This window comes from Mesorhizobium sp. LNHC252B00 (assembly GCF_000502955.1).
In the GTDB taxonomy this organism is placed as follows: Bacteria; Pseudomonadota; Alphaproteobacteria; order Rhizobiales; family Rhizobiaceae; genus Mesorhizobium.
This window is the reverse complement of the sequence record NZ_AYWO01000046.1, coordinates 1-53,327: the sequence shown is the minus strand read 5'-3', so window position 1 is coordinate 53,327 and position 53,327 is coordinate 1. Positions and strand designations below refer to the sequence as shown.

47 protein-coding genes and 10 pseudogenes are annotated in these 53,327 nt (G+C 61.4%); 40 read left to right on the top strand and 17 right to left on the bottom strand.

All coding sequences use genetic code 11. The annotated features are described in order from the left end of the window. Nucleotides 1-205 precede the first annotated feature (205 nt). The 11 genes and pseudogenes from groES to X744_RS141400 form a co-directional block, all read right to left on the bottom strand. Nucleotides 206-502, bottom strand: a complete 297-nt coding sequence (gene groES / locus X744_RS141355; RefSeq protein WP_019863563.1) for a co-chaperone GroES — start codon at nucleotides 500-502, stop codon at nucleotides 206-208. Nucleotides 503-932: 430 nt separating this feature from the next. Then, nucleotides 933-1,916 (bottom strand): beta-ketoacyl-ACP synthase III, encoded by a 984-nt coding sequence (locus tag X744_RS141360; RefSeq protein WP_023762825.1) that lies wholly within the window; start codon nucleotides 1,914-1,916, stop codon nucleotides 933-935. Continuing rightward, nucleotides 1,913-3,181 (bottom strand): adenosylmethionine--8-amino-7-oxononanoate transaminase, encoded by a 1,269-nt coding sequence (locus X744_RS141365; RefSeq protein WP_084025758.1) that lies wholly within the window; start codon nucleotides 3,179-3,181, stop codon nucleotides 1,913-1,915. Before X744_RS141365 ends, X744_RS141360 begins: the two co-directional genes overlap by 4 nt. Further along, nucleotides 3,064-3,315 (bottom strand): annotated as a pseudogene (locus X744_RS1000000174165) (aminotransferase class III-fold pyridoxal phosphate-dependent enzyme); the annotation flags it as partial. The pseudogene X744_RS1000000174165 and the gene X744_RS141365, both read right to left, overlap by 118 nt. After that, entirely contained in the window at nucleotides 3,315-3,950 is a 636-nt protein-coding gene (bioD, locus tag X744_RS141370) for a dethiobiotin synthase (protein ID WP_023762822.1), read from the bottom strand. The gene bioD and the pseudogene X744_RS1000000174165, both read right to left, overlap by 1 nt. Beyond that, nucleotides 3,947-5,101, bottom strand: coding sequence for an 8-amino-7-oxononanoate synthase (locus tag X744_RS141375; protein ID WP_023762821.1), 1,155 nt, complete (start codon nucleotides 5,099-5,101; stop codon nucleotides 3,947-3,949). The genes bioD and X744_RS141375 overlap by 4 nt, the downstream gene beginning before the upstream one ends. Then, nucleotides 5,098-6,096 (bottom strand): biotin synthase BioB, encoded by a 999-nt coding sequence (bioB, locus tag X744_RS141380; RefSeq protein ID WP_050589613.1) that lies wholly within the window; start codon nucleotides 6,094-6,096, stop codon nucleotides 5,098-5,100. Before bioB ends, X744_RS141375 begins: the two co-directional genes overlap by 4 nt. A 94-nt stretch (nucleotides 6,097-6,190) precedes the next feature. Beyond that, nucleotides 6,191-7,045, bottom strand: a complete 855-nt coding sequence (nadC, locus tag X744_RS141385; RefSeq protein WP_023762819.1) for a carboxylating nicotinate-nucleotide diphosphorylase — start codon at nucleotides 7,043-7,045, stop codon at nucleotides 6,191-6,193. Continuing rightward, the gene (locus X744_RS141390) at nucleotides 7,045-8,586 is read right to left on the bottom strand and encodes an L-aspartate oxidase (RefSeq protein ID WP_023762818.1); all 1,542 of its coding nucleotides are present in this window, start codon (nucleotides 8,584-8,586) and stop codon (nucleotides 7,045-7,047) included. Before X744_RS141390 ends, nadC begins: the two co-directional genes overlap by 1 nt. Then, nucleotides 8,583-9,557, bottom strand: coding sequence for a quinolinate synthase NadA (nadA, locus tag X744_RS141395; protein ID WP_023762817.1), 975 nt, complete (start codon nucleotides 9,555-9,557; stop codon nucleotides 8,583-8,585). The genes X744_RS141390 and nadA overlap by 4 nt, the downstream gene beginning before the upstream one ends. Nucleotides 9,558-9,624: 67 nt before the next feature. Continuing rightward, entirely contained in the window at nucleotides 9,625-10,593 is a 969-nt protein-coding gene (locus tag X744_RS141400) for a membrane protein (protein ID WP_023762816.1), read from the bottom strand. Between the two features lie 170 nt (nucleotides 10,594-10,763). Here X744_RS141400 and panB point away from each other — a divergent pair, with 170 nt between their 5' ends. The 6 genes and pseudogenes from panB to X744_RS01000000170485 all read left to right on the top strand — a co-directional run. Further along, nucleotides 10,764-11,624, top strand: coding sequence for a 3-methyl-2-oxobutanoate hydroxymethyltransferase (panB, locus tag X744_RS141405; protein ID WP_031261335.1), 861 nt, complete (start codon nucleotides 10,764-10,766; stop codon nucleotides 11,622-11,624). After that, nucleotides 11,621-12,484, top strand: a complete 864-nt coding sequence (panC, locus tag X744_RS141410) for a pantoate--beta-alanine ligase (protein ID WP_031261334.1) — start codon at nucleotides 11,621-11,623, stop codon at nucleotides 12,482-12,484. Before panB ends, panC begins: the two co-directional genes overlap by 4 nt. 92 nt (nucleotides 12,485-12,576) lie before the next feature. Beyond that, a pseudogene (locus tag X744_RS01000000170490) lies at nucleotides 12,577-13,381 on the top strand (LuxR family transcriptional regulator). A 93-nt stretch (nucleotides 13,382-13,474) separates the two neighbouring features. Then, nucleotides 13,475-13,981 carry an acyl-homoserine-lactone synthase gene (locus tag X744_RS141415; protein WP_031261333.1) on the top strand — a complete coding sequence of 169 codons (507 nt, stop codon included), beginning with the start codon at nucleotides 13,475-13,477 and terminating at the stop codon, nucleotides 13,979-13,981. 455 nt (nucleotides 13,982-14,436) lie between these two features. Then, nucleotides 14,437-14,847, top strand: coding sequence for a DUF2285 domain-containing protein (locus X744_RS141420; protein ID WP_023762811.1), 411 nt, complete (start codon nucleotides 14,437-14,439; stop codon nucleotides 14,845-14,847). Nucleotides 14,848-15,012: 165 nt separating this feature from the next. Next, nucleotides 15,013-15,509, top strand: a pseudogene (locus X744_RS01000000170485) (hypothetical protein); the annotation flags it as partial. 64 nt (nucleotides 15,510-15,573) lie between these two features. Here the strand turns inward: X744_RS01000000170485 and X744_RS1000000175695 are convergent. Next, nucleotides 15,574-15,750: a class I SAM-dependent methyltransferase gene (locus X744_RS1000000175695; protein ID WP_023762808.1), complete on the bottom strand. Its 177-nt coding sequence runs from the start codon at nucleotides 15,748-15,750 to the stop codon at nucleotides 15,574-15,576. Nucleotides 15,751-16,214: 464 nt separating this feature from the next. Here X744_RS1000000175695 and glmS point away from each other — a divergent pair, with 464 nt between their 5' ends. After that, nucleotides 16,215-18,035 carry a glutamine--fructose-6-phosphate transaminase (isomerizing) gene (glmS, locus tag X744_RS141425; RefSeq protein ID WP_031261331.1) on the top strand — a complete coding sequence of 607 codons (1,821 nt, stop codon included), beginning with the start codon at nucleotides 16,215-16,217 and terminating at the stop codon, nucleotides 18,033-18,035. Between the two features lie 519 nt (nucleotides 18,036-18,554). Beyond that, a complete protein-coding gene (locus tag X744_RS141430; RefSeq protein ID WP_023735822.1) occupies nucleotides 18,555-18,809 on the top strand; it encodes a helix-turn-helix domain-containing protein in 255 nt (84 codons plus the stop codon). Nucleotides 18,810-19,735: 926 nt separating this feature from the next. On the opposite strand, the gene X744_RS141435 is transcribed toward X744_RS141430, so the two are convergent. Further along, nucleotides 19,736-20,125, bottom strand: coding sequence for a hypothetical protein (locus X744_RS141435; RefSeq protein ID WP_023735820.1), 390 nt, complete (start codon nucleotides 20,123-20,125; stop codon nucleotides 19,736-19,738). 403 nt (nucleotides 20,126-20,528) lie between these two features. On the opposite strand from X744_RS141435, the gene queC reads away from it, so the two are divergent. From queC to queE, 3 genes are read left to right on the top strand one after another with little or no spacing between them, the layout of a single operon-like run. Next, nucleotides 20,529-21,227, top strand: a complete 699-nt coding sequence (gene queC, locus X744_RS141440; RefSeq protein ID WP_023762803.1) for a 7-cyano-7-deazaguanine synthase QueC — start codon at nucleotides 20,529-20,531, stop codon at nucleotides 21,225-21,227. After that, nucleotides 21,227-21,583: a 6-carboxytetrahydropterin synthase QueD gene (gene queD, locus X744_RS141445; RefSeq protein ID WP_023673552.1), complete on the top strand. Its 357-nt coding sequence runs from the start codon at nucleotides 21,227-21,229 to the stop codon at nucleotides 21,581-21,583. The genes queC and queD overlap by 1 nt, the downstream gene beginning before the upstream one ends. Beyond that, complete coding sequence (gene queE / locus X744_RS141450) at nucleotides 21,580-22,314, top strand: 7-carboxy-7-deazaguanine synthase QueE (RefSeq protein WP_023735817.1); 735 nt, start codon at nucleotides 21,580-21,582, stop codon at nucleotides 22,312-22,314. The genes queD and queE overlap by 4 nt, the downstream gene beginning before the upstream one ends. Nucleotides 22,315-22,644: 330 nt before the next feature. On the opposite strand, the gene hemN is transcribed toward queE, so the two are convergent. After that, the gene (gene hemN / locus X744_RS141455) at nucleotides 22,645-23,994 is read right to left on the bottom strand and encodes an oxygen-independent coproporphyrinogen III oxidase (RefSeq protein WP_023762802.1); all 1,350 of its coding nucleotides are present in this window, start codon (nucleotides 23,992-23,994) and stop codon (nucleotides 22,645-22,647) included. Between the two features lie 154 nt (nucleotides 23,995-24,148). On the opposite strand from hemN, the gene X744_RS141460 reads away from it, so the two are divergent. From X744_RS141460 to X744_RS1000000176135, 17 genes and pseudogenes are all read left to right on the top strand, one after another. Then, on the top strand, nucleotides 24,149-24,895 hold the full coding sequence (locus tag X744_RS141460; RefSeq protein ID WP_023735815.1) for a Crp/Fnr family transcriptional regulator: 747 nt from the start codon (nucleotides 24,149-24,151) through the stop codon (nucleotides 24,893-24,895). 551 nt (nucleotides 24,896-25,446) lie between these two features. After that, nucleotides 25,447-26,087 (top strand): annotated as a pseudogene (locus X744_RS1000000172980) (cbb3-type cytochrome c oxidase subunit I); the annotation flags it as partial. Between the two features lie 2 nt (nucleotides 26,088-26,089). After that, nucleotides 26,090-27,331: pseudogene (ccoN, locus tag X744_RS141470) on the top strand (cytochrome-c oxidase, cbb3-type subunit I); the annotation flags it as partial. 11 nt (nucleotides 27,332-27,342) lie between these two features. After that, a pseudogene (gene ccoO, locus X744_RS141475) lies at nucleotides 27,343-27,926 on the top strand (cytochrome-c oxidase, cbb3-type subunit II); the annotation flags it as partial. Between the two features lie 2 nt (nucleotides 27,927-27,928). Beyond that, nucleotides 27,929-28,450: pseudogene (ccoO, locus tag X744_RS141480) on the top strand (cytochrome-c oxidase, cbb3-type subunit II); the annotation flags it as partial. A gap of 11 nt (nucleotides 28,451-28,461) precedes the next feature. Next, the gene (locus X744_RS141485; protein ID WP_023735812.1) at nucleotides 28,462-28,611 is read left to right on the top strand and encodes a CcoQ/FixQ family Cbb3-type cytochrome c oxidase assembly chaperone; all 150 of its coding nucleotides are present in this window, start codon (nucleotides 28,462-28,464) and stop codon (nucleotides 28,609-28,611) included. A 2-nt stretch (nucleotides 28,612-28,613) separates the two neighbouring features. Continuing rightward, nucleotides 28,614-29,477 carry a cytochrome-c oxidase, cbb3-type subunit III gene (ccoP, locus tag X744_RS141490; RefSeq protein WP_023735811.1) on the top strand — a complete coding sequence of 288 codons (864 nt, stop codon included), beginning with the start codon at nucleotides 28,614-28,616 and terminating at the stop codon, nucleotides 29,475-29,477. Nucleotides 29,478-29,606: 129 nt separating this feature from the next. Beyond that, on the top strand, nucleotides 29,607-31,166 hold the full coding sequence (gene ccoG, locus X744_RS141495; protein WP_023762797.1) for a cytochrome c oxidase accessory protein CcoG: 1,560 nt from the start codon (nucleotides 29,607-29,609) through the stop codon (nucleotides 31,164-31,166). Further along, a complete protein-coding gene (locus X744_RS141500; RefSeq protein WP_031261324.1) occupies nucleotides 31,163-31,660 on the top strand; it encodes a FixH family protein in 498 nt (165 codons plus the stop codon). The genes ccoG and X744_RS141500 overlap by 4 nt, the downstream gene beginning before the upstream one ends. Further along, nucleotides 31,657-33,946 (top strand): annotated as a pseudogene (locus tag X744_RS01000000170475) (heavy metal translocating P-type ATPase). The gene X744_RS141500 and the pseudogene X744_RS01000000170475 overlap by 4 nt, the downstream one beginning before the upstream one ends. Further along, entirely contained in the window at nucleotides 33,943-34,113 is a 171-nt protein-coding gene (gene ccoS, locus X744_RS141505; protein ID WP_023762793.1) for a cbb3-type cytochrome oxidase assembly protein CcoS, read from the top strand. Before X744_RS01000000170475 ends, ccoS (X744_RS141505) begins: the two are co-directional and overlap by 4 nt. A 66-nt stretch (nucleotides 34,114-34,179) precedes the next feature. Further along, on the top strand, nucleotides 34,180-34,455 hold the full coding sequence (locus X744_RS1000000175690) for a CBS domain-containing protein (RefSeq protein WP_023762792.1): 276 nt from the start codon (nucleotides 34,180-34,182) through the stop codon (nucleotides 34,453-34,455). Nucleotides 34,456-34,590: 135 nt separating this feature from the next. Further along, nucleotides 34,591-34,851, top strand: a complete 261-nt coding sequence (locus X744_RS1000000175685; protein ID WP_023762791.1) for a BON domain-containing protein — start codon at nucleotides 34,591-34,593, stop codon at nucleotides 34,849-34,851. Between the two features lie 149 nt (nucleotides 34,852-35,000). Beyond that, nucleotides 35,001-35,133 (top strand): annotated as a pseudogene (ccoS, locus tag X744_RS1000000172975) (cbb3-type cytochrome oxidase assembly protein CcoS). Nucleotides 35,134-35,550: 417 nt separating this feature from the next. Next, nucleotides 35,551-36,732: a 5-demethoxyubiquinol-8 5-hydroxylase UbiM gene (gene ubiM, locus X744_RS141510; protein ID WP_031261323.1), complete on the top strand. Its 1,182-nt coding sequence runs from the start codon at nucleotides 35,551-35,553 to the stop codon at nucleotides 36,730-36,732. 293 nt (nucleotides 36,733-37,025) lie between these two features. Continuing rightward, entirely contained in the window at nucleotides 37,026-38,687 is a 1,662-nt protein-coding gene (locus X744_RS1000000176140) for a diguanylate cyclase (protein ID WP_023762789.1), read from the top strand. Then, on the top strand, nucleotides 38,684-38,935 hold the full coding sequence (locus X744_RS1000000176135) for an EAL domain-containing protein (RefSeq protein WP_023762788.1): 252 nt from the start codon (nucleotides 38,684-38,686) through the stop codon (nucleotides 38,933-38,935). Before X744_RS1000000176140 ends, X744_RS1000000176135 begins: the two co-directional genes overlap by 4 nt. Before the next feature lie 94 nt (nucleotides 38,936-39,029). Here X744_RS1000000176135 and X744_RS141515 read toward each other — a convergent pair whose 3' ends face one another. Continuing rightward, nucleotides 39,030-39,311, bottom strand: a complete 282-nt coding sequence (locus tag X744_RS141515; RefSeq protein ID WP_084025754.1) for a DUF2285 domain-containing protein — start codon at nucleotides 39,309-39,311, stop codon at nucleotides 39,030-39,032. Between the two features lie 104 nt (nucleotides 39,312-39,415). On the opposite strand from X744_RS141515, the gene X744_RS141520 reads away from it, so the two are divergent. From X744_RS141520 to rlxS, 9 genes are all read left to right on the top strand, one after another. Next, the gene (locus X744_RS141520) at nucleotides 39,416-39,649 is read left to right on the top strand and encodes a helix-turn-helix transcriptional regulator (RefSeq protein ID WP_023735803.1); all 234 of its coding nucleotides are present in this window, start codon (nucleotides 39,416-39,418) and stop codon (nucleotides 39,647-39,649) included. 539 nt (nucleotides 39,650-40,188) lie between these two features. Next, nucleotides 40,189-41,151: a zincin-like metallopeptidase domain-containing protein gene (locus X744_RS141525; protein ID WP_023762786.1), complete on the top strand. Its 963-nt coding sequence runs from the start codon at nucleotides 40,189-40,191 to the stop codon at nucleotides 41,149-41,151. Next, nucleotides 41,148-41,342: a hypothetical protein gene (locus tag X744_RS0138700; RefSeq protein WP_031261320.1), complete on the top strand. Its 195-nt coding sequence runs from the start codon at nucleotides 41,148-41,150 to the stop codon at nucleotides 41,340-41,342. Before X744_RS141525 ends, X744_RS0138700 begins: the two co-directional genes overlap by 4 nt. A 172-nt stretch (nucleotides 41,343-41,514) precedes the next feature. Next, a complete protein-coding gene (locus X744_RS1000000176130) occupies nucleotides 41,515-41,640 on the top strand; it encodes a hypothetical protein (RefSeq protein ID WP_280948973.1) in 126 nt (41 codons plus the stop codon). A 658-nt stretch (nucleotides 41,641-42,298) separates the two neighbouring features. Continuing rightward, complete coding sequence (locus tag X744_RS141530; RefSeq protein WP_023762782.1) at nucleotides 42,299-42,622, top strand: DUF736 domain-containing protein; 324 nt, start codon at nucleotides 42,299-42,301, stop codon at nucleotides 42,620-42,622. 169 nt (nucleotides 42,623-42,791) lie between these two features. Then, nucleotides 42,792-43,061, top strand: a complete 270-nt coding sequence (locus X744_RS141535) for a helix-turn-helix domain-containing protein (protein WP_023735797.1) — start codon at nucleotides 42,792-42,794, stop codon at nucleotides 43,059-43,061. Next, nucleotides 43,058-43,606: a signal peptidase I gene (lepB, locus tag X744_RS141540; protein ID WP_023762781.1), complete on the top strand. Its 549-nt coding sequence runs from the start codon at nucleotides 43,058-43,060 to the stop codon at nucleotides 43,604-43,606. The genes X744_RS141535 and lepB overlap by 4 nt, the downstream gene beginning before the upstream one ends. Beyond that, a complete protein-coding gene (locus X744_RS141545) occupies nucleotides 43,594-44,280 on the top strand; it encodes a lytic transglycosylase domain-containing protein (protein ID WP_031261318.1) in 687 nt (228 codons plus the stop codon). Before lepB ends, X744_RS141545 begins: the two co-directional genes overlap by 13 nt. Nucleotides 44,281-44,467: 187 nt before the next feature. Then, nucleotides 44,468-46,438 carry a relaxase/mobilization nuclease RlxS gene (gene rlxS / locus X744_RS141550; protein WP_023762779.1) on the top strand — a complete coding sequence of 657 codons (1,971 nt, stop codon included), beginning with the start codon at nucleotides 44,468-44,470 and terminating at the stop codon, nucleotides 46,436-46,438. A gap of 749 nt (nucleotides 46,439-47,187) precedes the next feature. Here the strand turns inward: rlxS and X744_RS141555 are convergent. Together X744_RS141555 and X744_RS141560 are read right to left on the bottom strand one after the other, a co-directional pair. Further along, nucleotides 47,188-48,834: an MFS transporter gene (locus tag X744_RS141555; protein WP_031203413.1), complete on the bottom strand. Its 1,647-nt coding sequence runs from the start codon at nucleotides 48,832-48,834 to the stop codon at nucleotides 47,188-47,190. Between the two features lie 547 nt (nucleotides 48,835-49,381). Further along, nucleotides 49,382-50,527 carry a PLP-dependent aspartate aminotransferase family protein gene (locus X744_RS141560; protein WP_023740430.1) on the bottom strand — a complete coding sequence of 382 codons (1,146 nt, stop codon included), beginning with the start codon at nucleotides 50,525-50,527 and terminating at the stop codon, nucleotides 49,382-49,384. Between the two features lie 89 nt (nucleotides 50,528-50,616). Here X744_RS141560 and X744_RS141565 point away from each other — a divergent pair, with 89 nt between their 5' ends. The 3 genes and pseudogenes from X744_RS141565 to X744_RS01000000170465 form a co-directional block, all read left to right on the top strand. Continuing rightward, complete coding sequence (locus tag X744_RS141565) at nucleotides 50,617-51,261, top strand: XRE family transcriptional regulator (RefSeq protein ID WP_023762777.1); 645 nt, start codon at nucleotides 50,617-50,619, stop codon at nucleotides 51,259-51,261. Next, nucleotides 51,197-51,946 (top strand): FMN-binding negative transcriptional regulator, encoded by a 750-nt coding sequence (locus X744_RS141570; RefSeq protein ID WP_348626184.1) that lies wholly within the window; start codon nucleotides 51,197-51,199, stop codon nucleotides 51,944-51,946. Before X744_RS141565 ends, X744_RS141570 begins: the two co-directional genes overlap by 65 nt. An 820-nt stretch (nucleotides 51,947-52,766) precedes the next feature. After that, nucleotides 52,767-53,255, top strand: a pseudogene (locus X744_RS01000000170465) (IS110 family transposase); the annotation flags it as partial. Nucleotides 53,256-53,327 lie beyond the last annotated feature (72 nt).

Below are 53,327 nucleotides of genomic sequence, written 5' to 3'. Positions count from 1 at the left end.
GCGCGCCGAACGACTTGTCGATGACGACGTTGCGGCCCTTGGGGCCGAGCGTGACCTTCACCGCGTCGGCGAGGATGTTGATGCCGTGAAGCATGCGCTCACGGGCATCGCGGGAGAATTTTACGTCTTTGGCAGCCATTTTTTTACTCCTGGGCATCTCGCCCGAAATTCAGATTTGATGGTGCGAAGGAAAGGCGGCAGCGTGTCAGCCGATGATGCCCATAATGTCGGATTCCTTCATGATCAGAAGGTCTTCGCCATTGAGCTTGACTTCGGTACCCGACCACTTGCCGAACAGGATGCGGTCGCCGGCCTTGACGTCCAGCGGGACCAGCTTGCCAGCTTCGTCACGAGCGCCGGAGCCGACGGCGATGATCTCGCCTTCCTGCGGCTTTTCCTTCGCCGTATCCGGGATGATGATCCCGCCGGCGGTCTTGGATTCGGATTCGACCCGGCGAACGACCACGCGGTCATGCAGCGGCCGGAAATTCGACTTTGCCATTTTTGGATTTCCTTGGTGCGGATGTTGAACGGTTCTCCGTTGCCGGAGCGTGCTTAGCACTCGGCCGAAGCGAGTGCTAACGCGGCAATGAGATAAGCCGCATGCTCCTGCTAGTCAAGACGGAAGAGCAAAGAGCAAAGAGAAAAGAGCAGACAGCAAAGAGAAGAGAGCAAAGAGCGTGTAAGCATCGAGCCTTTTATGTGAACAATGTCGGGTATCAGACATATATGGGGCGGCTCACCCTTTGTATTTGAGCTTTATTCAGATGGCACGAATGATGCAACGGGTGATGCATTTGATCTCATCCAGAGGCTCGCACGGGGTCGTGCTGCGTCAGCTCGGTCATGTCGAGCTTCAGAAGGCCATTTTGGCATTGGTTCTGTTGCCCTATTGCCATTCATGGCCAGTCCTGCGCGCGTGAGCCGGCCGGCTAGATTCCAACCACGAGAGCGCCGCCGCTGAGACCCGCACCCGCCGCCGACAGAAGGATTTTCTCTCCAGGCTGGAATGGCTCCGTCTGGTTGGCGAGCGAGAGCGACAGCGGGATCGTCGCGGCCGAAGAGTTGCCGTATTCGGCAATCGTCTTGACAATTGCTTGGTCCGCGATGCCGAGGTTCCTCCCGACCGCGTCGAAAATCCGAGTATTGGCCTGATGCGGCACGAACCGGCCGAGATCGTGTGGCCGCACTCCGGCAGCGGCTAGCGCGCTTATCGAGCAATCGGTCATCATCTCGACGGCCTTTGCGAACACTTCGCGGCCGTCCGTCATCCTCATTCGGGTTTGCGCGAGATCGAGGTCACCGTGGAACGGCTTGTTGCTTCCTCCTGCGGGAATCTGGATCAGCCCGTATCGCGAGCCGTCCGAATCCACCGAGGCACCGAGAATGCCCCGATCAGCATCATCGCACTGACCGATCACCAGGGCGCCGGCGGCATCGGCAAACAGGACCGAGCTTGCGCGCTCGGCTGGATTGATGCGGCGGCTGAGGATGTTGGCGGCGATAACAAGGCTCGCTTTGCCGTGCAGGCGGGTAAATCCGTCCGCAAACATCAGCGCGTAGATGAAGCCGGCGCAGGCGCCGGTCAGATCCACTGCGCCTGCGCGACCAAGGCCAAGCTTGTGTGCGACCAGCGGCGCGCTGGGCGGCAGAAGATGGTCGGGCGTCGAGGTGGCAAGCAGCAGCAGACCGATGTCGTGGCGCGCAATGCCGGCGTTCGCCAGCGCCATGTCGCCGGCCTGCGCAGCAAGACCAGACAGCGTGTCTTCGTCGGTTGCCCAGAAGCGCGACCGTATCCCGGTACGCCTTTCGATCCAGCCTGGATCAAGACCGAGATTGCTCTCGATTTCGGCATTCGCCACCTTTCGCCCAGGCGCATGATGGCCAAACCCGAGTATGCGCGACGACTTGCTCATGGCCTGGACCCGAAGCGTTCGCCCGCCTCCTCAATGGCGTCATAGAGTCGCTCGAGCTCGTCGCCGGTGATGCAATAGGGTGGCAGAAGGTAGAGGACATTGCCGAGCGGGCGCACAAGCAGGCCGCGCTCGAGGAAGAACGCACGCAGCTTCGGACCAATCTCGGCGAGATAACCTGCGGAACCGGTTCGCAGGTCGAGCGCCGCAATTGTTCCCGTGGCTCGGCAGTCGGTGAAGAAGCTGTTGTCGCGAAAGCGTCGAAGCCCGGCGGCCTGCATTGCGCTCAAGGCCGCAATGCGCTCGGCCACCGGCTCGTCCCGCCAGATCTCGACATTGGCAAGTGCTGCCGCGCAGGCAATCGGGTTGGCAGTGTAGGAGCTCGAATGGAAAAACGTCTTCTTCCGGTCCTCGGAATAATGAGCCTGGAAGATGGCAACGGTGGCAAGCGTTACGGCCAGCGGGATGGCGCCGCCGGTCAGGCCTTTCGAGGTGCACAGGATATCTGGAGAGATCGATGCCTGCTCGCAGGCGAACATGGTTCCGGTCCGCCCCCAGCCGGTCATCACTTCGTCGGCGATCAGCAGCGTGCCGGAGGCCTCAGTGATCTTCTTCAATTCGGCCAGAACTGAAGCCGGATACATCAGCATGCCGCCGGCGCCCAGCACCAGCGGCTCGACGATTAAGGCTGCGGCTCGTCGATCGCGGGTCACAGCCTCTAAACGATCCAGCGTCTCCTGCTCGCGCCCCGCTGCCGGAAAGGGGATGGTGTCGACCTCGAACAGCAAGGGTTCGTAGGCGGCGTTGAACACGCCACGCGCACCGACGCTCATCGTGCCGATCGTGTCGCCATGATAGCTGTGCTCCATGACGACGATGCGCGAGCGTGGGGCGCCGATGTTGCGGAAATAACCGAGTGCCATCTTCAGCGCTACTTCGACCGAGGTCGAGCCACTGTCGGAATAGAACACCCAGTCGAGTCCAGCGGGAGCGAGGCCGACAAGCGCCTTGGCCAAGCGCTCTGCCGGCTCGTGCGTGAAGCCCGCAAAGATAATCTGGTCGAGGCTCGACGCGGTTGTCTCGATTGCCTTCATGATGCGGGGATGGCGGTGGCCATGTGTGACGACCCACCAGGAGNAAGCGCCTTGGCCAAGCGCTCTGCCGGCTCGTGCGTGAAGCCCGCAAAGATAATCTGGTCGAGGCTCGACGCGGTCGTCTCGATTGCCTTCATGATGCGGGGATGGCGGTGGCCATGTGTGACGACCCACCAGGAGGAGATGGCGTCCAGGATGCGGGCGCCGTCGGCCCTGCGGAGATAGGCGCCTTCAGTCCGGACGATTTCTGGGATCGCAGGCTCGAGCGCGTGCTGGGTGAAGGGATGCCAGACATGGGACTGCGACATCAGTCACCTCCAGTAATCGAGGCGAAGGCGAAGCCGGCAATCATTGCGTCCCTCAGTGTTTTGCCCGTCAGCACATCGAGGTGCGGCAGCCTGCCGAGCTGCGGCGCACCGCTGAATTCCACGATGGTCCGTTGCGTATCGGCCATCTCATCGCCGATGAAAGCGATGCCCGCCAACGGGATGGAGCGGGCGCGGAGCGCCTCGACCGAGAGCAAGGTGTGGTTGATGGTGCCGAGCGTGGTGCGGGCGCACAGAATAACGGGCAGCCGCCATTCAGCGAAGATGTCGATGAACCTTGTGCGCCGGTTGAGCGGCACCATCAGGCCGCCGGAGCCTTCGATGACGAGCGGCGTCGGTAGGACGGGAAAGTTAAGATCGTCAGCCTTGATCGCGACGCTGTCGATCTCGGCCGAACGATGCGGCGACAGCGGGCTCCGCAAGCGGTAGGCTTCCGGCAGCACGCGCTCTGAGGGCAAGCCGGCAAGCCGCGCGACCACCTCGCTGTCGGTCTCGCCGTCGAGGCCCGATTGCACCGGTTTCCAGTAAAAGCCGTCGAGCAGGCCGGCGAGCCCAGCCGCAAACACGGTCTTGCCAACTCCCGTGTCGGTTCCGGTGATGACGATGCGTTGGGTCATATCGCCTCCGGCGATGTTTGGGCCAACACCTCGACCAGCGCCTCGACCATGGCGGAAATGTCGGTTTCGCCGATATTGAGCGTCAGTGAGATGCGCAGCCGCGACGTGCCCTCGGGCACGGTCGGAGGACGAATACCGCGTATGTCGAAGCCGCGGGCCTGCAGGCGCGCCGCCACTGCCATGGTGCGCCTGACATCGCCGATTACGAGGGGCTGGATCTGCGAGCCGCTGGGTATCACGCCGCAGCGCTCGGCCAGCTGGCGGCCGGCGAGGGCAACGCGTTCATGCAGCTGAACACGCCGTATAGGCTCGTCGGCGAGCATTGCGAGTGCTTCGCGCACTGCCACTGCCATCAGCGGCGATGGCGCGGTGGCGTAGATGAATGGCCGGCAACGGTTGATCAGATACTCGCACAGTGTCCTCGGCCCGGTCACGAGCCCACCAGATGCGCCGAGCGCCTTGCCGCAGGTGTGGAGCGCGACGATGTTGTCGCGGCCCTCGAAAGCGGCGGCAAGCCCCCGGCCGTCCGGTCCCCAGACGCCGGTCGAATGCGCCTCGTCAATGACGATGAATGCGCCGTGCCGATCGGCAAGCGCGACCAGGCTCTCCAAAGGCGCGCAGTCGCCATCCATGCTGTAAAGGCTTTCCACCGCGATCCAGACGCATCCCATGCCGCCTGCGGCGCGCCAACGTGTGATCGCATCCTCAACAGCGGTGGCATCGTTGTGCGCGGCCAGCACGAACTGTGCGCGCCCGGCCTGCGCACCCTCATGCATGCTGGCATGGGCGAGCTCATCGAGAACCAAAAGATCGCCCTTCTGCGGCAGGGCACTCAGCAGAGCGAAGTTGGCGATGTAGCCGCTGCCGAAGAACAGCGCGCGGTCGGCTCCAAAGAATGCCGCCGCGTCTGCCTCGAGCTGCTCGTGTTCCGGTGCATTGCCGCGCAACAGCCGCGACCCGGTGGCGCCAACCGGCGTGCCCCGCGCAATCGCCGCCACAACAGCATCGCCAAGTCTCCTGGACGAGGCCAGCCCGAGATAGTCGTTCGACGAGAAGTCCAGCCCGGCGCGGGGCGAAAGCGTCCGCAGCCGGTCCTTGCGCGCCAGCCTCTTCAAGGTCGCATCATAACTGGCAAGCGGCGCCCCGTTCATTGCGCTTCGAGTTCCATCGGCTCGATGCCAAGGCGCCGGAACAGCAGGGTATCCTTGTCCTCACCGGGATTATCCGCCGTCAGCAGCGTGTCGCCGACGAAAATCGAGTTGGCGCCGGCAAAAAAGCACAGCGCCTGCATCTCGTCGGTCATGGCCATACGGCCGGCGGAGAGACGGATATGCGATTTCGGCATCATGATGCGCGCCAGCGCGATCACGCGCACGAATTCGATCGGCTCAATGGGCTTGGCATCGGCAAGCGGCGTGCCGGCGATCGGAATCAGCATGTTGATCGGAACGCTTTGCGGATGTTCCGGCAGATTGGCCAGCGTCACCAGCATGTCGATCCGGTCCACCGGCTCCTCGCCCATGCCGATAATGCCGCCGCAGCAGACCTTGATGCCAGATTGGCGAACGTGCTCGAGTGTCTCGAGCCGCTCGGCGAAACTCCGCGTGCTGATGACCTCGCTGTAGTAGCGTTCCGACGTATCGATGTTGTGGTTGTAATAGTCGAGACCCGCCTGCTTCAGACGAGCGGCTTGCTCAAGATCGAGCATGCCCAGCGTCATGCAGGTCTCCATGCCCAGCGCCTTGACGCCCTCGACCATCGCCACCATCGCATCCATGTCGCGCGCTTTGGGGTTCCGCCAGGCGGCTCCCATGCAATAACGCGTGGCGCCGGCGTCACGCGCTTTCTTCGCCTCGGCGACGACGCGCCTGACCTCCATCAGCTTCGACGCCTTCAGGCCGGTCTCGTGATGCGCCGACTGGCTGCAATAGCCGCAATCCTCCGGGCATCCGCCCGTCTTGATGCTGAGCAGCCGGCTGAGCTGGACCTTGTTTGGATCGAAATTCTGGCGGTGCACCGTTTGCGCCAGGAAGAGGAGATTGTTGAAGGGGGCATGGTAAAGTGCCTGAGCCTTCTCCAGGGTCCACGCTCCGGCGTCAGGGGATTGAGCCTGTGGCGATGTCTGCGTTGAACTTGCCGTTTGCATGTCCATGCTGTTCCTCCGGTCTGTCTTGCGGGGTCTTTGCTATCTGACTGTTGACGATCGGAGAGGACAGTTGACCCAATCCTGACTCAGACAATCATGAGCCCCGATGGTCGAGGCCGATATCCAGGATCGGCGCGCTGTGGATGAGTCGGCCGACCGAAATCAGATCAACGCCGGTCGCGGCAACCGCCCGCGCTGTATGGGACGTGATCCCGCCAGAAGCCTCGGTGATAGCGCGGCCACCGACAATTGCGACGGCGCGGCGAAGATCGGGGAGGGACATGTTGTCGAGCAGAACCGCATCGGGATCGAAGCCAAGTACCTCCTCCAACTGGGCCAGAGTATCGACCTCGACTTCGATCTTGACGAGATGACCGGCCGCTCTTCGTGCTCGCTCGAGCGCTGGGCGGACGCCGCCTGCGATGGCGATGTGGTTGTCCTTGATCAAAATTGCATCGTCCAGACCGAAGCGGTGATTGGACCCGCCACCTGCGCGCACGGCATACTTTTCGACTGCCCGCAATCCGGGCGTCGTCTTGCGGGTGCAGACGATCTTCGCGCCATACCCACGAACCGCAGCGACGATCGATGCCGTTGCCGTGGCGATGCCGCTCAGATGGCACAAAAAATTGAGTGCCGTCCTTTCGGCTGTGAGAATGGCCCGGGCCGGGCCAACCACTGATGCAATGATCTCTCCATCCACGACATTGCAGCCGTCTGCCCGCTCCACCGAGATTTCGACATCAGGATCAATCAAGTGGAAAGCGAGCATCGCCAGATCGAGGCCGGCGACAACTCCGGACTGTCGCGCCACCAACACGGTTCCCGCTTGGTATTCCTTCGGGACGATGGCATCCGTGGTCAAGTCGCCGGCTCTGCCAAGGTCTTCAAGAAGCGATGCCCGTACAAGCGGCTCAAGCATGACCGTGGGAAGCGGTGAGAGCCTCATCACTTTGCCCCTTCCAAGTTTGGCGAGTGTCCGAGTTCGCGCGCAGCGGCCAAGGCGGCTTCGAGCGTGATTTCGGACCGTCGGGCGGCAGTCGCATGATGAGGAAAATCTGTCCGGTAATGAGCGCCGCGGCTTTCTTCGCGCAACAAGGCGGCAACCGCGATCATTAGCCCGACAGCCGCCGGATCCGAGACCGCATCCTTGCTTTCGGCGAGCGGCAATAAGGCACGCGCGGCTGCTTTCAACCCTTCACCGTCCCGGACGATGCCGAGTGCGCGCGACAGGAAAACACGCACGGGTATCGGAGCGGGCGGTGGGTAAACGTTCGCAAACGCAGGTCTTGTTCTGCGAGCAGGCGTTCCGGCGACACTTTCAGCGACCCAGCGGGCGCACACGATTGCCTCGGTCAAGGAATTGCTGGCGAGCCTGTTGGCGCCATGCAGTCCTGTCGAAGCGACTTCGCCGCAGGCCCACAGCCCCTCGACGGAGGTCCTGCCAAAGCTGTCCACGGCAACGCCACCCATGTGGTAGTGTTGGGCCGGACGAATGGGGATGAGATCGCGCGCGGGATTGATGCCCGCTCCACGACAGGCTGATGCGATTGTCGGGAAATGTCGAGCGAATGCCGGGCCAGGCCGTTGTCGGGCGTCGAGAAAAACACGGTGGCCGTTCGCAAGATGGTTCCAAACGGCGCGGGCCAAGACATCGCGAGGCGCAAGTTCCGCCCCTGGCACGCTTTGAAGAAAAGCCTGGCCGGTTTCATCGATCAGGGCAGCACCTTCGCCTCGGACAGCCTCGCTGACCAGCGCCATAGGGCGTTCTGGGCCGTCAAGCGCGGTCGGGTGGAACTGGATGAATTCGAGGTCGGCTAGGACAGCTCCAGCGCGGGCCGCAAGTGCAAGGCCTTGTCCGCAACTGCCCCAAGGGTTCGTGGTGTCGAGAAACAGTCCCCCGATGCCACCGGTGGCGAGGACGACCCGCCGTGAGCCGAAGAAGAAAGGTCCGATCGAACAGCTCGCCCAGACGCCCCGGATCGCATTCTCTCGCACGGCCAGCCGGCGCGCTTCCACGCCCTCCACGACAACTATCGACGGAGTGGAACGCACAGCCGCGATCAGGGCACGCATGATCTCACGCCCGGTGCCGTCCCCATGCGCGTGAACGATGCGACGTCGGCTGTGTGCGGCCTCCAATCCGAGGCACAGTGATCCTTTCGGCGTGCGGTCAAAGGGAACCCCAAAGCCCGCAAGCCCCTCTATCGCCTTGGGCGCGGCTTGGAGGATGCGGCTCGCCACTTCTCTGTCGCAGAGACCATCCCCGGCGGCAAGCGTATCGGCCAGGTGCATTGCCGGATCGTCGTCTTCGCCGAAACTTGCAGCCAGACCCCCCTGTGCCCAGGTGCTCGAATTGTCAGCTCCCAGCAGCGACCTTGACAGAAGAAGCACCGGCTCCGGCGACAATTGAAGCGCGGTCATCAGTCCGGCGATGCCGCCGCCGATGATGATCGGCCGCCCGAAGAAGCTGCGGAGGTCGGCGCTCAAACTGCCAGCATCCGTTCGACCGCAAGCCGCGCGCGCCCGGCGATCCCGGGTTCGATGGTTACGACATGTTGGTTCTGCTCGAGCGCCGTGCGGATGTTGGCAAGCGTGATCCGCTTCATGTGCGGGCACAAGTTGCAGGGCCGGATGAACTCGACCTCTGGGTGCGCTAACGCGACGTTGTCGCTCATCGAGCATTCCGTCATCAGCACGACACGTGGCGGCCTTTGCCTTTCGACATAGTCGGACATGGCAGCCGTCGAGCCGGAAAAATCTGCTTCAGCCACGACGTCGGGCGGGCATTCGGGATGGGCGAGCACGACCACGCCGGCATGGCTTTCGCGCAACTCGCGGATGTCGGCCCGTGTAAAGCGCTCATGCACCTCGCAATGCCCTTTCCAGGCGATGATCTGCACATCGGTCTGGGCGGCGATATTCTGGGCCAGATATTCGTCCGGCAGCATGATCACCCGGAGAACCCCAAGGGATTCGACGACCGCCTTGGCGTTGCCGGATGTACAGCAGATATCCGACTCGGCTTTCACTTCGGCCGACGTGTTTACATAAGTGATGATCGGAACGCCGGGATAACGCTGGCGCATCAAGCGCACGTCTTCTGCCGTGATTGATTCCGCCAACGAGCAACCGGCGCTGAGATCCGGAATGAGTACGGTCTTGTCCGGATTAAGGAGCTTGGCCGTTTCGGCCATGAAATGGACGCCGGCCAGCACGATGACTTGCGCCTCGATCGTCGCAGCCGTGCGGGCTAATGCCAAGCTGTCGCCGACGATGTCGGCCACGCAATGGAAGATCTCGGGCGTCTGATAGTTGTGCGCCAGGATGATGGCGTTGCGCTCGCGCTTCAGTGCAAGGATCGCCTCGATATCCTCGGCGAAAGCCGGCCATTCGATCGGCGGGATCACTCGTCGGACGCGCTCGTAGAGCAACGCGGCCGTAGGCAGCATGGCGCTCATCGACCCCCTCCCGCTTATACTCTAATTGAAAATAACCAGCATATACTTGCTGTGAGTATAAGGGATGTCAACCCCGCGCCAGCGGCAATTTTGTCCCGGAGATGAGCCTATCGTCGAGAACGGCGTGGCGGAAACGGAAAAGCTTCGCTGGCCGGCCGCCGGTCTCAGCGGTGGCCTCTCCGGTTTCCTCGACCAGCTCCTGCTGTTCGATCAGTCGGCGAAAGTTCGGCTTGTGGATGAGCCTGCCGGCGAGCGCCTCGACGGTTCGCTGCAGCTGCAAAAGCGTGAAGACCGGCGGCATCAGCTCAAAGACGACCGGCCGGTATTTGATCTTGGAGCGCAGCCGCGCAATGCCGGTCGCCACGATGCGGCGATGATCGGCGACCATGGACTTGCTGGGCACCAGCGGAGGGGGCGCCGCGTCCCGCCCTCTTACGGCCTCTTGGACCAGGCCTGCTTCGTAGACTAACTCATAGCGTTGAAGCGTGAGTTCCTCGTTCCAAAGGCGGTCGTCGAAGCCGAAGGCTATCGTCGCCCGCTGCCAGCGTTCACGTCGCGTGGCCGCATCGCGGACGCCGTTTGCCCATTCAATCAAGCGTGGTCGCAGAACGTCCAGCACGACCGGAGGCGTGCCGGAGCGGTGGTCCTCCCATGGAAAATATTCATACCAACTCTGCCATCCGCACTTGGGCGAGCCCGCTGCCTGTTCCTTGCGGGTCAATGCAAGATAGCTGATGGAGATGACGCGCTGCTGGCGCTCGGCGCCGATGCGATCCCGATCAGCGAACGTGTAAAGTTGCTCAATGTACCCCAGCCGATGGCCGGTCTGCTGCTCGACCCACCCCCTCAAGCCGGATTGCAGCGATCGGTGCTCAAGCGCAAAGGGACCGGAGGGCAAGGTGTCTGCCTGGCCGATGGTGAGGACACAGGGTTCACTGTCGTTTACGGCGACGACAAGGGCGATCAGGTCCACTTTGACGTCGTCGGCCTTGAAGGCGGCTCTGTCTTTCCTGAGTCGTATTGCCTGATCGTCCATGTTCGCGAATTACTTGGCCAGCTCGGGGGACCTTAATCGATTTAGTGTAAGCGCGCCTGTCGGCACGTCAACACCCCACAGCTGCACGGGCATTTTTAGCTCTTCGCACCTGCACAAAAATGTGCCAAAGGCGACACCCGCGGTTGGTAACGTAGGGGAAGGAGGATCCATTGAGCGCGTTTGGTGACACCAAGGCGATCACACCGCCGGATATTCGTTCGCGCAAAGGTGGGATGCCGCTCGTCTGCCTTACCGCCTACACCACCCCAGTCGCCCGGCTTGTCGATCCCCATTGTGATGTGGTGCTCGTCGGCGACAGCGTCGGCATGGTTCTCCACGGCCTGCCCTCGACGCTCGGTGTCACGCTGGAGATGATGATCACGCACGGCCAGGCGGTGCGCCGTGGCATCAAGCAGGCGCTGATGGTGGTCGACCTGCCGTTCGGTTCCTACGAGGAAAGCCCAGAGCAGGCTTTCCGAAATGCTGCGCGCGTCATGTCGGAGACCGGCTGCACGGCCGTCAAGCTCGAAGGCGGCGAAACGATGGCAGAGACGATCGGCTTCCTCGCCGCACGCGGCGTGCCCGTCATGGCTCATGTCGGCTTGACGCCGCAGGCCATCAACGCCATCGGTGGCTACCGCGTGCAGGGCAGGGGCGGGGATGCCGAGCGCATCAGGCGCGACGCAATTGCGGTGAGCGAAGCGGGCGCCTTTGCGGTCGTCCTGGAAAAGGTTCCTGAAGCGCTCGCCCGCCGGATCACCGGGGAGGTGGCGGCCCCGACCATTGGCATCGGTGCCTCGGCAGCCTGTGACGGCCAGATTCTCGTCGTCGACGACATGCTGGGCCTCTTCGGCGACTTCCGACCCAAATTCGTCAAGCGCTATGCTGAACTGGGGGAGGCGGCTGCGGCTGCGATCGCTTCCTATGCGCACGAGGTGAAGGAGCGCCAGTTTCCGGCCGCCAAGCACGTGTTTGCCGATGCGGCCAAGCCCGCCGACACGGACGCCACCAAGAGCGGAGAAGCAGCGTGAGCGTGCCGATCGTCAGGAGCGTTGACCAGCTTCGCGAAATCGTCGCCGCATGGCGCCGCGAGGGCGTGAGGATTGCCGTGGTGCCAACGATGGGCGTCCTGCATGAGGGCCATCTCAGCCTGGTGCGCGCTGCACTCGAGAAGGCAGACCGTGTGATCGTGACGCTCTTCGTAAACCCGAAGCAATTCAACAGCCAGGCCGATCTTGCCGCGTATCCGCGCACCGAGGACGAGGATGCCGCCAAACTGGCACCACTTGGCGCGCACCTGCTTTATGCGCCAGATGCAGAGGAGATGTATCCGGCGGGCTTCGCCACCACCGTTTCGGTGTCCGGTGTCAGCGAGGGCCTGTGCGGTGCCTTCCGGCCGGGACATTTCGATGGCGTGGCGACCGTCGTCGCCAAGCTCTTCCTGCAGACCAGCGCTGACTTCGGCTTCTTTGGCGAAAAGGACTTTCAGCAAATTCACCTGGTCAGGCGCATGGCCCGGGATCTGGATATTCCAATCACCATTGTTGCCTGTCCGACAGTCCGTGAAGCCGACGGTCTTGCGCTATCATCGCGCAATGTGCGGCTCTCGCCAGCGCAACGCGCTGTTGCTCCCAAGCTATCATCGGTCCTGCTCAAGACGGCTGAGCGGCTTGGGCGCGGCTCACCCGTCCTGCCAACGCTTGCAGAATCTCGCGCAGCAATTCTGGCTGCAGGCTATCGCGAGGTCGAATACCTGGAACTTCGCGAAGAGGCAGATCTGCACCCGATGACAAGCCTTGATCGACCGGCACGGTTGCTTGCCGCGGCCTGGCTCGGCGGCACACGTCTCATAGACAACGTCAGACTATTTCGGATTGGTTCAACAGATTAGCCACGTTCTCGGCACGCGCCGTATCCGTCCGGGATCGTTTAAAACAAGGTCTCTGCCTGGCATTGAGCGAACGGAGGTTACGCACAGGGCAAATGCATCGCGTGTTTGAGAACTTCGTCGAGCAACTGTCTGCAAGTTTTGATGCTGCCGATCTCTGTGAGGCAATGGCCTCCGCTGCAGCCGGCTTCGACTTCCCGCTATTCGCCTATTTCACTTACCCGTCGGCCTCCGGCGACGCCCCCCAATTGATTTCAAACTATCCTTCATCCTGGACATCACGTTATCTGCAACAGCGGTACCACAGTCTTGATCCGGTCATCCTGCGCGGGCTCCAAGGCTGGGATACATTCGATTGGGGTGTGGACCGCGCTCGACACTGTNAGTCTTGATCCGGTCATCCTGCGCGGGCTGCAAGGCTGGGATACATTCGATTGGGGTGTGGACCGCGCTCGACACTGTCTGCCGAATTCGCAGCAACAAATTCTGGAGAGTGCGGCTGAGTTTGGCATCTGCGGCGGCCTGACGATGTCCATGCATGATCATCTCGGCCGGTTTGCTGCCCTGACCTTTGCTTCCGACGAGTCCCGTCCGCCTCTGTTGCGGTCACTGGCACGTTACGAAAAAGCATTGCAGCTGGTGGCCATCAACTTTCATATCCATGTCCGGCGCAGGCTCGCCGATGATCGCGTGGTGGATGGTGTAACGCTCACCCCGCGGGAGTTCGAGTGCCTGAAATGGGCGGCGCGCGGCAAGTCGGCTTGGGATATCAGCCAGCTTCTCGGCGTCTCAAAGCGCACTGTGACTTTTCACTTGGAAAACGCCAAGGCAAAGTTCGGCGTCCGAACGATCAACCAGGCCGTTGCACGAATGGCTGCCTCCGGCCAGACGAGATCCTGATTCTTCAGCCACGATACCTGTAAACCTCTACAGGCTGCATCGCTGTCAGCTTTGCCCTTCGATGGCGGGAACACATCCCACATGGAGGCGACCATGATGCAACTGATAACACCAGACTTTTACAACGAGTTTGCAGGCGAACTCAAAGAGATGCACGGGCTCAGGTTTCGGGTGTTCAAGGAAAGGCTCGATTGGGAAGTTGATACCGAAGACCAGATGGAATCCGATCCGTTTGATGCTCTGAAGCCCGTCTATCTGCTCCTCAAAGGATCCGACTGGCGAATTCGCGGTTGCGTGCGTCTTCTGCCCAGCACCGGACCCACAATGTTGCGCGACACCTTCCCGGTGCTGCTGGGTGCTGACGTCGTGCCCTCGACCACCGACATATGGGAGAGCAGTCGTTTCGCGCTCGATCTTCCTCCGTCGGCGCCCAAGGCTGCGGGCGGGCTGGCCCAGGCGACCTACGAGCTCTNCGTCGGCAAAACGGAGGCGGTGGCTGGGTTTCTCGAGATTTCCCACGCGAGCCTTTTGCGCATCCGCAGCAGGGGACGTCTGATTGGACCGGTACTGTGGCAACCGGTTCTAGGCCCGTCGGCATAGCGCCATAGTGGACACCTGAGCAATGAAGGATGCTGGTCTGTCCAAGGAAGCGACGGTCGGCCTTGTATGCTGGCCGGACTGGCGTCGCCACGACGCTTACCACTATGCCAGACGATTGCCACGCACTGGCTGGGCCTGGGAGTTTCTTCGGCGCAATCCACAATTCCAGCGCGACCACGCCAAGATGGCACCGTCCGCCTGCATTGTCGGACCCCAAGGCGACATGCAGATAATCGAGTTGACGACAGGATCAGCTCTCCTAAGACAATGGAGCCTTCTTTTTCGCCGACGCGCCACTTTCGGACGCTACATCGGCAAGGGTCTTTTGGGATCCGCGCGATTGCGCCTGTATTCTACGAGCGGCCGCGGAGCCGCTTGGGCTCGACCACGATTTTGAACCGCTTCACCTTTCTTCGCTCTCATGCTGCAAGGACATCCTGCTGACAGCTGCGGGCGTGCAGCACGTGCTGCTGAGGGAGAACTGCCGGAGTCTGCAGATCGCCGTTTCCGGTGCGTCCGTCCTCCGCCCGTTGCGGCTATATGTCGACGCGATCGTTCAGCCGCAGCACCTCAAGTTCCATGTCGCTGCCCTTCAGTTCTTGAACCACGTCAATGGTTGCGCCCGCCTGTCAGCTGCTTGCTTTCCGGCGGAACACCGCGGAGCGCGTCTGCGTATCGTACTCCAGGCTTTGGATGGCTCGCTTGCCGGAGCATCTCATCAGGAGGTCGCCATTGCCTTGTTCGGGACACGCCGCGTCGAAGAAGATTGGCGTCATCCAGGTGGCCATCTTCGCGATCAGGTACGTCGCGCCATCCAACGTGGCCGCTACCTGATGGGCGGCGGCTACAGACAGTTCCTGAGGTAATTGGGGTGGTTGCGATTGTCTTATTCGAACGCGCAACCTCCATTTCTGACTGCAATTGTGCGTTGCACAAAACGTGGCAAGCGCCTAGTTCTTCCGCGGCGAATCGCGGCGAAGCAGTGGGACCCAACCTTCGTCGATGAGTGCATTCATGCCTTGAGGATCCCGATGACCGTTATGAACCCCGACAAAGCCGGCGCGGCAAGCCTTGAAACGATCGCGCGAAACGGCAGCATGCTGCGTCGCATAGCCGTACGCATTCCGACCTACCTGTCGGATATTCGCGAGAACCCGGCGTGGCTGCCCATGTTCATGTTGGCGCGCACCATGCCGGCACGGAGAATGCACTGGCGTGGTGCAAAGCCGGTCCGAAGGTCGCAAAGAGCCCAGGACACGATGTTTGCCGGTGTCAATTGCCAGGACGTTGTCGACGCGCTGCGGATGGATGGGCTTTTTCCCGGCCTCGTGAAGATGTAGCCGCATTCGCTAGGTGCACACCTTGTTTCGGCAATTTCGATCGCCGACTCGAATTCATGCCGGCGGAGCATGCGGAGGCTGAGGCGCGGTTTGGCCGTCCGTTGCTCAGCGGCCATTATTTCGAGCGCATTCTGGGCTGTAACTCGGCCGTTGCCGTCCAAAACGATCCGCTGCTCATGGATATTAGCCTGAGTTCGCTTCGCGGGCCGCGCGGCTCGCCCAGGACCGTCGTCGTCTCGCGCGGCGCCGGTGTCAGTTGACGATGGCATAATGCCCGCCGGGGGCGAGCGCCTCGCGCACGGCACGTGCCAGCCGCGGTCGGTCCGGGACGCCATGGAAAGCGTTGGCCATGAAGACGAGGTCGACGGGGCGTGACACCAGAGTAGCGAGTTCATAGGCGTCGCCGGCGACGAATTCGCAATTGGTCACGCCGGCGCCGGTAGCGGCGCTGCGTGGCCTCCAGCTTAGTCAGGCAGTCCGGCATGTATGAGCATTGTGCCGCCGACTTCGGCATCGGCGATGGTCTGTCTCGGCGACAAGCTGCGGCGACGGCTGTGCCGATCGCCACGGTCGCCCGCCATGTCGTCGCCATATACATCGACGCCGACCAAGGGCTCGCAGGCCGGTCGTCCGTCCACTGTCCAAGGCCTGCTGGCCTTTCTGAGGCCGTGATCCTGCCGCGGGTGAGTTTGCGATTCTCATAAGAGCGTCAGGCGCGAATAGAACTTTAGGTCCCCACAGCAGCCGACCTATCCATGGGGTGGATGGTAGTGATCACTACAATCAATTGTACCAATATCATGGAATACTACTACAAGGCCGCCACTTAAAGCGGCCGGATGGGTATCCGTCTCGCGTGGGCTGATGCTGCCCGCAAAAATGCGGAGACGAACATGTGCGGGATTGTTGGCATCGTTGGGCAACAGCCGGTGTCGGATCGGTTGATCGGCGCGTTGAAGGGTTTGGAATATCGCGGCTATGATTCCGCCGGCGTTGCGACGATCATCGACGGTGCCTTGCACCGCCGGCGCGCCGAGGGCAAGCTCGTCAATCTCGAGAGGCGACTGAAGGAAGAGCCGCTGAGCGGCAAAGTCGGCATCGGCCACACGCGTTGGGCAACCCACGGGGCCTCGACGGAACGCAATGCGCACCCGCACTTTACCGACGGTGTCGCCGTCGTCCATAACGGCATCATCGAGAATTTCACCGAGCTGAAGGACGAATTGGCGGCGGATGGCGCCGAGTTCCAGACCGACACCGACACCGAGGTCGTTGGGCATCTCTTGGCAAGATACCGCCGCGAGGGCATGAGGCCGCAAGAGGCCACGCGTGCCATGCTGAAACGCGTCAGGGGCGCCTATGCGCTTGCCATCCTCTTCGAAGATGAACCGTCGACCATCACGGCGGCGCGCAACGGACCACCGCTGGCGATCGGTCACGGCGACGGCGAGATGTTCCTGGGCTCCGACGCGATCGCTCTTGCGCCCTTCACCAATGAAATTACCTATCTCATGGACGGCGACTGGGCCATTGTCGGCAATTCGGGCGCCCATATCTTCGATATCGACGGCCATCCCGTCGAGCGTCCGCGCCATATCTCCACGGCCGCGGCCGATCTGGCCAACAAGGGCAGCCATCGCCACTTCATGGAGAAGGAAATATACGAGCAGCCCGAGGTCATCGCCCATGCTCTTCGTCATTACATCAACATCATAGAGGGTCGCGACGTGGTTCCTGGCATCGATTTCGCCAAGGTTCCGAGCTTGGCGATCTCTGCCTGCGGGACCGCCTATCTCGCCGGACTGATCGGAAAATACTGGTTCGAACGCTATGCGCGCCTGACGGTTGAAATCGACGTTGCGTCTGAATTCCGTTACCGCGAGATCCCTTTGCCGCCGCAGTCCGCGGCTCTTTTCATTTCGCAGTCCGGCGAAACCGCCGATACGCTTGCATCGTTGAGGTACTGCAAGGAGCGTGGGCTGAAAATTGGCGCTATCGTCAATGCCTGCGAATCGACCATCGCTCGGGAGGCCGATACGGTCTTCCCGATCCTTGCCGGACCGGAGATCGGCGTCGCCTCTACCAAGGCTTTTACCTGCCAGCTTGCCGTTCTAGCCGCACTCGCCCTCAGCGCCGCCAGAGCCCGCGGGACCGTCCCCGAAGGCGAGCTGCAGGCACTCGTCAGGAGCCTCGCCGAATTGCCGCGCGTCATGGGCCAGGTACTCAACAGCATCCAGCCGGAGATCGAGTTCTTGTCGCGCGAACTGTCAAAGTGTCGTGACGTCCTGTATCTCGGCCGTGGCACCAGTTTCCCGCTAGCGATGGAAGGAGCGCTGAAGCTCAAGGAGATTTCCTACATCCATGCCGAAGGCTATGCAGCGGGTGAATTGAAGCACGGGCCAATCGCATTGATAGACGAGAACATGCCGGTGATCGTCATCGCGCCCCATGACCGCTTTTTCGACAAGACCGTCTCCAACATGCAGGAAGTGGCTGCCCGTGGAGGGCGGATTATCCTCATCACCGATAAAAATGGGGCAGCCGCATCGAAACTCGACACCATGCACACGCTCGTGCTGCCGGTAGTCGACGAGATTATCGCGCCAATGATCTTCTCGCTGCCGATACAGCTTCTTGCCTACCACACGGCGCTCTTCATGGGGACAGATGTAGACCAGCCGCGCAATCTCGCAAAATCGGTCACGGTCGAATGATTGTGAACCTGTACAGATGGCGAAGCTCTCGATGGAAAGCTACCCTTTGGCTGGATCCGGATGAAAACCAGATGACCAGTGTTTGCTGGAATTTGGAATCCCTTTTTTCGGCCGGTCGATCGGGGCACAGGGCGATCGAGCTTCCTAGAGCCGACGTCAGCACGCAGCCGGGGGCTTTCAAGAGTGGGTCTTTCGCTCCCCCGCCGGTGGAGATTGGCCGAAGGAAGCAGTGTCCGTACCGGGAGTTCGAGTTGGTGTTCAGAGTTCCAGGGCCCCCTCCTGAGATGGCCTGATCGGCTGTAGCGCATCCGACCTGCGATCCTTCGCGAATAATTCTCGCCGTTGGCTTTCTTGATTAGAAGGAGGTGAGCCGCCATATTCCGACCCAGCTCCTAATTCAGGCGGCCCATTCCATGGATGAGGCCGGTCCGGCTGAATGGACGTCCATTTTTTGATTTGCTTGGTCTGCGCCGCCGGGGGGTATCTCCCGAGGGAGCTCCCATGTTCTTGGAGATGTTTATGAACGATTCGCGCATTCCCGAACCAGTCTTGACGGCTATGTCGCAGGGGACCCACATCGTCCGCGCTTATCGTGAGCACCTTGGGTATTCGATCGAGGACCTGACGGTCGCGAGCGGGCTTGCCGCTGAGGAAATTCAAAACATCGAGCGAGGTCTGAGGTACAACAAGGGATATCGGGATCGGATAGCGAGATCGCTTTCCATACCTGTGGGAATCCTTGAGGCAGAGTCGCACATTTCGGACGCCGCCTGATCAGTCGGATGATCCGCAATGGGTGGACTGCCGCTCTTGTGATGTGAAGCTTGCGGCTGATTGTAGACGCTGATTCCGTTGGGATGCCTCTGGCGCAGTACCGCCAAGAGAATCTCGTCAACTTTCCGATGCAGGAACCCTTCACATGGGCTCGCGAACAACAAGGCGATATAGCCGCCCGGAGTGCTACGAAACGTGCACGAGGGCATCGGCTCGCGACGAAGGATTGTAACGGCGAACTCTTGGTAGTTCGGCGAGGCGATGCTGGCGCTTGAGCATCAACTCGGCCTACGAGAGTGGCTACTCCTAGGCTGAATCGGCCAACATGGCCGGCATCGCGCCGCTCTGAAAATAACATGGCGGGCATCCTGACGTTTCCGGGTTGACTATGGGTGTTCGAACCACGAAAAGGGGCCGCTCTTCGTGAGTGGCGTGCGCCGGCAGTCTAACCCCAAGCCCCCCGCCCAGGCTGCCGGCGCGCTTCTAGAAAGATCGAGGTAGGCACTCGCTGCGCTCTGCCCGCCGACACCTTGTGCTTCCTCCAGCGAGTCCAGCGGACCACCATGGGTGTTGCCAGTTCTGGTGCTTACCCACGTCCATTTGCGCTCTCGGGTCATTGAGAGTACCGCAAGCACCCTCTCTGCTGGATGGCAACGCGGCTCGCGCCGCCCGTATGCAGCGCAAGCTCCATGCATGAGGTCATCCCTTCAAAATACTTGATGCAGTTGCGCTTGCGTAGCTCCTTGCATGCGCTCGATGCCAGGAGGAGACCTCTGTCTAAACGCTCGCATCGATGCAACGCCGTTGATCACCATCATCGCGGCGACCGCTTCGCGGGGGCCGCAGCCGTTTTGGAGCATGACGATCATGCCGGCGCCATCGCAGTGACGCACATGCAAAATTCACAGATGCATTCTCGCCCAATGCTAGGTGCCCAGCATATGTCCGGCATCCCGCAACGCGGCTACGAAGAGACGGGCATTGCCGTTGGCATCCATCTTGGCCTGCATCGACAGGGGCATCCTGTGCCAGCTCTCCAAGGACGCAATGTAATGTGAGAACATACCGTTAACGATGCAATAGTGGGTAACTAGGCCGTGTACATCCAACGCCAGCACGCCGAATTGGCCGCCGTGATATCGGATGGCTGCGACCCGCTGGACCTGCGCGTCACCGTCGATCCGCACGTCGAAAAGCAAGATGCCGCGGCTCCTGGTGGCTATCTCGGCGGCTTTTTCAGCGAAGCTCAACGAGAGCGAGCGGACGCTTTCGACTGCCATCTGTAAAACCATCAAGTTCAGTTCATCCACTGACATAAGGTACCTGTGCGCAAGACATGGGTGATTGCAATCGACCACACCGCTTGTTCACAGATGTCGGCTCATCACCGGTTATTCAGGGTTTGCCGGTCATCTTTGCGGCAAGCCATCCGGGCTCCTTGTACCCTGCAACCGTTGCAGTGGCGTCCCTCGGCGCTCGGAACCGCCAGGCTCTGCTCGTCGAGAACTTTGTCCGCGAGCAGCGTTCGCTTGAGCATTCCGCTGAAGCGTGACGTCTCACCAGTCCGTGTCCTTGCAGCTCACCGCGAGGGCGTTTTGCGCACCGCACGCAAGCGCACGAAACTGGTCTCCGTTCACTTCACAAAATGGTTTTCCTGAAGTACTGGAGCGCAGAGAAATCTCCGGTCGCAGCCTACCCGGTTAAAACAAGGACCCAACGATGAAGACTCTCGTCGTCTGCTCCGGCGGATTGGATTCCGTTACTCTTGCTCACAAGGTGGCAGCGGAGCACCAGCTTACCGGCCTGCTATCGTTCGATTACGGCCAACGGCATAGGAAGGAATTGGGCTTCGCCACCCTTTGCGCGGAGCGCCTGGGCGTCCCGCAGCGAATCATCGATATCCACGAGATCGGCGGCGGCCTTTCCGGCTCCGCGCTGACCGACAATGTGGACGTGCCCGACGGGCACTATGCCGAAGACACGATGAAGGTAACGGTGGTGCCCAACCGGAACGCCATCATGTTGGCCATTGCCTTCGGCCTCGCCGCAGCGCAAGACGCTGACGCGGTGGCGACGGCCGTGCATGGTGGGGATCATATTGTCTATCCCGATTGCCGTCCGGCCTTCATCGACGCTTTCCAGATGATGCAGGACCACGCGCTCGACGGCTACGCGCAGATTCGCCTTTATGCACCCTATGTGAACCTGAGGAAGGCGGACATTGTTAGGGATGGAGCCACATACGGCACGCCGTTTGCGCAGACCTGGTCCTGTTACAAGGGCGCCGAGCGTCATTGCGGGAGGTGCGGGACCTGCGTCGAGCGGCGTGAGGCGTTTCACATCGCTGGGCACCCGGACCCAACCGAGTACGAGGACTCCGACTTCTGGCTCGGAGCGCTGCGAAGGACCACCGCGTAATGTTCCGCATCACCAAGGAATTCCACTTCTCAGCCTCGCATCAGCTCACCTCATTGCCACCCGATCACCAATGCGCGCGCCTGCACGGACATAACTACATCGTCGAAGTGGAGCTTTCAGCGGATGGACTGGACGATCACGGCTTCGTGCGCGACTACCACGATTTGGCGCCATTCAAACGCTACATCGACGAGAGCTTCGACCACCGACATCTCAACGACGTGCTGGGACACGAGCAAGTCACGGCGGAATATCTGGCCAGACATTTCTACGACTGGTGCAAGGCACGCCTGAGCGAAACCGCGGCCGTGCGGGTGAGCGAAACGCCGAAAACCTGGGCGGAATACCGGCCATGACCAATACTCATCCCGCAATCCGCGTTAGCGAGATTTTCGGGCCGACGATCCAGGGCGAGGGCGTGCTCATAGGTTTGCCGACGATCTTCGTCAGAACCGGCGGGTGTGACTTTCGCTGTTCCTGGTGCGACAGCCTGCATGCTGTGGACAATCAATTCCGCCATGAATGGGAGATGATGTCCGTCGGCGCGGTGTGGAAAAATGTGCTTGCGCTTTCCGGTGGCCGCCCGCTTATGGTGTCGCTGTCAGGCGGCAATCCGGCCATCCAGCCGCTCGGCGCGCTCATCGACCGAGGCCATGGTGACGGTTACCGTTTTGCGCTGGAAACCCAAGGTTCGCTTGCCAGGGACTGGTTTGCGCACCTTGACGTGCTGATCCTCAGCCCAAAGCCGCCGTCAAGCCAAATGACGACAGATTGGGCCGCTGTCGAGGCGTGCCTCCAGGCGGCACAAGGCAAGCCCCAAATCGTGCTCAAGCTAATTGTTTTCGACGAAAGGGACTACGCCTACGCGAAAGACGCCGCTGCGCAATTTCCGCAACTTCCGATCTATCTGCAACCCGGCAATCACACGCCGCCACACCCGGCAAATGATGACGCACCCGTCGACCTTGACGGAATATTGAAGCGCATGGAGTGGCTGGTTGACAGCGTGACCCGCGACAAATGGTTCGAAGCCCGCGTGCTACCGCAGCTGCACGTTATGCTCTGGGGTAACAAGAGAGCCGTCTAGGCCAGGCCCTTTCCACCTGAACTGCACCGGCATATTCGGGTGAACGGGTGGTTCAACGTTGACCGCGCTGCCGGGGTGCTTGCGGACTTCTGCCACCGGCCCAAGTGTTGTCAGCCGCTTGCACGGCACCTTGCATTCTCCTTGCAAGGTCGAAGGGAGCTGTCGCCGACAACCATGATCTGACAGGCAGGGGCGGGCGATATCGTCGCTATGCCAAGACGCGTCTGGTCCGCTTCGAACCGTCTCGGCCGACGGTCGCCGGTCAACAGTGGAAAACGATCGCAATCGGTTCACGATCGAGTGAGAGCCATGACCGTTCCTCTGCGGTGCTCAGACTGCCGCCGAGTGCCTGGCCGTTCCAGTTTCGAAATATTTGTCGAACCTGGCCGCGATGCTTCGGACGAAAGGGCGACTTTCAGCCGGCACAACGAATCTGTCGCCATCAAGTTCAAGCAATCGAACCGGATCGTGTAGGGCCATGGAACTCGACTGAAGGAGGAGCCTCTGGCCGGCTTCGCCGAAGCGTTCCACCAGATCGATGGCCGAGAAGGCGAAGTCGCACATCAGCCGCTCGATGATCCAGCCGCGAACGCGGTCGTCGTCGGAAAGTGCGATACCGCGGACGGCGGCCAGCCCGCCGTCATCAACCATGCGTCGATATTCGCTGGTCGAAGGCATGTTCTGCGCATAGCCCTGCCGAAACTGACTGATGGATGACGGACCGAGACCGATCAATGTCTCGCAGCGATCCTCTGTATAGCCCTGGAAATTGCGATGCAAAGCCCCCGCGCGAGCCGCTACTGCCAACGCATCGCCCGGTTTGGCGAAATGGTCGAGCCCGATTGCTTCGTATCCTCGGTCAAGAATAGCGTAGGCTGCCAGTTGTGATTGGGCAAACCGCTCCTCCGGCCCTGGCAACCAGGCCTCATCAATCATGGTCTGATGTTTCTTGAACCACGGCACATGGGCGTAGCCAAAAAGCGCTATCCTGTCGGGTTCCAAGGTCAGCGCCTGCGCGACGGTGGAGGAGACGCTCTCCCTCGTTTGATGCGGCAAGCCGTAGAGCAGGTCTAGATTGACCGATTCGACGCCGCGCGAACGAACACCGTCGACTACCGCTTTGGTCTGCAAAAAGCTCTGCTCGCGGTTGATTGCCTTCTGAACCTTCGGATCGAAGTCCTGGACGCCGAGGCTCGCACGGGTCGTGCCGATTTCGGCAAGCGCATCGAGGCGGGCATCGTCCATATCATTGGGTTCGATTTCAACGCTGATCTTGGCGCCGGGAAGAAAGGCGAAGCTGTTGCGCAGGACGCTTCCCAGCGCCACAATATCCTCAGGTTCCAGCATCGTCGGGGAACCGCCGCCGAAATGAACCGCGCGAACTCGGCCCTTGCCGGTAACAAGGCCGCCAACCGTGGCGATCTCCGCATACAGCGAGCGCAGATAAGCGGCCACCGGCTCGTAGTGACGGGTCTGTTTGGTATGGCACGCGCAGAACCAGCAGAGCCTGTCGCAATAGGGAATATGCAGGTAAAGCGATATCTCGTCACCACCTTCGAGCGCCTCCAACCAGCCTCGGTAAACGACGGCATCGACGCCCGCATGGAAATGGGGCGCAGTCGGATAACTGGTATAGCGCGGGACGTTCTCGCCAAATCTGGCAGCTAGCTTTTGTCGCATGTCGTGGTCCACCGTGTTTGCGTCGCCCGAACTGTGGATGCTTGGATGAGCCTAAGCCCTGATTTCGATCAACCTTCAGCACGGACAAACTGCCGCAAGGATTTTTCTACCGTGGATTGCTATCCTGCCCGCACTGGACCGGTAGAGCGATCGAATGACATTACGGCAGGATATTCACAGTTCCGGCATTCCCGTTCTTTGCCTGCCTTGCGAGGCACGGCGCCGCGGTGTCTGTGGCGCGCTCGAGCCAGACGATTTGGCTCAGCTCGCCAAGACGTCGTCGCGGCACAATATCGAGCCGGGGGTCGAACTGATCGGCGACGCCGAGGCGGTGGACTGTTATTCAAACGTGCTTTCAGGCGTGGTGAAGCTCACGAAGAGCCTTTCGGACGGCCGCCAGCAGATCGTCGGTCTCCAGTTCGCGCCGGATTTTCTGGGACGGCCCTTCAAGATGAAAAGTGCGATCAATGCGGAAGCGGCAACAGCTGTCTCGCTGTGCTCGTTTCCGAGAGCGGCCATCGAACGGATGATGAAGCAGTCACCCGAATTTGTGCATCGCCTGCTCAAGCAGGCGCTGAACGAACTTGACGAGGCCCGCGAATGGATGGTGACTCTGGGGCGCAAGACCGCACCAGAGAAGGTGGCGAGCTTTCTCCTCATGATTGCCCGGAACATCGACTCCAATGTTGACCCGGCGGCTATGTCGGCATGCTTCGAGCTGCCGATGACGCGTGCCGACATATCTGATTTCCTTGGCATCACAAACGAGACCGTGAGCCGTCAGCTGACCAGCCTGAGAATGGACGGCGTGATTCGGATCGAGAACAACCGCCGCGTCACCGTGGACAGCATGAGCCGGCTGGAACGGCGCTGCGGCGGCCGAGGCGCAATAGCCGTTTGAATGACACGGAGCTGCATGGCCCACGCCACTTACTTCATTCGGGGCAGGGCATGCTCGCGTTGGGCTCAGAAGACATCGCGTAGCGACAGCCCGTTCTCCATCCGATCGTATACGCCAGTTGCGTTTCGGCTCGTCGGCGAAGCATCCACACTTGGCCGAAGTCAATATGCCTCATACGCAGGCGAAAATCGCCGTCTCCCCAAACTATAAATGTCGCGAAGGCAGCGCAACGCTGGCGCTGGCTGTTCCAAGGCATTGAAACGATCGACGTTCGGTAAGGCATCGGCCTGCTTACCAGCGTCACAGAAGGTGCGCTTCCCCACACGCCCGCGGTCGCCTCCTACCCGGGCCCCGACTGGGGACGCCGGGCCTGTCCATAAACCGTCGGCCGGTGCTGCACTTCCACATTCGACACAGTCTGATCGCACCGAACTCGATGCTGCTCGAAGCAAAATGGTGCGGCTCTGACATGGATCAGGGCGAGCAGGCGACGGCTGCGCAATAAGGCACCGCGGTTTGGCATCCGCCGGAATTGGAAATCGGGGCTTGCGATGAAATTCGGCAAAGAAATCGTGCTTCTAAGCCTGTTCGCATTCGCGGCTTTGGTGGCCGCTGGCGCTGGGGTGGATGAACCCTTTCGCCAGCATATGTGGGTCTTGTTCTTCGCCTTGGCTGGCTTCACTGCGATCCTGTTGCGCAACACTGAGTTCAAGCCTGCCGCGCCGATCGACCCGTCCGCTTACATGGACGGGCCAATCCGCTATGGCGCCATCGCCACCATGTTCTGGGGTGTCATCGGCATGCTTGTCGGCGTGGTCATCGCGCTGCAGCTTGCCTATCCCGATCTCAACATCCAGCCCTGGTTCAACTTTGGCCGTTTGCGGCCACTGCATACGTCGGGAGTCGTCTTCGCCTTCGGCGGCAACGCGCTGCTTTGCACGTCTCTCTATGTCGTGCAACGCACCTGCCGCGCCCGGCTGTTCGGCGGCCATCTCGGCTGGTTCGTGTTCTGGGGCTACCAGCTCTTCATCGTCATGGCAGCGACTGGCTACCTGCTCGGCATCACCGAGAGCCGCGAATACGCCGAGCCCGAATGGTATGTGGACATCTGGCTGACCATTGTCTGGGTCGCCTATCTCATCCTGTTCCTCGGCACGATCCTGAAGCGCAAGGAACCCCACATCTACGTCGCNCGGCAACGCGCTGCTTTGCACGTCTCTCTATGTCGTGCAACGCACCTGCCGCGCCCGGCTGTTCGGCGGCGATCTCGGCTGGTTCGTGTTCTGGGGCTACCAGCTCTTCATCGTCATGGCAGCGACTGGCTACCTGCTCGGCATAACCGAGAGCCGCGAATACGCGGAACCGGAATGGTATGTGGACATCTGGCTGACCATTGTCTGGGTCGCCTATCTCATCCTGTTCCTCGGCACGATCCTGAAGCGCAAGGAACCCCACATCTACGTCGCTAACTGGTTCTACCTGTCCTTCATCGTCACCATCGCGATGCTGCATGTGGTCAACAACCTCTCCATGCCCGCCTCCTTCCTGGGCTCGAAGAGCTATTCGGCTTTCTCCGGGGTCCAGGACGCTCTGACGCAATGGTGGTATGGCCACAACGCCGTGGGCTTCTTTCTGACCGCCGGCTTTCTCGGCATGATGTATTATTTCGTACCCAAGCAGGCGAACCGGCCGGTCTATTCCTACCGGCTGTCGATCGTCCATTTCTGGGCAATCATTTTTCTCTACATCTGGGCTGGACCCCATCATTTGCACTACACCGCCTTGCCCGATTGGGCGCAGACGCTCGGCATGGTGTTCTCGATCATGCTGTGGATGCCGTCATGGGGCGGCATGATCAATGGCCTGATGACGCTGTCGGGCGCCTGGGACAAGCTCCGCACCGATCCGATCATCCGCATGATGGTGATGGCCATCGCCTTCTACGGCATGTCCACCTTCGAGGGCCCGATGATGTCGATCAAGACGGTCAACTCGCTGTCGCACTATACCGACTGGACCATCGGACACGTCCATTCGGGCGCACTCGGCTGGGTCGGCATGATCTCGTTCGGCGCGCTTTATTACATGGTGCCGAAGCTGTGGAACCGTGAACGGCTCTACTCGCTGCGCCTCGTTACCTGGCACTTCTGGCTGGCGACGCTTGGCATCGTTGTCTACGCGTCGGTCATGTGGGTGTCCGGCATCATGCAGGGCCTGATGTGGCGCGAATACGACGAGCAGGGCTTCCTGGTCTACTCCTTCGCCGAAACCGTCGCCGCCATGCACCCCTACTACATCATGCGCGCCATCGGCGGAGCCATGTACCTTTCCGGCGCCCTGATCATGGCGTGGAACATCGCCATGACCATCCTTGGCTACCGGCGCGAGGAGGATCCGATGCCCGGCTCCGTTCCCGCCCTCCAGCTTGCGCGATGATGAGACAGAAAATGAGGTTGATGAACAGACACGCGGTCATCGAGAAGAACGCTACACTTCTTCTCCTCGGGTCGCTGCTGGTCGTGACAATCGGCGGCATCGTCGAGATCGCGCCGCTCTTCTATCTCGACAACACGATCGAGAAGGTCGAAGGCATGCGGCCCTACTCGCCGCTCGAACTCGTCGGGCGCAACATCTATGTGCGTGAGGGATGCTACCTATGCCATAGCCAGATGATCCGCCCGTTCCGTGACGAGGTCGAGCGCTATGGGCATTACAGCCTGGCGGCCGAGTCGATGTATGATCATCCCTTCCAGTGGGGATCGAAGCGCACCGGACCGGACCTCGCTCGGGTTGGCGATCGCTACTCAAATCTTTGGCATGTCGAGCACCTCACGGACCCTCGTTCCGTGGTGCCGGAATCCATCATGCCGAGCTATGGCTTTCTGAAGGATACGCCGATCGCGGTGAAGGATTTCTCGACGCATCTGGTTGCCAACAGGCGCGTCGGCGTTCCCTACTCCGACGACATGGTCGCACACGCGAACGCCGATTTGATGGCGCAGTCCGATCCCAACGCCGACACCTCCGGCCTNCTGCCATAGCCAGATGATCCGCCCGTTCCGTGACGAGGTCGAGCGCTATGGGCATTACAGCCTGGCGGCCGAGTCGATGTATGACCATCCCTTCCAGTGGGGATCGAAGCGTACCGGTCCGGACCTCGCCCGGGTTGGCGACCGCTACTCCAATCTTTGGCATGTCGAGCACCTCACGGACCCTCGTTCCGTGGTGCCTGAATCGATCATGCCGAGCTATGCGTTCCTGAAAGACACGCCGATCAAGGTGAAGGACTTCTCGACGCACCTGGTCGCCAACAGGTATGTCGGCGTCCCCTACAGCGATGACATGGTCGCACACGCGAACGCCGATTTGATGGCGCAGTCCGATCCCAACGCCGACACCTCCGGCCTCGAGGCCCGCTACCCCAAGGCCAGGATCGGCGATTTCGACGGTGATCCGCAGCAAGTCACCGAAATGGACGCCCTGGTTTCTTATCTCCAGATGCTCGGCACGCTTGTCGATTTCAAGAACTACGATGAGACCGCCGGCTACCGCTGAGGACAATGGCGATGACGTACAATTTCATGCGGGAGTTTGCTGACAGCTGGGGCCTGCTTGCCATCGCTCTTTTCTTCATCGGATCCGTTGCCTTTGCACTTCGCCCCGGCAGCCGCAGGCAAGCCGGCGAAGCAGCTCAAATTCCTCTGAAGGAGGACTGATCATGAGCAGCGATCACATTGACGAGGTTTCCGGCATCTCGACGACCGGTCATGAGTGGGACGGCATTCGCGAGCTCAACAACCCGCTCCCGCGCTGGTGGGTCATCACCTTCTACATGACCATAGTCTGGGCGATCGGTTACACAATTGCCTACCCGGCATGGCCGCTGTTGCACTCCGCGACAAAGGGCGTACTTGGCTATTCCAGCCGCAACGAAGTCAAGAACGAGTTGTCCGCGGCCGAAGCGGCAAAGGGCAAATATGTCGCCGCAATAGAGTCGAAAAGTGTTTCGGAGATTGCTGCGGATGACACGCTGCGCGAATTCGCCGTCGCTGCCGGCGCCGCCGCGTTCAAGGTCAATTGCGTGCAGTGCCACGGTTCCGGCGCCCAGGGGTCCAAGGGCTTTCCGAACCTAAATGACGACGACTGGCTGTGGGGCGGCGAGGTGGACCAGATCCAGCAGACGATCGCTCATGGCATCCGCTTCGCCTCCGACCCGGCTACGCGCTTGTCAGAAATGCCTGCCTTTGGCGACATCATCACCGCCGATCAGATCAAACAGGTCAGCACCTACGTTGCCAGCCTGTCCGGCACTGTCGGCGATCAATCGTTGGTCGCGCCCGGCGCCAAGGTCTTCGCCGAAAATTGCGTGGCCTGTCACGGCGACAATGCAAAAGGCAACAAGGAACTCGGCGCTCCAGATCTGACCGACGCCATCTGGCTCTACGCGTCAGGCGAAGCGGCCATCGCCGCCCAGGTCACCGCGCCGAAACAGGGCGTGATGCCGGCCTGGGGCGCGCGCCTCGGCGAGACCAAGGTCAAGGAACTGGCGGTCTACATCCATTCGCTTGGCGGCGGAGAATAGGAGCAGAAGCCTATTCTCGTCCTCCCCCTCCCGCCAAGCGACGAGGCCCGGCGCAAGCCGGGCCTCGGCATCATCCAGAACCGATGAGTCGGTTTCCGGCGAAATCGTCGCTGGTGACTGGAGCTTCTCGTGCTTGATAACACGCAAATAGAAAGGATCGAACCCACGCCGGTCAACTCCGCCAAGGTGCGTCAGCCAATGTACGCTGCGCGCAAGAAGATCTTCCCGAAGCGGGCCTCGGGCAGCTTTCGCCAGTTCAAATGGCTGGTGATGGCGGTCACGCTCGGCATCTACTATCTGACGCCGTGGCTGCGCTGGGATCGGGGCTCGTTTAGCCCGGACCAGGCCGTGCTGCTCGATGTCGCTAACCGGCGTTTCTATTTCTTCTTCATCGAGATATGGCCGCAGGAATTCTACTATGTCGCCGGCCTTCTGGTCATGGCCGGCGTCGGTCTTTTCCTGATCACGTCGACTGTCGGCCGTGCCTGGTGTGGCTACACATGCCCGCAGACCGTATGGGTCGACCTGTTCCTGGTCGTCGAGCGCGCGATAGAGGGCGACCGCAACGCTCGTATCAAGCTTGATGCCGGTCTCTGGACCCCCCGCAAGCTTGTGCTGCGGGTATCGAAACACGCCATCTGGCTGGCCATAGGCGCGCTGACGGGCGGCGCCTGGATCTTCTATTTCGCTGACGCGCCGACGCTGCTCGGCGAACTCTTCACCGGCACGGCAGCGCCTGTCGCCTACATCACCGTCGCGGTTCTGGCGGCTACCACCTACACGTTCGGCGGTCTGATGCGCGAGCAGGTCTGCACCTATATGTGCCCGTGGCCCCGCATCCAGGCGGCCATGCTCGATGAAAATTCCCTCACTGTCACCTACAATGACTGGCGCGGCGAACCGCGTTCGCGCCACGCCAAGAAGGTGCTGGCCGCAGGCCAGCTCGTGGGCGACTGCGTCGACTGCAATGCCTGTGTCGCGGTCTGCCCGATGGGGATCGACATTCGCGATGGCCAGCAGCTCGAATGCATCACTTGCGCGCTTTGCATCGACGCCTGTGACGGCGTCATGGACAAGCTCGGCAAGGAGCGTGGGCTGATCGCCTATGCGACGCTCTCCGACTACAACGCCAACATGATGCTGGCGACTGCAGGCGGGTCCAGCTCAGTCAATCCGGCGCTGGTCAGGACGGATGACGGCCTGTTTTCGGACAGAGTGGCGCATTTCCACATCCGCAAGATCTTTCGGCCACGCACCTATGTCTACATGGCTATGTGGTCGCTGATCGGCCTGGGCCTCCTCTACTCGCTGCTGACGCGCGACCGGCTCGAAATCAATGTCCTGCACGACCGCAATCCACAATTCGTGACGCTCTCCGACGGCTCGATCCGCAACGGCTACACCGTCAAGCTGCTCAACATGATCCCCGAGCCGAGGACGATCGTCGTCACGATGCAGGGCTTGCAGGGCGCCGAGATGGTCGTCGTCGGCGACGACATCCCCGCAGGCCGTTCCTTCGCCATTCCGGTCGAACCCGACCGCCTGAAAATGCTGAGGGTCTTCGTTCGCCAGCCGGCGGACCAGATCCGCGCTCCGGCACAGACCTTCAAGTTCCGCGTCGAGGACAGAGCCAGCTTCGAGTCGAACGAGTACACCGCCACCTTCAACGCGCCGGAGACTGCCAGATGAGCGCCAGAACACAAAAAACCCGCGAATTCACCGGCAGGCACATGTTGGCCATCATCCTGGCCTTTTTCGGTGTGGTCATCGCGGTCAATCTGACCATGGCGACGCTTGCCAACACGAGCTGGACCGGCCTGGTCGTCGAAAACACCTATGTGGCGAGCCAGCAGTTCAACAGGAAGGCCGAGGAAGGGCGGGCGCAGGCAGCCCTCGGCTGGACCGGCAAGCTGACCATCGCATCGGGTGAAGTCCGCTACGGCCTCATCGACGCCGCCGGCAAACCGGTTCCCTTGCATGGCGTGAAGGCGCTGTTTCGCCATCCCGCTTACGAAAAAGAGGATGAATCCATCAAGCTCGTCCTCGCCTCGGGTCAGGAATTCGCCGCCCAGCATTTGCCGAAGGATGGTGTCTGGATCGTCGAAGTCGACGCCGATGCCGGCCTGGATAAACCGTATCGCGACGTCCGCAGGATCATGATTTCCAATGGAGCGCTGCAATGAGTTGTTGTGCACCGGGCGCCGAAATGGCGCTTGATCTGGTCAACGCCGGATCGGTCCTGCCGTCCAGCCAGGAGATCAGGCTGGCGAGCCGATCGCTTGGCGATGATCTCCGCCAGACCGATCTTTCGGTCCCCACGGTTCATTGCGCGGCCTGCATCCAGGCGATCGAGACAGCACTGGGAAAGCTCGATCAAGTGGAGAGCGCTCGTGTCAACCTGTCGACGAAGCGGGTCGCGGTCCGCTGGCGTGGAAACCAGGTACCACCATTCGTCGCCGCGCTGGGACGGCTGGGCTACGAGGCGCATCTGTTCGACCCCGAGGTCGACAACAAGGACAAGACGCTTTCGGAGCTGATCCGCGCCGTTGCTGTCGCCGGCTTTGCGGCGGGCAACATCATGCTGCTTTCGGTCTCTGTCTGGTCCGGTGCTGAAGGCGCTACCCGCGACCTGTTCCACTGGGTCTCGGCGCTTATCGCCATCCCGCCACTGGCCTTCGCCGGCGGCATCTTCTTCCGCTCGGCCTGGAATGCGCTGCGTCACGGCCGCATGAACATGGATGTGCCGATCGCGGTCGGGGTGTCCCTCGCCTACGCCATGAGCCTCTATGAGACGATCAACCATGGCGACCACGCTTATTTCGATGCATCGGTGTCGCTGCTGTTCTTCCTGTTGATCGGCCGCACGTTGGATCACGTCATGCGCGAACGTGCCCGGACCGCCGTGAAAGGCCTGTCCCAGTTGGCCGCACGTGGCGCCATGGTGCTGCGCGGCGATGGTGCACGCGACTATCTGCCGGTTGGCGAGATCGAACCCGGCATGCTGCTGTTGATCGCTGCCGGCGAGAGAATCCCCGTCGACGGCAAGATCATTCAAGGGGCCTCGGATCTGGACTGCTCGTTGGTTTCCGGCGAGAGCACGCCTCGAAACGTAGCGGCAGGCGAAGCCGTGCAGGCCGGTGTCCTCAACCTAACCGGCCCGCTGACGATCGAGGCGACCGCCGCCGCGAAAGATTCGTTTCTGGCGGAAATGGTTCGGCTGATGGAGTCCGCAGAGGGCGGCCGCGCGCATTATCGCCGGATCGCCGATCGTGTTTCAGCGCTCTATGCCCCGGTGGTTCATCTCACAGCCTTCGCGACGTTCCTTGGCTGGATGGCGGCGACCGGTGACTGGCACCGGGCCATAACGATCGCCATTGCCGTTCTCATCATCACATGCCCGTGCGCGCTCGGCCTCGCCGTACCGATCGTCCAGGTGGTCGCGGCGCGGCGCCTGTTCGAGAACGGCATCATGGTCAAGGACGGTTCGGCCATGGAGCGCCTGGCGACGATTGATAGAGCGGTGTTCGACAAGACCGGAACGCTCACCCTCGGCCAGCCCCGGCTGGTCAATGCGGACTCGATTGATCCGGCCATGCTGGCAATCGCGGGAGACATGGCTGCGCATTCGCGTCACCCGTTTTCAAAGGCCATAGCCGGTTTTGCCCGCCTTGGCGGGCAGCACAAATTCGATGCCGTCACCGAGCACCCGGGTTTCGGGATCGAGGCCACAGCCGCCGGTAGCACCTGGCGGCTGGGCCGGCGCGGATGGGCTGGATGGAAGGCCCGGACCGGCGGCGAAGGCAAACATGGCTATGGCGGAACGGTGCTGACAAAAGACGGGTTCATTGTCGCGACCTTCGATTTTTGAGGACGCGCTGCGCGCCGACGCCAGGGCGGCCATCGATCAACTGCACAACGCTGGTATGTGCGTGGAGATGCTGTCGGGCGACACCGCGAAAGCCTGCGCCGAGGTTGCGGACGGGCTTGGTGTCGATGATTTCGTTCCCTGCCTGCTGCCGTCCGGCAAGGTTGAACGCATCGAGACGCTGGCGAGGGACGGGCACAAGGTTCTGATGGTTGGCGACGGGCTCAACGATACGCCGGCGCTGAGCGCTGCGCATGTCTCGATCGCACCCGCCACCGCCGCCGACATTGGCCGCAATGCAGCCGACTTCGTTTTCCTGCGCGAAAGCCTCTTGGCGGTCCCGCTGGCTGTTGAAGTATCGCGCAAGGCGGCAAGCCTGATCCGACAGAACATAACAATTGCGATCGTTTATAATGCTGTTGCCGTGCCGATCGCCATTCTGGGCCATGTTACGCCTCTTATCGCCGCGGTCGCGATGTCAGCCTCGTCATTGCTCGTGGTTGGAAATGCCATGCGTCTGCAAGGCTTCGCAACGGGTGCGTCGTCCGCGATTGCGCGGCAAGACAGGCCCGCGCGGGCCGGCGCCTTGGCTCAATCGTCATGACGACGCTCGTCTACCTCATCCCCGTAGCGCTATTCCTTGGCGCACTCGGCCTGTCCGGCTTCCTTTGGGCGTTGAGAAGCGGCCAGTACGAGGATCTCGATGGCGCGGCGGAGCGCATTCTCATCGACAGCGACGACGGCGCGGAGAATGCCACTCGTTCCAAGTGACTCAGATCAACGCGCCGCGGGTCGGGATGTCCTATCGTCGTCCGACGAAAGATCAGGAGGGTGAGGATGCAAGCCGAATCCTTAATGACAAAGCCAGTCATCACGACGCATGCGAACGCGACGATCGCCGAAGCGGTCATGCTTTCAAGCAAAGTCAGCTGCCTGCCAGTAACGACCAGCGACGGCACCTGGGTTGGCATTGTAAGCAAAAGCGACTTCTTGCGCCGAGAGGAACTCGGAACCCAGCGTGTGCGTCCGCGCTGGCTGGAGCTTGATCTTGGCCCGGGCACAACCGCCAATGACTATGTGTGCGCTCGAATGGACGGATCATCCATCAGGTGATGACCACACACGTCATCTCGGCGCCTCCTGTCGACCTGATGATGCAACATCGCACAACAATGTCCCGATTGTCGATTCGGGAAAGGGTCGTCGGCATCATCACGCGAACTGATTTGCTGCTTGTCCTGATCCGCCATGCCGAAACAGGGAACCACGCCACCCGATGACGAACTGATCCGCAAGGCTATCCTTGCCGAACTGCAGCCACAAACCTGGAGCGGTGGTGACTTGATCGATGTGAGGGTCAGCGACGGCCTTGTCGAACTGAAGGGGGCGATTGTCGACGAGCGTCAGCGGAAGGCAGCGATCGTTGCGGCTGAGAAGGTTGCCGGCGTCGGGCAAGTCAAGGACCGCCTCCTCCTCAGTACGGATCCGTTCTCAGTGATGGTTTCATAGCTGCGAAAAAAGCGGGGACGCCAAGCAGAGTCCCTTTGGTTCTGCTCCCTTCCCACATCACTTGGACATGAGGCCGTCGGCGAGTTCCTTCGGCGTCTAGCGCGTTAGGAGAGCACGCTGTCGGCAGCAAGACGCCCGTCCAGACGGAAATGCGGTGGCCGCTGCCTGTTTTGGTGGGGCTTGGACCGGGGCTTCCTGTGGATCTTGAAGAGCGGCCAATACGAAGATCTCGACGGCTCCGCCGAGCGGGTCCTTATCGATCGGGAAGAGCCGCGAGGCTGAACCGGTTGGCGGCGCCAACGACTGTGCGGATGCTGGTCGTCAGTCGACCGAATCTTTGCTGGCGATTGCCCGCGTCATGACGATATCGGCGCGGTGCGAAGAACGGATCAGCCACAATACGTTGCCGAACCTTTGGCCAGGAGGGGCACGCGATTGGGAAGCCGACCATTCAGAATGCCCAGACATGGAGACGTTTTCACGGCAATCGACCACTCGACCGTGAACCCGCCGCTGACGGGTTTGTCGAGCCTGGTTGATCCAGATCAGCGTTATCTCTTCATCGGCATGGTTTCATTGACCAGGCTTCCAACGGAGAACGCATGTCTATCGAGTTGGGGAGATGAGCGGCAAACCGTGGGTGATTGCGATGCTTCAAGAGCGCTTCGTGTCGAAGATAGCCGCTATGGCGGCACGCTGATGGCCGGCTATGTCGACAAATTCGACATCATTGTCGTCGGAGCTGGTCCGGTCGGACTTGCCTTCGCAGCATCGCTCGCCTGGAGCCGACTCAAGGTGGCAGTGGTTGAACGGCAGTCGCTCGACAGCCTGGCGAATCCGGCTTTCGACGGTCGCGAGATCGCGCTGACCCACGCATCAGTGAGAATCCTTCGCGAGCTCGGCGCCTGGGATGCCATCCCCGCATCGGACAAATCACCGCTTCATGGCGCGCGCGTGCTCAACGGATCCAGCCCTTTCGCCCTGAGCTTCGATGCTCCCAGCGGATCTGGGGAACCACTCGGATTTCTGGTCCCAAATTGTCGGATCCGCGATGCCCTGTTCAAAATTGTCCACTTCCAGGATCATGCCCGGCTGCTGTGCGGCAACTCGGTCGTCAATGCAACAAATAGCGAAGACGAGGCGGTCATAACGCTTTCTGATGGCAGGCAATTGGCCGCTCGGCTGCTCGTAGCAGCGGATTCGCGTTTGTCCCCGATGCGCGACCTGCTCGGCATTGGCGCCAACATCCATCCGCTTGGCCACTCCATGCTGATTTGCCGAGTGAGGCACGAGCGCGTCCATCACCAGATCGCGGTCGAATGGTTCGACCACCATCAGACCATAGCGATGTTGCCGCTCATGGAAGGCGTGTCGTCGCTGCTTCTGACTTTGCGCTCAAGCGAGGCCGACAGACTGTTTGCTCTCGACGACGAATTGTTCCTCATGGAATTGATGAACCGGTGTCGAGGACGCCTCGGACAGATGACCCTGGCAAGCACCCGCCATGCCTATCCGCTGGTCACGACCTGGGCGCACAAGTTCTCGGCTCCGAGTGCGGCACTGATCGGAGACGCTGCCATTGGCATGCACCCGGTGACCGCGCATGGCTTCAACATCGGCCTCAGCGGCCAGAAGCAACTCGCTCATAAAATACTGACAGCATGTCGCGCCCGCCGCGACATTGCCGATCCCGACATGCTCGGCAGATACGAAAGCCGGCTGCGGCTGTCGGCGGGGCCGCTCTATCATGCCACCAACATGCTTGTCGGTCTCTACTCAAGCGAGCACTCGGCGGCACGGCTTGCAAGACATGCTGGGCTCCGCTTTGCCCAACATCTTCCCTTTGTCCGCCATGGCATTTCGGCCATGCTCAGGCGGTGAATCGCACAGAGCGCTGCCGCTCTGGAACGCTGTCTCGGCGAGGCTTCCTTGTCTTGCTGGCGCGCGTCGTCGCGGGGCAAGGCTGTCTCCTGGTGACGTTGCCGATCATGGCATGATTCGGATCAAGGCACGCGCGCGGGCGAAGCCTTGATGATTCGGCAATGCAAGCCAAAGGTGTGACCCGAAGCATGGTGAGCGCACTGGTTACCCTCGCTGGGTAGTTAACCCGTCCTTCAGTGGGCTTGCATAGATTTGGTCCTCGCGAACAACGACGCAAGCAAGCTGGTCCATTCATGGCACCCCTAAAGGAAGAAGAATCGCTGGAGGCCAAAATCCGTCAGGATCAGCTTGCTGACCTGAGGGCCGGGCTCTTCGTGTCGATGCCGATAAGCGCGATCCTGTCAGGCCTGATTTGCGCGGTGCAGGCCCTTTCTGGCGGCGGCTTTGCCGCTGCCAGCTGGTTCCTGGTCGTCAATGCGCTAAATGCCGCCCGGCTTGCACTCGCCCGTTTTCAGCTAAAGGAAACGGGGCGCCATCAGGATTTGCTTGGCGTTTTGCCGCGCCTTCGCATGTTTGGCGTCCTTGCCCTTCTGGCAGGGTTTGCATGGTCCTTCCCGGCCGTGCTGACTGTTGGATACACAACACCACAAGCACCGATGCATCTGGTCATACTGGCGGGCATTTCAGCTGGTGCGGTTACATATGGCAGTTCGTATGCCGCGGCGGCGACCAGCTTCATCACACCTCCACTCCTCATCACGGTGGCGTGCCTTTTGGCGAAAGGCAATTTTGAACGCTACATTCTGGCTTTCACCGTTCTGCTCTTCATGGGCGGCTTGGTCCGAGCTTCGTTTGTTGGGCAGGCGCGCTTCCGCGAAGCAAGCCGCCTGAGACATGAGGCAGAGCGATTTGCGTCGGAAATGGAGCGCAACTCCAGGGAGGACCATCTGACCGCCCTTCTCAACAGGCGGGGCCTTGAACACGCCATCGGTCGGTTCAAGACCGCGGATGGCCCCTTCGTGGCAATGCTGATTGATCTGGACGGCTTCAAATCTGTCAACGACACCTACGGTCACAGGACCGGTGATGAACTGCTTGTCATGATCGCCCGCCGCATAGAGCAGGAAGCACCCGAAGGCTCAACGCTCGCTCGTATCGGCGGCGATGAATTCGTGCTGGTTTTTCCCTCAACGAGAGCTTCGCTTTCTGCCAGTGATCTCGCCTCCAATATCATAGCCAAAATTGCTCGCCCCTATATCGAGGTCGCGTCCGTTCGGGTCGGGGCATCGATAGGGATATACTTGGCGCAGACGCCGAGCCTGACTGAAATGTTGTTGCGGGCGGATATCGCCCTGTATACGGCCAAGCGCCATGGCAGGAACGAATTTTGCCTGTTCGATGCCGAACTCGACAGGGAACTGCAACGTCGCCAGTCGATCGAACGGGATCTTCATTCGGCGATAAAGACGGGAAGATTGCAACCTTGGTTCCAGCCGATCGTGAAACTCGAAACCGAGACCGTGGTCGGTTTTGAAGCCTTGCTGAGATGGTCCCATCCGACGCATGGTGCCATCTCTCCACCCGAAATCATCACGGCCGCACGCGAAACCGGAATGCTTCAGCTGCTGACGCAAACCGTATTCGCCGACTGTTGTGCTTTTATCGACGGCTTGGTGAAAGCTGACTGTCGTGACATTCGTGTGGCGATGAATGTTTCCCCTCGCGAACTGGAAGCCGGCGATATCGACGACATGGTTCTGGAGGGTCTGGCGGCAAGAGGCCTGCCTGCGACGATGTTCGAAATCGAGATTACCGAAGAATCGCCGGTGGACCCGGACAGAGTGGATGAAAAGCTCGGACGGCTTTCACATGCCGGTATTTCCATCGCGCCGATGACTTCGGCACCGGCTTTTCTACCTTGGCATCTCTCAAGGACCGTCGGATACGCAAGGTGAAAATAGACCAGGGCTTCATTCGCGGCTTGGCCAAGTCCCGAGAGGACCGACTGCTTGTCAAATCGGTCATCGAACTCGGTGACATGCTCGGGATCGAGGTCATGGCCGAGGGCGTCGAAACAGAGGCTGATCGGCAAATCCTGCACAAGCTTGGCTGCCGAACCGCTCAAGGCTTCCTCTTCTCCAAGGCTGTGCCTTTGATGCAAGCACTGGAAGTGGCAGTCAAACAGCACGCGAACCAGTTGTGACCGCTCCCGCCGCGCCGGCCGTCGCGGCCGTGCGCTGCCGAATTTGGCTACAGAGACTTGCCTGCTCGAAACACGTGGCAGTGGGCGCTGTGCATCAGCCGGCGAACAGTTCCTTGTAGCCGGTCGTCACAATCCAGTTCGCACGGTCGATATGGCTGCGAAGAGCTTTGCGGGCGCGGACCGGGTCAATGGACGGGTCGATGCCGAGAATGCGCTCGGCCATCTCCTTTTCGCTGGCATTGTCGGCGCAGGCATCCAGGATCCGCAGGTAGATTGTGAAATGCTCCCTGTCGTAGCTCGTGAGGTTCTCCGACCAGGGGACTTCATCGCTCAAAGTTGAGCTTCGAGTCTCATCTGTTCCCATTGGTCCATTCATGCCTGCGAACCTCGCCTGTGAGCGCACGCAGTATATCCCAAAATGGGATAATCCGAAACCGGGATTAGTCGCTGATCCGGTCTTTACCCGACCGGTTCGCCTCCATGCCCAAATCCCTTCGATCGCCCCGCCACCAGCGGTTTCTGGCCCAGCTGGTTTCGCTGCGCAAGGCCAAAGGCCTGACCCAGGAGCAGCTGGCTGACAAGCTTGGTCGTCCCCAATCCTTCGTGGCCAAGTACGAGGGCGCAGAGCGGCGTCTCGACGTCATCGAGTTTCTCGACATAACTGCGGCCATTGACGCTGATCCGTGCGAGATTCTGTCCAGCCTCCGGTCCTAGCGGGGCGCGCCGCATCTATCATGATCCGGACAGGAATATTGTCTAGGACAATGCCTCAATTTGTTGAAAGGCGAGCGCTGGTTTTCGGAGGAAGCCGCGCGCACGGCGCCGATGCCGTCGGGTTTCTCGACGTAACTGCGCCGCCTGACCATGTGCGAAAAAACTTGGCGCGCGCCCGCGCGCCTGACGACGCGCACCAGGTGCTCGTGAACCGAGCCCGCTTTTCTTCGGCAAGCTCAGGCGGTCTCGGCCATTCGGCTTCGCCCCTTGGCGTGGGCAGCCCTTCGGGCTGTGACGGCCGCCGCCCTTGCGGGCGGCGCGGTTTGTCTGTTGGCCTTTCCCGGTGGCGCGGGGCGGGCGGCACTCCCTTCTAGACCCGCTGCGGCAGCCCGCAACCCTTCGCGTGCCGCTCAGGGTCCTCCTCTTCGTTACGGTCCTTCGGATGCGTTCCGCCTACTGGGCGGGCCCTTCCGGTCGCGACTCGCCGCCCACCCCGCTTCCGGGGAAAGGCGCGGCGATTGGTGAGCGGAGGATAACACATGCGTGCAAACAGCAAGCGTACCACCAGCGGAGAGGCTGGCGCAGGCAAGGGCTGGCGCCCGGGCGCCAGCCTCTATCAGGAGATCACCGACCGCATCATTGCCGAGCTGGAGCGCGGTACCGTGCCATGGGTCAAGCCATGGGGCAGCGCAAAAGCAGGCCTCGGCCTGCCGAGGAATGCGTCCACGGGGCGCAGCTATTCCGGCATCAATATCCTCATCCTGTGGGGCGCCGTCATCGAGCGCAGCTATCCCAGCCAGAATTGGCTGACCTTCCGGCAGGCGCTTGCCCTGGGCGGCAATGTCAGGAAAGGCGAGCGCGGCACGACCATCGTGCATGCCGACCGCTTTGTCCCCAAGGACGAGAAGGAGCGCGCACGCCACGAGGGCGATGCACCACAGGCCGTGCCTTTTCTGAAGCGCTTTACCGTCTTCAATGTCGCGCAGTGCGACAATCTTCCGGAACACCTCCATGCCCCCGCCGAGCCGCTGCCTCAGTGCGAGATCGTGCCGCAGGCCGAAACGCTGATTCGCGCCAGTGGTGCGGATTTCAGGGTCGGCGGCGATCGCGCTTTCTACATGCCGGGCAGCGACCACATTCAGGTGCCGCCGCAGCCGGCGTTCCATCAGCAGATCGACTATTACCGGACCTGCTTTCACGAGCTTGGCCACTGGACCGGCCACCCGACGCGGCTTGCTCGCGACCTCTCCGGCTCGTTCGGCTCCAAGGCTTACGCGCGTGAAGAATTGGTCGCCGAAATCACTGCCGCCTTCGTCTGCAGCAATCTCGGCATCGAGCCGACCGTGCGTCACGCCGATTACATCGGCTCATGGCTGAAGGTGCTGCGCGGGGACAACCGCGCCATTTTCCGTGCCGCCAGCCTCGCCTCGAAGGCCGCCGATTTCCTGCTTGGCCTTCAGGCCGATGCGGAAGGCGAGGCGCAAGAAGGGACTGCGGCATGACGATGCCCGATGCTCAACTGGCCACGACCGAGCCGACGCCGGATAGCGAGGAGATGCCCATTCCCGACGGCGCCCGGGACTCACCCGCCCCGATGCAGAACTATGCCGATCTGCATCGCCAAGGTGCGCCCCGGGTCGCAGCGCGCAGCCAACGAGACAGTGACTGTCAGCCTTGCCGGCTGCAAGGCTGACGCCGCATTCGGCAAATGCGGCACAAGCTGTTGGCCTGCCCGGTGGTGGCCAGCGGCAATCGCGACCCCTTGCTGCCGCCGGCATGTTCGCGCGCAAGGTGGGCGCTTGGCGACGACAATTCGTGCGCGTCGTCGGCATATGGCGGCAACCGGACAATGGCGTTTCGATCGCTTGCGCGACAAGGAAATCGCCGATTCGATGCTCGCCGAAATCGGCGGCAAGCATGGCGCGGACAGCAGTTTCGCCTGGAAGGTCCGCGGCTTCCTGGTGGCGAGAATGGCCGCCGCCTCAAGTTGAGGCCTGGCTGCCGCGCTGGGTGAAATTCCCGGCCGAAAGCTACACCAGCCGCGAGGCCTTCCTATTCGCCGATCTGTGCGCAAGGAAGCAGTCGCTGTTCGTGCGCGAATAGTCGATCAGGGCCCGAGCGGCGTTTTCTCGAGTACTGCCGCTAAGGACGCGCGCGCCGCTCCGGGCCGCGCCGGCTCCGATTGATCGTCTTGCCGAGCCAGTGCCGCGTGCGATAAATTCCAACGCCAATTCGCCCCCATTTCGGCAGCCCCGCACCGCCCCGGATTGCTTGCTGAGGCGCCAGGCGCATGGGGCCAATTGTACATCCGATTGCCGAGAGAGCCTGCGCCGCCGGCCCCCTGCATAGTGCCGCCTGCTTATTGTGCCCGCGATCGCGCAACCTGTCTCCATTGTGTCTCAGGGACCATTCCCCTGCGCCTGGCTTGACGACCTATGGGCGGATCCGGCCGGCCCGAAACCCTCGCCGGCAGCTTTTTTCCCCGCCGCCTGCGGCGGCTTCCTCGCGCCGCTTCGCTTCCAAAAAAGCTCCCCGCTCGGGTCCTCCGCTATCGCTGCGGCCGTGCCGGTTCCGGCGGTCCGGACGCGCCCATCACGGTCCGCCATCGCAGGGGAATGGTCCCCTGCGAGCACCAAGAGGAGACTGAAAATGACCGCAATCGGATACGTCACCAAACAGGAAAACGGCGGCTACAAGGGCCAGCTCAAGACGCTCAGCGTCCGCGCCGACATCGACATCGTGCCCAATCAGGCAAAGAGCGCCGACACCCATCCCGACTTCCGGGTGCTGACGCAAGGGGTCGAAGTGGGTGCGGCCTGGATCCGCACCGGCGAGACCTCCGGCAAGGACTATGTGAGCCTGTCGATTGCGGCCCCCGAGTTTGGCCCGCGCAAGCTCTACGCGAATCTGGGCCGCGCCGCCGGCCAGGATGACGACGACACTTACGCCATCATCTGGAACCCGGTCGACTGACCGGCCGACCCGCAAAGCCCTGCGCCGCCCACCGGCGCAGGGCCTCTCTCAGGACCCGTGAGGCCGCCGAAGGGGCGGCGAAAACTCGCCCCCCACTCTTCGCCCGTCCCCAAAACGATCTCGCTCGCCGATCCTCGCCTCGCTTGCCCGTAACGAACCGAGGATCATCATGGACGACGAAAACGAACGCGCAGCCCGCGCCAAGAAGGGCAGTCCGTTTCTCAACACCGCGCAGGCGGCCTTCTATATCGGGCTGTCCCAGCGCACGCTGGAGAAGATGCGCCTCAAAGGCGGTGGCCCACAATTCCGCAAGCACGGCCGCTATGTCCGCTATCACATCGACGAACTCGACGACTGGTCGAAGGGGCACGCGCAGGAGACCGCGCCCGAGGATGGCGCGCACGAATCCGGCTCGGCCGGTGAGGGAGGCCGCTCATGAGCCGGCGTCCCACCATCCGTCTGATCGGCAGCCATCTGCGGCGCATTCGAGCCCGCAAGACGATCGTCGTTGCCACAATCGGCCTTGGCCTGATCGGCTTCGCCGCCTTCGGCAAACCATCGCCCTGGCTGGTCTGGAACGCCTCGGCGAGTGCGCCGGTCGGCCTCTATCGCGTCGCATCCAGATCGCCCGCTCGTGGTGATCTCGTACTCGTCCGCCCACCAAGACCGGTCGCCGATCTCGCCGCCGAACGCTTCTATCTGCCCAGCAACGTGCCGCTGGTCAAGCGCCTTGCGGCGCTGCCCGGCGAGCATGTCTGCACCTTCGGCGACGCCATCATCATCGGCGGCGAGATAGCCGCGCGCCGGCTTGCAACCGACACGCAGCACCGTCCGCTGCCTTGGTGGAATGCATGCCGAAAACTCGCCGCCGACGAGGTTTTCCTGCTCGGCAGCGATAAAGATCGCTCGTTCGACAGCCGCTATTTCGGGCCGGTGCCGACCGAAAACATCATCGGGAGGCTCGTGCCGCTATGGACCGAGTGACCCTCCTTATGCTGAGCATGGCGTGTCTCGCACCATGCTCCTGTTCCGCCGCGACCAACACGAAGCCGGTCGTCATCTCCCAGAGTCCGCAGCTTGCAAGATGGCAGCCCTTCGTAGCCGAAGCAAGCCGGCGTTTCAGCATTCCACAGACCTGGATTTATGCCGTCATGGATGCCGAAAGCCGGGGGCAGACGACGCTCAATGGGCGGCCGGTCACGTCGAGCGCCGGCGCCATTGGCCTCATGCAGGTGATGCCAGCCACCTACGAGGAGTTGCGCGCAGAGCTTGGCCTCGGAGCCGCCCCGCACGACCCTCGCGACAACATTCTGGCAGGCACTGCCTATCTGCGCGCCATGTATGACCGCTTCGGATTTCCAGGCCTGTTTGCAGCCTATAACGCCGGGCCGGAGCGCTACGAGCAGCATTTGCAGCGCGGGCGACCGCTGCCTAGCGAGACGGTTTCGTATCTGGAAGAGATCAAGGCGGCGGGCATTTCGGCCGCCGATATGGACGCGCTCACCGGCAAATCCCGTTCCAAAAGCGCGCCGGAAATCCCGTCCGGGCAGTCGCTGTTTTTTCTCCGAAACGGTGTTTCCGTGACCGGCCCGAATGGCCAACTCCTGGTGCCGCTCGGATCGGAGCGAGCAAGGTCAGGCCGGCCGGATCGCAGGTGAGGGCAGCGGCTACCGTGGTTCGGGCGGGGGCCAGGGGGGCAGGTGCGCGGAAGGCAAGATAAAGGCAGCGCCTCCTGGAGGCCGCGAAGTCTTTGTCTGCACATCGTTTTCCCAGGAGGTTGCCTCCGGGTCCAGGAGGGTCTGGCGGGCAAGCCTCTGATTTCGCTGCTGGTTCATCGGAGGCCGCATGCAGGATGACGAATTCACGCCGAAGCTCGGCAAAATTGGCTGGCGCGGCTCGAAGGCGGGCAAACGCTACGCTGGCCAGGTGCAGGCCGCGGTCAACCGAGCAGGCGGCAGGAGCGGACGCGGCAGCCGCTTCATCGGAAGCCGGGTGGGGCGCGGCGGGTCTGCTGCCACAGTTCTTAGAGCGCGCGACCGCCACGCGGCGTTTCGGCAGCGGCGCGCAGTCGTCAAGGCACGCATCGTCAAGCTGGCCGGCAAGGGAGTCGACGGGGCTCGTGCGCACCTCCGCTACCTCCAGCGTGACGGCGTCACCCGGGAAGGCGAGCGTGGCGAGCTCTACGCTGCCGACAATGAGCACGCGGACGGCAGGGCCTTTCTCGATCGCTCGAACGGTGACCGTCATCAGTTCCGCTTCATCGTCGCCCCTGAAGACGGAATCGAGTATGATGACCTGAAGCCGCTCACCCGGCGCCTCATGGCGCAAATGGAAGAAGACCTCGGCACCAGGCTAGACTGGGTGGCCGTCGACCATTTCAACACCGGCCATCCTCACACCCACATCATCGTGCGCGGCAGGGACAATCACGGCGAAAACCTCGTCATAGCGCGGGACTACATCTCCTCTGGCTTGCGCGAGCGCGCAGCCGAACTGGTTAGCCTCGACCTTGGCCCGCGCACCGACCGCGAGATCGAGCAGCGCTTGCGCCAGGAGATGGAGCAGGAACGCTTCACCAGCATCGACCGGCAGCTGATGCGCATGCGCGACGATGAGGGGTGTGTCTCACTGGCCAGCCGAGACACCTTTCGCCAGACGCTGCACCAGGGCCGCCTGCGCAAGCTCGAGCGGATGGGCCTCGCCGAGGAGATGCCTGCCGGTCGCTGGCGCTTGGAGGATGAACTCGAAGCCACGCTACGCCGCATCGGCGCGCGCGGCGACATCGTCAAGACCATCCATCGCGAGCTGACCGGCAAGGGGCTCGTCCGCAGTGCCGCCGACCATCTTATCCACGATCGATCCGACGGGTCGGCTCAAACCGTGGTCGGACGTGTCGTCGGGCGCGGGCTGGCCGACGAAATCACTGACCGCCATTACCTCGTCGTCGACGGCGTGGACGGCAAAAGCCACTATTTTGATATCGGCAAAGGCGAGGCCACCCAACCGACACCAGAGGGCTGCATAGTGCGGGTCAGGCCGAGGGACACCGGGCCAAGAAAAGTCGACCGCACAATTGCCGGCATCGCCACGGTCAACGACGGGCGCTACAGCATCGATATCCATCTCAAGCATGACCCCTCGGCCACTGAACGCTTTGCCGAAACGCACGTGCGGCGACTGGAGGCGATCCGCCGTGCGACCGGTGGCGTCGAGCGCGAGCCGGACGGCACATGGACAGTCGCGCCCGACCATCTCAACCGCGTCGCGGATTACGAGCGTCAGCGAGCGAGGGCCCAGCCTGTTGTCGTTAACAAGCTCTCATCAATGCCGCTGGAGAGCCAAGTAGGCTTCGACGGCGCCACCTGGATCGACCAGGAGCTGGTATCAGCCCACCCTGAGTCCTTGCGCGACTCTGGCTTCGGTCGCGAAGTACGTCAGGTCCAGGCCCGCCGACAGCAGTGGCTGATCGCGCAAGGTCTTGCCCATGATGCGCAGGATCGGGTCATCTATCGCGCCAACATGCTTTCAATGCTGCGCCAACGAGAGCTGAACCGTGTTGCCAGTCAGCTCTCGGACGAACTCGGGCTCTCGTATTCTGAAGCACAGCATGGCAATCGAATAGACGGTACGCTGCGCTGCTGCGTCGAGCTCGCCGGCGGAAAATACGGTGTCATCGAGAAATCGCGCGAGTTCACGCTGGTGCCTTGGCGGCCGGTGCTTGAGCATCATATCGGCAAGGAGGTGTCTGGCATGGTGCGCGCCGAGGGGATTTCCTGGACGATCGGACGCCAGAGGAGCGGGCCCGGCGTTTCGTGAACTGGCTACAATTTATTCGTCCGCGTTGAAAGAGGTACTCAGCCCAGACGGAGTTCCTCCGCCTGCTGCTCGCTCGCAGCATTCATTTGGCGGAGAGTCAGTGTTCTGCATTTTGTAGTTCGCTCTGTCAAAAAGCGCTGGGAACATGCATCATGTTCTGCGTTGACACGGAAGGCGCGCCGACAGGTGCTGCGGATCGGCTCCCGATGGCTGCCAGCTAGAAAGGTGGGCTGACTCGTGACAGCGCAAGGGGCTATGGCGGCCGCGATACGGCGACGCGAGCTCTGGCATCGAGGATGAAGCCGCACTTCCCGATCTTATTCTACTCGCAGGACCGGCAGACGCGGCCGTCGCCCCTGGGGGCAACCATGCGGTTGGCCCTGGCGTGAACTGGCAGTCCGTCCCGGGGGGACTTTGTAACGGAGAAAACTAGGCGGAAAGAGGCGCGCGGCCCGTCTCCCCAGCAACCCGCCTTGCGGATTCCTCCTCTGCCCGCTTCGCAGACGGGGATACCCTCCGCCCCCTTGCTATTCGTTGCCCGCCGCTATGCAAAGGACAGGCGACCTGAATCCGTGCTCAAGCCGATCTGGCGGCAGAGGGGGGTGTCGGGCTGAACATGGGACCCGTGATGGACATAATTGCCACGCGAATCCTCATGCTCGCCTAACCGGCCGGAACGATTTCCGGGCAGGCTCAACAAATTAAGGAGTAGCTCGTCCTTGTCCAAGCCCAGACAAGTCTTGGTTTTCTCACGGGCGCGATACAAAAGGCACAGGCTGGACTTGGCTGCCGGGGGCGGGGCTTGTCGACCGCTCGATTGAAAGTGAGATGCGAGGCGGAGAATCACCCATGTGCAGAGCGGCAAGGCGCTCGCCTATGTCCCTGTCATTCACCGTTAGCCGATGGTTTAGACGAAGATAGTCCGTCCAGGTCGGCGTGCGGAATGTCTCGGTCCAAAGCGTCGACTTCTGAAGGTCGCGCTGGAGGGTCCAGTCCCGCGCACCGGCGCGGCTCTGAACGCGCCGCCTTTCGCGCATGCAGCTCAGAAATTCATCGATACTCTCCTCGAGTATCGAGTACTCCACCTTGATCACGATGGGACCGCTCCTGGGCTTCAAAGGGAGGGCCAGTTCTGGTGGCCTGAAGTCGACGGCCGCTTGATCCGATTCCTCCCATAGCCGCACCGGCAATAGCTTTCCCACAGCCGCGACCAGCAACAGTGCCGCTGCAGCACCTTCCAAAGCCCACGTCAGCGAATAGTACTGCGCGACAGCACCCCAGATCCAGCTACCCGCTGCCATGCCGCCGTAGGTCAGGGCGTAATAGATGGACAGGGTGCGACCAACGACCCACCTTGGGCTTGCCAACTGCACACACACGTCGGTTCCGGTCCAGGTGACAACCCAGCCAGCGCCACCGATTGCAAGCGCGATCGCCGCCACAGCTACCGACGATGTGAGGGCCATCAAAAGGCAGCACGTTGCGCAAGCAACGGATGCGAGCGTGATCAATCGGTTCTGGGACGTGATGCGTCTCAAGTAGCTGCTGCCAATGCCGGCGATGAAGGCGCCTGTGCCGAAGCCGGCCAATAGCACGCCGTACACAATTGGCCCTCCCGCCAGCTGGTCGCGAACCAGGAGGGGGAGCAGAGCAAGGATCGAGATGCTTGACAGCCCGAACAGGGTTGCACGCACAATCGCCACTCTGATCTCTGAGGATATTGCCGTGAATCGCATGCCATCATGAATGGCCGTAGTCATCCGCTCGCGCGGAAGAGGCGAAGAGCGAACTTGCCACTGTGAGCGCAGAACAGCGCTCAACGGGACCAGGTCACTTAGCGCAGCGAGGGCGAAAGCCGTAAGGGGGCCCAGCAAAGCTAAGATTACACCGCCCAGCGCCGGTCCTATGCTCCGAACCACGTTGTACCCCACCGACATCAGCGTCACTGCAGCGGGTATGTCGCGCTTTTCCAGGATATCGCCGACCGAGGCGTGCCAGGCTGGATCGTTCAAGGCAAAGCCGCATCCGGCCAAGAAACTCAGTCCCAGGATCAGCCATGGACTAGCAAAGCCCAGTCCCACAGAGAGTGCCAGCGCCGTGGATGCCAGTGCGATCAGGCAGTGTCCGGCAAGCATCACGCCGCGGCGGCTGAAGCTGTCTGCAATGGCTCCAGCAAGGATCGACAAGAAGAACGCGGGCAGTGTCGATGCAGCCTGTACGAGCGCAACCATCAGATCGGAGGCTGAAATCGTGGCCATGAGCCAGCTTATAGCCACGCTCTGCACCAGCCAGCCAAGGCTGGATATCTGCGTGGCTGTCCAGATAGAACGAAAGACCGGGTTGTGAAGAGGGATCAGTGTGTTTGCCGCAAAGCGCGGAGGATCTTGACGCCGCATCACTTCTCACCTCCACTGGGTGTCGTTCTTCCGCTCATTTTGCTTACAGCGGTGCGCTCTCTGCACAGACTGCGTCACAACGAAGTTCCGAGATCGCGCTCGCAACAAGGACAATGTCGCATCCACGGTGCTGATGCGCGTTGAGGTACCAACCTGGCCGTTAGCTGATGGGTCCCGCAGCCCGCTTGGTGCGGTCAGTTCTGCCCTGCGACTCTTGGCTTTGGACGGTGCTAGCGCCCCGATGGCCGGCTTGTCAAACTGCCGTAGTGCCAGCACATCCATCCCATCTGTTGACCGCGATCTCCGACGAGGTCGAGCAGCAGTAGGTCAACGGCAAATCTGGGTATTTCCGCTTCCGGTCGAGCGCGTGGCCATCGTCCAGAAACCCGAAGACGTTCATCACCCATGCGACCACACGCCCGAGACGATGCGACACGGCGATAGCGGTTCACCAGAGGACGTGCGTTCTACTCAGCAGGAACATTGTTCTGCCGATCGTCGGCTGCGCCAGCCGCCACATAAAGCGGCGCCAGAGTTCTTGCACCCGTCATTGGACTCCCGCTTTGCAGGTTTCGCCTAGGGCCTGCATCAGGTCATCGATAATGTCCTGAGGATGTTCAAGCCCTACAGAAATTCGCAGCAATCCGCCTGGCGCTTTGGACTTCGCACCTTCAACGGATGCGCGATGCTCAATCAGAGAATGCGTCCCGCCAAGGCTTGTCGCCCGGACAACAATCTTCAGGCGGCCGGCCACGGCCATTGCAGCATCGGCTCCGCCCTCGACGATAAAGGATAGCATCGCTCCGTAATGGCTCATTTGCCGCGTAGCGAGATCGTGTCCCGGATCAGTTTGCAGACCAGGAAAGAGCACTTTTTCGACGCGCGGATGAGACGCCAGGGCCTCGGCCACTTTCTGGGCGCCTTCGCAATGGGCGCGCATGCGGACCGGCAATGTCTGCAGACCCCGCAACGCCAGCCAACAGTCGAAGGGCGCTGCGACGCTGCCCTTGTGTTTCTGGACCATCCGCAATGGGCGACCGAGGGGTGACGCGTTTGGGACAATGACGACACCGGCCATCAAATCCGAGTGGCCGCCAATGTACTTTGTCGCCGAGTGCATCACCGCGTCTGCCCCGATTTCGAGTGGCAGTTGAAGCACTGGGGTGGCCCACGTATTGTCCACCACCGCCAAGGCGTTTGCCTCGTGCGCGATTGCGCAGATGGCCGCAATGTCGACAACGCGGATCATCGGGTTTGACGGCGTCTCGATCCAGACGAGGCCAGTCCGCTTCGATGTCACCGCGGCGCGCAAAGCGTCCAAATCGCGCATGTCGACTGGGGCAAAGTCGAAGCGAGACCCAATGTCGGTCTCTTCGATCAGCGAACGAATGCCGAAATACATGTCATCCGGCAGAACGATCCGACCCGCCGACGGATGGCTCTCGAAAACTGCAGCGATTGCGGCCATGCCCGAAGCGAAGGCGATGCCGTCTTCCCCTCCCTCAAGCGTCGCCATGGCCGCCTCGAACGCATTGCGTGTAGGATTTCCATCCCTTGTGTATTCGAAGCCGGACGGAAATGACCCGTTGACACCGCGTTCGAACGTCGTGCTGGTGTGCAGCGGCATGGATACGGCCCCCGTGGACGCGTCGACCCCTCGGCCGCAGTGGATCGCCTTCGTCTCAAAACGCATCGGTTATTTCCTTCCTAACGGGCAGTTGCAATTTCGCCCCGGTCATTATACTGACCGCAATAGGTGAGCCGAGGTCCTAAGTCAATATAATGACCGATGTTACGACAGCCTTTGATGCCGAGCAGGTCCTTGGGCAAGTGATAGCGGCCCGGATCCGAGACTTGAGGCGTGACCAAAACCTGACCCTGGATCGCCTGGCTAAACTAAGTGGCCTGTCAAAGGGAACCGTGGTCGCGCTGGAGCAGGGTAGGGCGAACCCCAGTATCGGCATACTGTGTCGGCTGGCGGCGGCGTTTTCGCTCTCGGTGGCCGATTTGCTGAATGACGATCCTTCCACAGTTCGCCTCCCTATTGAGCGGACAGAGACCAGGAGGCTTTGGACGAGCGCCAAGGGAAGCTCTGCGCAACTGCATTCGTCGACCTCGGGACGCACGATGTTCGAACTGTGGAGCTGGGTCATGATGCCGGGCGACGTGTTTTCCGCAGATGCTCATAGTCCGGATACGCGCGAGCTGATCTCGGTCAGTCAGGGTGCCCTGAGCGTTGTGGTAGGTACCCATGTGGTAATTTTGAGCCAGGGCGAGAGTGCGCGGCTTGTCACTGATCAACCGCACGCATACGCGGCGGCATCTGATGTGCCCGCCCATTTCTCGATGGCGGTTCTTGAGCGTGGTGGACACCGAGATCCGGGGCGCTCGTCGACGGCAGCGAAGATTCAGGAGCCCGTTCCGTAAGGCTCCGCCGATTACTAGCAACCGCACATTCGCGACAAAAGATAAACCGTTGTACGTTCCGCCTCATTTTGCCGTCCCTGATCAGAACGCCCTGTTCGAGCTTATCGACAAACACCCGCTCGGTATCCTCGTCACCCAAAGCAAAGGCACACTGGACGCGAAGCACCTCCCCTTCGAGCTTGACCGCTCGAAGGGAGACAAGGGCGTTCTCAATTGCCATGTCGCTCGCAAGAACCCAGTCTGGGAGGAAGTCGCCAATGGCGATGAGGTTCTCGTAATCTTCCGTGCGGCCGACGCTTACATCTCGCCGAACTGGTATCCGAGCAAGCATGAATTCCACAAGCAGGTGCCGACGTGGAACTATCTCGTCGTCCATGCCCACGGACGCATCACTGTCCGGGATGATGAGCGGTATGTGCGCCGCAACGTGGCGAAGCTCACTCACAAGCAAGAAACCTCGCAGCCGGTCCCATGGAAGATGGGCGACGCGCCGAAGGACTTCATCGACACGATGGTCAAGGCAATCGTCGCTCTGGAGATCGAGATCACCGGCCTGGTTGGAAAATCAAAACTCAGCCAGAACAAAGACTTGCGCGACATTCAGAACCCTGGTGAAATGCTGCGTGCCCAAGGGGCCATTGCGATGGGAGAAGCGATGCTCGCGGCTGCGACGGCCAAACAATAGCATGTGTCTTGTCCCGACAAAGCCGCTGGTGCCGGCTTCCCGACGGGTCACCTAGCCCGCCTTGACGCACGGCAATAGCTTTTGACGGCCTGAAGCGACGCTGTGGTCACCGTTGTGGTACTTTCCACGCGCCTGGTCAGGCGGCAGGATTGCTCCGTAGTGGCCGACGGGTTCGTTTCAGTCGCCTGCGCCCCGTTGTATGTCGGCGACCACCCGCTACCGGTCTTGAATGAGGCGCAATCGCACGCGTTTCGAAGCCACGTACCTTGGGCGGCAAGCTCGACCATGCACTCGACGCAGCTCCCAAGTGGCGGCGCCGTCAACGATCTCCTTGAACCTGCGGAACTTGCCTGAAAGCACTTCTCTTACGGGAGATGATTGGCTATGTCGCCGAACCGACTGATGGAGATGGTGGCGGGCGCCGCCGTAGCGATCAGACCCGCCTTGCAGCGCAATGGCTACCCGGGCCCGACCGGGAGATGCGGGCGGGACTGTGGAACTGCGGAGACGGAGCGGATCGGCATGGAGCCGTGACCGCTTGCGATCTGGCTCTGGAACGAGTTAACGAAGCGCGGACTTCCGATCGTGTCAAGCGCCGCCCTCTCGATGATGCCGAACAAATCGGGCCGCCACGAGCGGCGGGCCTTGCTCAGATCGGACGGACCGGATGGTTTAAGCAGGTTCGCACCAAGAGCCACGGCACCTGTGTCGTGCGGGTGCTGCTGTCGGCACGCGACCTTCTCGTCAGCCTAGTAGGCAAAATCGAGAACAGATGCCTGGGCTTCTTAAGGCCTTCGGCGTCATATTCGGCAAGAAGATCGATGCCCAGGTGATCCTACACATGCTCAGGATCCAGGCGACGCAGGTCTACCTTGATCCGCTGCGAGCCGGCATCAACGACGTGCAGGAACTGTCGAAGACACATGAAGCGATCGCCAGGGCCAAGACCGAGATCCAGCACCGCATCCTGACACACTACCTGCCGCTGTATTTCCCGAGATCGATCGCTTCCGGGGGAACAGCCGCAGCGATTGGTTCTTTGCCTTCCTCCATGCCTTTCCGACCCCAGCAAGCATCACGGCGCTGCCGAAGGAGGAGTTTGTGGCAGCAGCTTGGGGTGTCGTCGGCCGCAAAGTCAGCAAGACATTTTCGAGACGGCGCGCCCATCGATCGGATTGCCGCTGCCACTTGATGCGCCTGCCATTCGCTGTTCCGGATGGTCATTGACGAAGCACGCAGCCTGATCCGGCAACGCAATGAGATCGAAGCACAGGCCGACGATCTGCTGCGGCACAGCCAGGATTATCGTACGCATCCGGTGAAGACCGCAGACGTGCGTATCCGGCGGCCATGAGCACCTGAGCACCGCGGTGCTGGGGTC

Excerpts from the sequence above, each read along its gene's own strand:
- X744_RS1000000175685 (WP_023762791.1), top strand. The coding sequence starts at position 34,591 with ATGCCGAAACAGGGAACCACGCCACCCGATGACGAACTGATCCGCAAG.
- groES (WP_019863563.1), bottom strand. The coding sequence starts at position 502 with ATGGCAAAGTCGAATTTCCGGCCGCTGCATGACCGCGTGGTCGTTCGC.
- X744_RS141560 (WP_023740430.1), bottom strand. The coding sequence starts at position 50,527 with ATGCGTTTTGAGACGAAGGCGATCCACTGCGGCCGAGGGGTCGACGCG.
- ccoS (WP_023762793.1), top strand. The coding sequence starts at position 33,943 with ATGACGACGCTCGTCTACCTCATCCCCGTAGCGCTATTCCTTGGCGCA.
- rlxS (WP_023762779.1), top strand. The coding sequence starts at position 44,468 with ATGCAGGATGACGAATTCACGCCGAAGCTCGGCAAAATTGGCTGGCGC.
- bioB (WP_050589613.1), bottom strand. The coding sequence starts at position 6,096 with ATGCAAACGGCAAGTTCAACGCAGACATCGCCACAGGCTCAATCCCCT.
- X744_RS141375 (WP_023762821.1), bottom strand. The coding sequence starts at position 5,101 with ATGAACGGGGCGCCGCTTGCCAGTTATGATGCGACCTTGAAGAGGCTG.
- hemN (WP_023762802.1), bottom strand. The coding sequence starts at position 23,994 with ATGCGACAAAAGCTAGCTGCCAGATTTGGCGAGAACGTCCCGCGCTAT.
- X744_RS1000000176140 (WP_023762789.1), top strand. The coding sequence starts at position 37,026 with ATGGCACCCCTAAAGGAAGAAGAATCGCTGGAGGCCAAAATCCGTCAG.
- X744_RS141435 (WP_023735820.1), bottom strand. The coding sequence starts at position 20,125 with ATGTCAGTGGATGAACTGAACTTGATGGTTTTACAGATGGCAGTCGAA.
- X744_RS141555 (WP_031203413.1), bottom strand. The coding sequence starts at position 48,834 with ATGCGGCGTCAAGATCCTCCGCGCTTTGCGGCAAACACACTGATCCCT.
- X744_RS141485 (WP_023735812.1), top strand. The coding sequence starts at position 28,462 with ATGACGTACAATTTCATGCGGGAGTTTGCTGACAGCTGGGGCCTGCTT.
- X744_RS141530 (WP_023762782.1), top strand. The coding sequence starts at position 42,299 with ATGACCGCAATCGGATACGTCACCAAACAGGAAAACGGCGGCTACAAG.
- X744_RS141500 (WP_031261324.1), top strand. The coding sequence starts at position 31,163 with ATGAGCGCCAGAACACAAAAAACCCGCGAATTCACCGGCAGGCACATG.
- X744_RS141400 (WP_023762816.1), bottom strand. The coding sequence starts at position 10,593 with ATGGACGATCAGGCAATACGACTCAGGAAAGACAGAGCCGCCTTCAAG.
- X744_RS141535 (WP_023735797.1), top strand. The coding sequence starts at position 42,792 with ATGGACGACGAAAACGAACGCGCAGCCCGCGCCAAGAAGGGCAGTCCG.
- X744_RS141360 (WP_023762825.1), bottom strand. The coding sequence starts at position 1,916 with ATGAGCAAGTCGTCGCGCATACTCGGGTTTGGCCATCATGCGCCTGGG.
- glmS (WP_031261331.1), top strand. The coding sequence starts at position 16,215 with ATGTGCGGGATTGTTGGCATCGTTGGGCAACAGCCGGTGTCGGATCGG.
- queD (WP_023673552.1), top strand. The coding sequence starts at position 21,227 with ATGTTCCGCATCACCAAGGAATTCCACTTCTCAGCCTCGCATCAGCTC.
- bioD (WP_023762822.1), bottom strand. The coding sequence starts at position 3,950 with ATGACCCAACGCATCGTCATCACCGGAACCGACACGGGAGTTGGCAAG.
- X744_RS141430 (WP_023735822.1), top strand. The coding sequence starts at position 18,555 with ATGAACGATTCGCGCATTCCCGAACCAGTCTTGACGGCTATGTCGCAG.
- X744_RS141460 (WP_023735815.1), top strand. The coding sequence starts at position 24,149 with ATGACATTACGGCAGGATATTCACAGTTCCGGCATTCCCGTTCTTTGC.
- nadA (WP_023762817.1), bottom strand. The coding sequence starts at position 9,557 with ATGAGCGCCATGCTGCCTACGGCCGCGTTGCTCTACGAGCGCGTCCGA.
- X744_RS141525 (WP_023762786.1), top strand. The coding sequence starts at position 40,189 with ATGCGTGCAAACAGCAAGCGTACCACCAGCGGAGAGGCTGGCGCAGGC.
- ubiM (WP_031261323.1), top strand. The coding sequence starts at position 35,551 with ATGGCCGGCTATGTCGACAAATTCGACATCATTGTCGTCGGAGCTGGT.
- lepB (WP_023762781.1), top strand. The coding sequence starts at position 43,058 with ATGAGCCGGCGTCCCACCATCCGTCTGATCGGCAGCCATCTGCGGCGC.
- queE (WP_023735817.1), top strand. The coding sequence starts at position 21,580 with ATGACCAATACTCATCCCGCAATCCGCGTTAGCGAGATTTTCGGGCCG.
- X744_RS1000000175690 (WP_023762792.1), top strand. The coding sequence starts at position 34,180 with ATGCAAGCCGAATCCTTAATGACAAAGCCAGTCATCACGACGCATGCG.
- X744_RS141515 (WP_084025754.1), bottom strand. The coding sequence starts at position 39,311 with ATGAATGGACCAATGGGAACAGATGAGACTCGAAGCTCAACTTTGAGC.
- queC (WP_023762803.1), top strand. The coding sequence starts at position 20,529 with ATGAAGACTCTCGTCGTCTGCTCCGGCGGATTGGATTCCGTTACTCTT.
- X744_RS141520 (WP_023735803.1), top strand. The coding sequence starts at position 39,416 with ATGCCCAAATCCCTTCGATCGCCCCGCCACCAGCGGTTTCTGGCCCAG.
- X744_RS141565 (WP_023762777.1), top strand. The coding sequence starts at position 50,617 with ATGACCGATGTTACGACAGCCTTTGATGCCGAGCAGGTCCTTGGGCAA.
- X744_RS0138700 (WP_031261320.1), top strand. The coding sequence starts at position 41,148 with ATGACGATGCCCGATGCTCAACTGGCCACGACCGAGCCGACGCCGGAT.
- ccoP (WP_023735811.1), top strand. The coding sequence starts at position 28,614 with ATGAGCAGCGATCACATTGACGAGGTTTCCGGCATCTCGACGACCGGT.
- X744_RS141545 (WP_031261318.1), top strand. The coding sequence starts at position 43,594 with ATGGACCGAGTGACCCTCCTTATGCTGAGCATGGCGTGTCTCGCACCA.
- nadC (WP_023762819.1), bottom strand. The coding sequence starts at position 7,045 with ATGAGGCTCTCACCGCTTCCCACGGTCATGCTTGAGCCGCTTGTACGG.